This is a genomic window from Nostoc sp. NZL, assembly GCF_015714705.1.
GTDB lineage: Bacteria > Cyanobacteriota > Cyanobacteriia > Cyanobacteriales > Nostocaceae > Nostoc > Nostoc foliaceum_A.
The window spans coordinates 1-55,040 of sequence record NZ_WBKL01000184.1 but is presented as its reverse complement, the minus strand read 5'-3'; the positions used below and the strand labels follow the sequence as shown (position 1 = coordinate 55,040).

Below are 55,040 nucleotides of genomic sequence, written 5' to 3'. Positions count from 1 at the left end.
ACCAAGAAGACTGCGGTTGCTGCTGCTACTGGTGCTGAGTATGCAATTGCAATCCAAGGACGCATTCCTAAGCGGTAGGATAGTTCCCATTCACGACCCAAGTAGCAGAATACGCCAATCAGGAAGTGGAAAATTACCAATTGGTAAGGACCACCGTTGTACAACCACTCATCTAAGGAAGCTGCTTCCCAAATTGGGTAGAAGTGCAAGCCGATTGCGTTGGAGGAAGGTACTACTGCACCGGAGATGATGTTGTTTCCGTAAATCAAGGAACCTGCTACTGGTTCACGGATTCCATCGATGTCTACTGGAGGTGCAGCGATGAAGGCGATTACGAAGCAGGCGGTGGCGGCTAGCAGGGTAGGGATCATGACTACGCCGAACCAACCGATGTAGATACGGTTGTTTGTGCTGGTGATCCACTCGCAAAATCTATCCCATACGTTGGCGCTTGAGCGCTGTTGTAAGGTTGTTGTCATTGTTTTATAAGTGCGGTTAGTTATTTATGAATCAGGCTGGTTTGTCTTTGCCTGTGAATTCACTTTACAATGCTTTACATTTTTTAATCAAGTTTTATTACTTCAGTAAAGCTGATATAAGTTATTAGTTTTGCTTATTTAAGAGTTAAATTAAGTGTTTGCGGGTGTTCCAAATACATTGAACACGGAATTTAGATATGTTTACTCTGGTGTTAGCGCCCAAAAGATAAAATAGAAAGGAACAATGTTGTTATCAACTCTGAATACTCTGAATAGAGAGTTGATATTAATTACTACCAACAATTAGGAGGGAAGGTGTGACATGACAATTACTCTAAATCACACCATAGTGCCCGTACATGACAAAGAAGCATCGGCGAGGTTCTTTGCAAAAATTTTTGGTTTAGAGGTTGAGGTTCCCGTTGGTCACTTCGCTGCTGTGCATATAAATGATGAACTGACGCTTGACTTCGCCGATGCTGAAGCGTTCGAGTCGCATCATTATGCGTTCCATGTCAGTGACGAGGAATTTGATGCAATTTTTGCACGCATCAAAGAGGCGGGTATTGAATACAGTAGCGACCCTATGCATCAGAATAAAGGGCAAATTAACCACCGGAATGAAGGTCGTGGCTTCTATTTTTATGACCCCAATGGTCATAACTTAGAACTGTTGACCAAATAATTCGTAATTCATAAGGGACTTGTAAAAAATAAATAATCCCAAAGTACATAGAGACAGGAAGGGGCGCAAGTCCTTTCACCCCTTCGTTCGCGGAGTGTCCCGCAGCGATGGGATGTTTTTTTTTAACTGGAAGTCCCTAATTCGTAATTCGTAATTCGTAATTCGTAATTCGTAATTCGTAATTCGTAATTCGTAATTCGTAATTCGTAATTCGTAATTCGTAATTAAGAGGGTACAAGCCTGCACTGATAGCCTAGGGGTAGGGAATGTGTGTACCCTTGCGAGGAAGCAAGCTACGAGCAGCATCTCATAGAAAGCGTTATAATTACGAATTATTTTGACCGTTAATAGATATTTGACATCAAGTCAATGCATTACTTCTTTACTAAAAAATATGCTGTAGCATACTCCGGCAATTGGCTGATATTTTGCCTAAATTCTTTTTGACTCTTAAAAATACCTGCTAAAAAATCGAGTTGATAAAGATTGGGTAAAAATGCTCCGCCTGTATCAGCCATAACTCCCATTTGCAGATGTTTGCGACCGCCTTTAGTATGCTCAATAATAATCACTTTACCTAAACCAATATTCAAAACATCTCCAGCAAAGGTTACTCCTGGTTTAATGGAAATTTTTGCATCTATTTTATATCCATAGCCTTTAATGGCATCAACCTCTCTAAAATACCAATAACGCTTTTGTGCTGTTGCCTTTAAGCCGCGAATATAAGACATTCCATTATTTCTATCTACATTAAAAAATGCCCTATAACCATCTGTAAAGTTAATCAGGATTGTTCCTTGCATTAAGGCTTCTTCTAAGCCAGTTCTGGTTAAATAAGCGAGACTTTTAACTTTTCCAAATTCTTTACCACCTGGTTCATAAATACCCGACAAAACATCCTGTTTGGTATATTTGGTATAAAAAGTATTATTATTAGAGCTATCCTTTAGGCTATAAATTGGTGTATTAAAAGTAGAGGTTTTCTTGCGAGAACCGGGGTGAGTGAATACAGCATATTTGGTAATTCGTAATTGTTTTTGTTTCTTATTTTTGGGGTTATAGGCAGTCCATTTGATAACTCGAAAATTGGAATTGATAAATTTAGGGTCTTGTAAACGAGTAGCTCGCTTATTAGCAATATCCTCCTTTAAAACAGCAATCATGAAATCTAAAGTCTTGAGAACATCTTGTACAGTAACGCCTTGAGTAGTGAGTATTCCTGTACGCAGAATATCTGGATCTTGTGAACTATAATCTTGAAAATATTTTCTCGTATTAACGAGAACAGTTAATAAATCTCCTTGATTGAAATTAACCTTACTACTTGGCAGTTTGACTGGAGTAACAACCTGGTTGCCATTAATACTAAATTTATATTTTTTGAACTCATCGATAACTGGATAGGGTGCAGATGCTGCTAACAAATCCTGTTGATATGAAAAAGCGTTTTCTTTACCTGTAATCTCAGCAGATGTTTGTTGAGGGATTAAAGGATTTTGAAACCCTGAGGTAAGTTGATCAGAAATTTGATTTGATGTGAAGGAAATCTGTGATTCAAGTGAGGCAAAATTTTCTTGCTGAGTAAAGGAATTATCTTGTTGAGCTAGCTGTTTAGTTTTTGACTGAGTATATACATCACTACTGGCTAAACTTACAAGCAATAAGGCAGCACAACCTAGTGTGAAGCGAAATTTTTGGCTGGATAAGATATTCATAACTTGGAAAATCAATTTTTAATGCTAAATAATCAACATTATGTTTCGATAACCTCACGCACTAACTGCGCCAACTTTTCGGCACTATCAGGAACTGCGATCGCTTTGGCTTTTTCCCCCATCTTTGCTAATTCTTGCGGTGACTGCAATAAATTCAACACATTACTTTGCAATATTTCAGTCGTCAACTCCGATTGCTTTAAGGTTAATGCTGCACCAGCTTTTGTAAATACGTCTGCATTGTAAGATTGATGGTCTTCTGCGGCAAAGGGATAAGGAATTAAAATCGCTGGCGTTCCACATACTGCCAATTCTGTCAAGCTACCTGCACCAGAACGACTAATAGCAAGAGAAGCCCGTTGCAACAACGCTGCCATATTGTTGTAAAAAGGTAAGGATATGTACTGTGGATGTTTGAGACTATCTGCTTCTGGATCGCGATCGCCAGTTAAATGTACTACATAAGCACCAGCATCAAACCAAGCATTTGCAGATTCACGCACCAACTTATTAACTGCAACTGCACCCTGGCTACCACCAAAGACGACAATCAAGGGAACACTCTCAGGAATGGCTAAATCCAATGGTGCATCAATTGCCCCATCGAGAAATTGCGCTCTTACAGGAGTGCCAACGCAGACATTTTTGGCACGGGGCAAATACTTAGCAGCTACTTCAAATCCCAAGGCTACCGCACTACACCAAGGGCCAAAGAAGCGAGTTACTTTACCTGGTAAAGCGTTAGATTCGTGGAAAACCACGGGTAAACCTAGGGAACGCGCCGCAATGACGGCTGGCCCAGCAATGTAACCCCCTGTGGTAAATACACCTTGAAAATTTCCCTGTTTAAGAATTCGTCTGACTTCTATAATCGAACCAGCGAGTTTACCCAAGGTACGAATCGAGGAGAAGCCAAACCCTTGCTGAAACCCTTCAACTGCAATAGTATTCAAGGGATACTCTTTAGGGACAAGTTGAGTTTCTAGCCGATTGGGTACTCCCAGCCATTCTATTTGATAATCTGGCAGTTTTTGTGCCAGTGCGATCGCTGGAAACAAGTGTCCACCAGTCCCACTGGCAGCTATTAATAATCGTATCGGTGCGTTTGCCATCAAACCTCTACCGTTTAGCGTCTAGCTTAACTAAGATAAAACAATTTCCTTACTTTCTCTAATCAAATCAGTAAACTCTTACCAATGACTAACATTATTACTGCCTTAGTGAGACGACAAATCAGATTTCCAGTGAATCTCTGGCTGGTTTCGTTCCTGCTAACCCTTGGTTTAACAAGTGGTTGGCAACCCACTCAAGCGACGACACCACAGCAATTATCCCAAACCACTACACCCCAAAATGCACCAGCCAATCTGAAAAATCTGCTAACACAAGTTGATGCCGCCGCCAGCCGAGGCGATGTCAAAGGGGTGTTGCAATTTTACAGCCCTACTTTCACTCATGGGGATGGATTAAACCTCCAAACCTTGGAAAAGTCTTTGATTTCACTTTGGCAACGATATCCCAAATTGCAATACAGTACAAAACTGCTATCTTCAAAACCTGAGGGCAATGCGATTATTGCCGAAACAGAAACGAAGATAACTGGTTTATCCTCCGGTAACAGTAATAATTCGGCTCTCAATGCCACGATTAAATCGCGTCAGCGCATTGAAAATGGCAAAATCGCCCGCCAAGACATTTTGTCAGAACGCACCCAACTTACCTCTGGCAGCAAGCCGCCTCAAATTGATATTAAATTACCAGAGAAGGTGCAAGTTGGTCAGAAGTATAATTTTGATGCGATCGTCCAAGAGCCACTTGGTGATGATTTTCTACTAGGAACGGCGCTAGAGGAACCCATCCAACCAGATAAATTTCTCAACCCTACATCCGTGGATTTAGAATTACTAACATCTGGTGGACTGTTCAAAACGGGACAAGCACCATCTACCCCTGGTAGCCAATGGGTTTCTGCTGTCATCCTGCGGGGTAATGGGATGACGATGGTAACTCAGCGCTTGCAAGTGGTGAAGAAGTAGTTAGGAGTTAGGAGAGACGCGATTAATCGCGTCTGTACAAGAGTTAGGAGAGACGCGATTAATCGTGTCTATACAGGAGTTAGGAGTTATAGACGACTGATGATAAATTATGAACTATGAAACTTGTACTAATTCATAATTCATAACTATTAACTCCTCACTCCTAACTATCCTAATGACTTCCCTAGAAAATCAAATCATTTTGATCACTGGTGCAAGTAGTGGTATTGGTACTGCTTGTGCGAGAATTTTTGCTGGTGCTGGTGCAAAACTGATCTTAGCGGCACGACGGTTAGAACGTTTGCAGCAGCTAGCAGATACTCTCATTAAAGAATTTGGTATTGAAATTCATTTATTACAGCTAGATGTGCGCGATCGCAACGCTGTCGAATCTGCCATTTCTACTCTACCCTCTGCCTGGTCTGAAATTGACATTCTCATTAACAATGCTGGTCTAAGTCGCGGTTTAGACAAGTTGCACGAAGGAAGCTTTCAAGACTGGGAAGACATGATTGATACTAACGTTAAGGGTTTACTTTACCTTTCCCGTTATGTCGTTCCTGGAATGGTGAGCCGCGATCGCGGTCATGTGGTAAATTTAGGTTCCATTGCCGGACATCAAACCTATCCCGGTGGCAATGTCTACTGTGCTACCAAAGCTGCTGTGAGAGCAATTTCTGAAGGTTTAAAACAAGACCTATTGGGAACACGGGTACGTGTAACTTCCGTTGACCCCGGTATGGTAGAAACAGAATTTAGCGAGGTGCGGTTTCACGGAGATACTGAACGCGCCAACAAAGTCTACCAGGGAGTTATACCGCTGACAGCAGATGATGTGGCTGATGTAATATTTTTCTGCGTGACGCGATCGCCCCATGTCAATATTAATGAAATTGTGCTTATGCCTGTTGACCAAGCTAGCGCTACCCTAGTTAACCGACGAACATAAAAAGATTAATTTGTTAAGATTCTCACGGCTCTTGAAAATTTGGCTTTGCTCATTTTCAAAAAAAACCGTTGGTTAAGTTTGGGAAGTATTGATGTTACCAAAAATACTTTTCAAACATCTTCTAATAAAAATGCCCAAAACTCCGAAGTTAATCCTTCAAAGCTTTTTAGTTTTGAAGGATTAACGTCTTTTAAGTCAGGGGATTCTTTTTAGCCGGACGGAGTACTTGATGGGTAGACCACAACAATATCACCCTCCCCAAGCAAGATAAGGGCGATAAGGCAGCGTAAAGCCTTCTTTTCTCCTTCTCCTATCGAAGACGCTAACGCGAACGAGAGGCTTGTCTGCCAAGATCCCTGTAGGGGTAGCTTAGAACAAGTCCGCGTCCTTTGGAGAAAATCTGAGGAGATAGGTAAAATTACAATTTTATTAAAAAATAATAGCTTTTGGTCGTAGATGAGTGCGGAAATTGTTTTGATTTTGTTGTAGTTATATAGTTTCTGCTTATTAAAATCGGCATCTATCTTTAGATAGATTTTTGTGGGCTACTCTTTTTGTGAGCATTTTTTAGAACTAGATTATGCAAAAATGATTTTTACGAGTACATAAAATTTATATATATTATGCAAAAAAATGCTGAATAAAAAGTTAACGGAAAGCGAATATTCATTATTAGTAAAAATAATATTACTTTAGGAAAGGCATGATGGGTTAAGGAAAAGAATATAGCCAACGATTAGAATTCGCTAGAGCAGGTGTATTTCTATTAACAGTGAGATGCTACCAAATTAATTTTTATAGTCTTGGCAATAAAAGGAAGATTTTATTGTTTAACAAAAGCTTATCTATTAAATATTTTACCGATCTTCCCGCTAAACTTTCCCTGCGAACTGTTCTGATCGTTCCCTTTATTCTGCAAATCTTGGCGGTGGTGAGTTTAACAGGTTATCTCTCATTCAAAAATGGGCAACAAGCAGTAAATAATATTGCCGCACAGCTACTAAGTGAAATTAGTGAGCGTGTTCAGCAGAATCTAGAAACTTTTCTTGAAACTCCGCATAAAATTAATCAGAATAATGCTAATGCTATTAAATTTGGTCAGTTAGATGTACAAGAATTTGCCGTTTTAGAACGTCATTTTTTTGAGCAATTGCAAGTATTTAATCAAGTAAGCCTAATTGGGTTTGCGAATACAAATAAAGAGTTTATTTCAGCAGAGATATTTTCTGATGATTCTTTGACAATCAGAGCATCTGGTAAATCGACTAAGTATAATTTGCAGACTTATACTACTAACAAACAAGGCACACGTACAGGAGTAAAGGATTTTGGCAAACCTTATGATACTCAAAGACGTGGTTGGTATAAGAAACCGATAGCAGAAGAAAGGCCAATTTGGAGTGAAATTTATCCTCATAATTCTGGCATTGCTTTGTACATCGCTGCTAGTCAGCCTGCTTACGATAAACAGGGAAATTTGCAAGGTGTATTACTCTCAAATTTAAACTTATCTAAAATTGGCACTTTTCTGCGCAAGTTAAGAATTGGTAAAACAGGAATAAGTTTTATTATCGAGCGTCAATCTGGAAGATTGGTAGCAACCTCAACTAATGAAAAGCCTTTTCGCTCAAATGATTTAGAAACAAAACTAGCAGAAAATAAAATTAAGCCATTTTTAGCGATAGATAGTAATGATATAAAAACACAATTTACCGCTAATTTTCTAAAAAAAGAATTTGATGAATTTCACTCAATTAATAGTTCACAGCAATTATATTTTCCCATATATGGTAAGCGGCAGTTTATTCAAATTTTACCCTTTCAAGATAATCGGGGACTTGACTGGTTAATTGTGGTCGTAGTCCCAGAAGATGACTTCATGGGGGAAATTAATGCTAATACCCACATCACTATAGTGCTGTGTATTGTTGCTTTGATAGTGGCTGTAGCTGTTGGTGTTTTGATTTTACGGTGGATTACTCAACCAGTTATAGCTTTAAAAAAATCAGCTTTAGCACTTGCTCAAGGTGAATGGGAAAAAAGAATAAAAGTAGAGCGCTCTGATGAATTGGGGGAATTAGCCAAGTCATTTAATAGTATGGCGGATCAACTGCAATCAAAGTTTTTGGAAATGCAGGATTTAAACAAAACTTTATTGCAGAGTCAAACTCGCCTGAAACAATTTCTTGACGCTATACCTGTGAGTGTTTCGATAGATGATAGTAGTGGGCAACTATACTATACTAATCGAGCTTCACAACAGCTAGTCAACGTAGAGTTATTACCATCTATCGAATACAAAAAAGTAGCAGACTATTATCAAATTTATCTAGCTGGAACTGATCAGTTATGCCCTGCGGATGAACTGCCAATTGTATATTCTTTAGCTGGTAAAACTGTCCATGTTGATAATCTTGAGTTTCGCCACTCGAATAAAACTATCCCTGTAGAAGTTTTAAGCACCCCAATTTTTGATGAATCAGGGAAAGTAATATATGCACTCACCGTTTGTCTTGATATTACCGAACGCAAAAAAGCAGAGAAGATCCTAGCTGATTATAATTCGATTTTAGAGCAACAGGTTACTGAACGTACCCTGGAACTAGAATGGGAAATAGCTGAACGCAAGCAGGCAGAAGTAGCGCTTCTAGAAAGCGAGACGCGATTTCGGCTATTGGCAGAGGCAACATTTGAAGCGATCGCTATTACCGAGCAAGGCATACTTTTAGATACTAACCAAACCTGTGCTGAGATGTTTGGTTATGAACTTTCTGAGTTGGTTGGTATGCGTGTCATGGATTTTACTGCTCCTGAATACCGGGAACAGGTGATGCAGAAGATTCGCTCAGGGGATGAAGGAATTTATGAAACCGTTTGTCTGCGTAAGGATGGAAGCACATTTCCGGCTGAGATTAGAGCCAGAGTTATGTCATATCGTGGGCGTACCATCAGGATGGCTGCAATACAGGATATCACTAGTCGTAAGCAGGCTGAAGAAGCAACCGTATTAGCAGAACGCAACCGCTTGGCACAGGAAATTCACGACACTTTGGCACAAGCTTTCACCGTTGTTATTGTCCACTTAGACACCGCCTCACGGAAACTGACGACAGATATAGAAGTAGCACAGACATTAATCAAAGCAGGGCGTGACTTGGCTCACTCTGGACTGGCTGAAGCACGCCGTTCTATCAAAGCATTACGCTCTCAATTATTGGAGGACGGCGACATTTTTAATGCTCTCAATCGCTTCGCCACACAGATGTTTTCCCCTACCAATACACATATTGTCTGCCAAGTAATAGGCGAGATATACCCCTTGTCTCCAGATGTTGAAAATAACCTATTCCGCATTGGACAAGAAGCATTAACCAATGCCTTCAAGTATGCCCAAGCTGGAGAAATCCAAATTGAACTGGCGTATCAAGAAAGACAGTGCAGCTTGCGAATCAAAGATGATGGACAAGGATTTGACATGGGGAGTGTATCTATTATCAACAGCTTTGGGCTGTTAGTCATGAGCGAACGGGCTGAACGCATCGGGGCAAAACTAACAATTCAGAGTTCGCCAGGACAGGGAACAGAAGTTTCAGTGTTAGTCTACCGAGAGTAAATGATTATGAGTCAATCCAATGTCATTCGCATCCTGCTTGCTGACGATCATCCCATCTTGGGGCAAGCTTTAACAATGTTTCTTCAATGTGAGCCAGACATGACTGTAATCGGCCATGCTGGCGACGGGCGAGAAGCGCTAGAACTTTTCCGCCAACATCAACCTGATGTGGCGCTGATGGATTTGCGAATGCCGAAGATGGAAGGTGCCGATGCGATCGCAGCCATCTGTGCTAAGTTTAAACACGCCCGAATCGTTGTGTTGACTACTTTTGATGGTGATGAAGATATCTATCGGGGATTACGGGCGGGTGCAAAGGGCTATCTCCTCAAGGGGGCTGAACCGAACGAACTCTTAGATGCGATTCGCACTGTTCATAAAGGACAAAGGTATATTCCGCCCACTATAGCAGCCAAGCTAGCCGAGCGGATGGGTAGTGAGGAATTGAGCGATCGTGAGTTGGAAGTGCTGCGCCTGATCGCCAAGGGTAAGAATAACCAGCAGATTAGCAATGTCCTCAATATTGCTGAGAGTACGGTTAGGTTCCATGCTAATAATATTTTCGGCAAATTGAAGGTTAGCGATCGGACTCAAGCCCTAGTCACCGCCCTGAATCGGGGGATTGTCAGGCTGTAGTTTGCATTTTCTCGACCTCACATTTTGATAGGTTTTAAACCCAACATTTTGCTAGTGACAAAGTTGAGCTTATTTTATAGGCTTGGTATATTCACTTAGTAATAATAATTGCTAAATTACTGCAACTATTCTCTGTAATAGCGATCGCACTTCAATATTTAAAGGAAAAAGAACAATGAACTATGTGAAAGTTTCTGCTTTTATTGCTGGATTATCAATAGCGACAGTTAGCGTGCCTCAAGTTAAAGCTCTAATATCAACTCACCTTTTAGATACAACATCTCAGATTTCTTCAACCCCTTTACAAAAAGAATCTAAAGGAAAATTACACTTATCAAGCAGTATTAGTAATAAGCAATCTTCATCTAATTTAATAGCTAAATCTGCACCTCAGGATAGCAATCTAAAGTTAGTGAATGATATCCAATCTGATGCTAAACCCGAAACAATAAAAGAACAAAAAGGGAAGCTGATAATTGTCAATAATACCCCTTTCATCGCATTGGTACAATTGTATCAGCCTAACGCAAATAAGCCAAATAATTATGCAAATATTCCACCCTGTAGCGCAAGAGTACTTTACGACACTTATAGTAATAAGTGGGGAGTCAGTTTGAATGCTCAGGAAAAGAAAACGGTCTATGATGTTTCTTTTTATGACAAGACCAGGAATACTTTTGGAGTTATAACATCTAAGCTGAATCAGGGTCCAGAGACAAAGTGGACTTGCGATTATAAACCCGTAGCGTTAGGTGTTGGTGAAGAACCATACTTGTCACAAATCAAAAAAGATGATAAAAAACTTGCTCAACTTGTCCCAGACTCAAAAATATCGGCGAATGCAGGGGATCTGCCCGCTGACACTTCAGATATTCTTACCAAAATGTCCAATACTCAGTTGGATATGGTAATGGGAATGACTGGGCTGCCTTCTGAATACATACCACAAGTTATAGATTATGTAGAAAAACATCCTACTGGGAACACGCTAGATAGGAAAGTAATTAATGCTGCTATAAAGGAATACAGTAACATTCGAAAGGTGATAGACGAGAAGCAATACGGAGAGATGGTTGAAGCTTCTCAGATCATCAAAAAAAATGAAAATATCTTCTATTTTCCTCGATTACCTGAACCTAATGGCGCACCGCGTGTGGCTAAGTTGCCATCAGAGGTAGCAACAAAGATTGATGATCTTCCTCTGGAGAAAGCTGGGAATGTTGCGAAGTATGCGAACGAAGGAGTAGAACTTTTGGGCAAAGGAGCCAAAGCGATTCTTCGAATTTTATAAATAGAGTCTCATAACTTACCGTGATTGTTTGTGATCGCTTTACTTGATAGCTATCGCAAAATCAACAGGCTAAAAGTATTTATTCAAAACGCACTTGCTCATCAACAGCAAATTTCCAGTAAGAAATTCACTTTCTAAATCTCAGGAGTTAAAAATCATGGACCCAATTACACTCATTCTCACTGCTTTGGCTGCTGGGGCTACTGCTGCTGCTAAAGATACAGCAGGAACAGCCGTTAAGGATGCTTATGAGGGTTTGAAAGCGTTGATTAAGAAGAAATTCACAGACCAGGGAAAAGCAGACTCATCAACAATTTTAGATAAATATGTACAGAAACCTGAGAAAACAGAAGCTCTTTTAGAAGATGAATTAAAAGATGTTGGACTTGATAAGCTTAAAGATGAAGATGAAATTATCAAGTTAGCGCAGGAGATCCTGAAAAAAGGAGATCCTAAAGGTGCTTCAACTGGTAAATATGAGGTTAGTATACAAGGCAGTAGGCAGTTTCAAGTTGGGGATAACAACCTACAACATAATGCCTAAAGTTAATATCAATTAATCTTTAATGTATGCGAGTAGGGTGTTGACTTTGACCCCAATTTGCCAAGCAATCTTCTTATACTTTTGATGGTCGCTTGAAAAGCATTTATGTTGTGGAAACCACCTTAAACTTTAGAGGATGTTTTAAAAGTATTGGGCGAATATAATTCGCTACTACACAAGCAAAATCTACCTCCGTAGACTAACACAAAATGAGAGTTTTTAAACCCACACGGGCGGGTTTTGTATGTATAGGTGCGACTTCTAGTCGCCAAATGAGTAATAAATTAGACTTTCCAAACATCCTCTTAGGGTTCTTCCGTAGACGTGATGCTGAACTTTTAATTAAAGACCAGAAATTGGCTTGTAAATCAAGAGTTACAGACGTTTACAGCCTTAATTTTAAAACCAAGGCTCAAACGTTAATAATAACGACTGTTGTTATTGTCCAGTAGGGGTTTCAACCTTATTCACCGATGTATTTAGCATATTAAGTAATAAAGAGGCAACTTAAGAAGGGCAACTTACTCTATGAACACTTCTGATATTGGTCAAACAAATAGTATACAAGTCATACAATCAACGGCATTTCAAGTAGGTGATAATAATAGACAAACAAACATATTTTATGGTGATGATCCTGAAGAAGAAAAAGTCTCTGAAACTATCGATGAAAATTCTCCTTATCTAGGACTAGAGTCATTTACTGCTAATGACTCTAATCGATTCTATGGTAGAAAAAAGCTCATCGCTGATTTAGTGAAAGACTTAGAGAAGGATAATTTAATTTTCCTCCTGGGTGCATCAGGAAGTGGTAAATCGTCTTTGATCAAAGCAGGAATTATTCCTAAACTTTCTCAGAAAAATAAACTGTTCGCTGAACTGAGTTTTGTTCCTGGAGATGCTCCTTTTGACGCTTTTTTTGATGAGTTACAAACATCTCTTCCTAAACAATTAAAATCATATAATAAATCTGAGATAAAAAAATTTATTAAAAGAGTTGATAACCTCCAATTAAATTTATCTAGTATTATTGAACAATTAAGACAAGGTAAAAGTGATTCTTGGATAATTTTTATTGATCAATTTGAAGAAATTTTTAGCCAAACGACTGATGAAAATGAGCGGATACTTTTTCTTGAAAACTTAAACTCTTTAATTGATTTACAGTCAGAAGATCAAGATAATTCTCTTAAAATTATTTTGGCGATGCGGACAGATTTTTTAGAGCATATCACTCCTTTTCCAAAGTTTCAAAAGGCAATCGAAAGTCATATTCGTTTTATAACAGAGATGACAGATAGAGAGTTGAAATTAGTCATCAGAAATCCGGCTGCGACTCATGGAATAAATGTTGATAAGGATTTAATTGAAGAAATTATTAATGATTTTCGGGGTAAATCTCGGTCTTTGCCTCTGTTGCAATATACGCTTGATTTGTTGTGGCAAAAGGATGATTTATCGGATAGATTACTCAATCAAGAAACCTATGAAGATTTAGGGCGTGTTGGGGGTGCGTTACAACAGCAAGCGGAGAAAATCTACCAACAGTTTGAATCTCAAGGAAAGGGGAAAGCAGTTGAAGATATTTTTATTAAGTTAGTCACCATTACAGGGGATGGAAAGAGAGTTAGTAAACGGGAAAATAAGTCTATATTTATCAGTGAAGAGGAAGATTTAGCAACAATTGTTAATAAACTAATTAATGACCATCGTTTATTAATTAGTGGTCGTCAAAAAGACACGGTAGAAATTGCTCATGAAGCTTTAATTAATTCTTGGTCACGTTTGCAGGATTGGATCACTAAACATGAAGAACAGATTATTTTAGAAAGACAATTAAAAGAATCAGCAAACATTTGGCAAAAAGTTAAAACTGATCAGAAAAAAGCAGTTAGTGAATTATGGCGTGGTTCTAAATTAGAAATTGTTTTACAATTACAACAAGAAAAAGCTTTTGGAGAATTAGAACCCTATATTAATGAGTTTATCAAAGCTAGTATTGATGATGAACAAGAAAGCCAAGATCGTGAAAGGCATCTCACGCAAGATAATTTAGAAAAGGAAATTTCTGCTGCACTTGCTAACTCACGAAATAATTCAAGGAATAATAATAATCTGGAGGCACTAACTAAACTGATACAAGCAGGAGAACTGCTGCAAAAATCACCTAATACTAAAATTCGCACAGATGTAAAATTGCATTTTATAGTAACTTTTGGGCAAATCTTTGACGAAATTGCGGAAAAGAATAGTTTTCATGGACATAGAGATTGTATATCAGGGGTAAGCTTCAGTCCAGATGGCCAAACAATCGCTTCTTCTAGTGATGATAAAACTGTCAAGCTCTGGAGCTTTGATGGGAATTTGTTGCAAACTTTAGAGGGGCATGAAGATGAGGTGATGGATGTCAGTTTCAGCCCCGATGGCAAAATGCTTGCCTCTGCAAGTCGGGATAAAACCATTAAACTTTGGAAAAAATCTACAGATGCTAAAACCCAGTGGATATTATATAAAACTCTAGAAGGCCATAGTCATCGGGTGATTGGTGTTAGCTTCAGCCCAGACAGTCAAATTATTGCTTCTGCCAGTCAAGATAAAACCGTCAGGCTTTGGAACCAAAATGGAGACCTGTTAAATATTCTTAGTGGTCATGAAGATGGTGTGATCAATGTGGCGTTTAGTCCAAATGGTAAGCTGATTGCTTCTGCTAGTAAAGACCACACTATAAAACTTTGGGACTTAATAGAAAAAAAAGAGCTAAAAGGTATTGCTGAAGAGCATTCTCAGGAAGTTTCAGCAGTAAGTTTTGGAAGTGATAGCAAAACTTTAATCTCATGTGGCTGGGATGAATATGTCAGATTTTGGAAGATTGATGGAAATGTTACATCAATGACAAATAAGAAAAATCACATAGCAAAATTTAATTATGTTACCTTCAGCCCAGATGGTGAAACAATCGCAGCAACGAGCGAAGATGGTCTGATTACTATTTGGGACAAAAATGCTGATTCTAAAATAACTTTTAAGGGACATAAAAATAGCGTCACAAAAGTCAGTTTTAGTTCTGATAGCAAAACTCTTGTCTCTGGTAGCGTTGATAAAACTATAAAACTTTGGGATTGCACTCGGAAATTTGATGGACATTCTAGTGAAATTTCAAAGATTGATTTCAGTTTTGATGGTGAGACGATTGCTACAGCCAGTCAAGATGGAACTATTAAAGCTTGGCATCGTAATGGTGAACTATTAAGTAGCTTTAAATGTCATGATGACAGGGTTTTTGATATTGATATTAAATTCAATCCAAAACGAGAAGCTATTGCTACAACTAGTCAAAATGAAGTGAAAATTTGGAATTTTGAAGGCAACCAGATATCTCACTTTTCAAAACATGAAAGCGATGTTCAGAGTATAAGTTTTAATCCACAAGGGACAGAGATTGCAGTAGTCTATCTTGATGGAACGGTAATACTTTGGAATATTGATGATGATGAAAGTAGGATTTTAGCAAAGCATAATGAACAAGTCAATATGGTCACTTTCAGCCCTGAAGGCAGAATGATTGTTACAGCTAGTGCTGACAAGACCGTGAAACTGTGGGATCTTAACGGTGACTTACTCGCCCATAGAGAGTATCAAAGTGCTGCTTATTATGTAAGTTTTAGTCATAATGGCGGGATAATTGCCACAGCTAGTATGACAGAAAATAAAGCTCACCAAATTCAACTTTGGAATCCTAATAATAACTATCAGCAAATACTTAAAGGAAATTCTGACAAGCTTGTGATGAGTATCGGTTTTATTCCTGATAGTGATATTGTTGCTGCAATTAGCATGGATCAAACCATAAGACTCTGGAATACTGCTAATGGAAGTTTGCTACAGACTATTGAAGGAAATGATAATTTTTCTATTAGTGCTGCTTTTATATATTGTAGTTTAGAGAAAGATAAAAGTGCGATCGCCGTGGCTAATTCTGAGCAAAGAATCAGTTTATGGAGCTTAAGCCTAGAAGAATTATTAAGTAATAGCAGCAACCAGATTCGTGATTATACAAATCGCCCAACCCATCCTACTTAACTGACAGTGCTTTACTAGAGGCGATCGCACTTCTGGTGATAATCTAAAAGTAGGCGATGTCTAAGACGGGCTACACCTACACCTTACGAGGCAGAATATCATCTAAGCGAAGTTGAAGACCAGGAAAAAGCGGTGAGTTAATTGATTGATTTAGCCGATATTTTTGTTGAGCATAAGTGTCTTCAACCAATTGACAGACAGTCAAAGTAGGTTGTTTAGGTTTACCAATAAATGCCACACCGCCCAATCCTCGATAATCTACGATCCAATATTCAGGAATGCCTAAGAGGGCATATTCCTCAACCTTGCGAGCATAGTCAGTTTCCCAGTTGCTGCTAACAACTTCAACTACCACTTTAATGGATCGTCTCAGTGTAATTACAGGCTCTCGCTCCCAAAGAGGTTCACGGTTGAGAACGGTTTCATCGAGAACTACGATATCAGGACGACGAACTGTAGCTGCATCTGCAAAGGGGTAAATTAAACAAGTGCGAGGAATAAACCAGGGGAGTTGTTCTGCAACAAGGTAGATACCAATTTGGGTTGCTACTTTGCCACTCACCGTTTCATGTGGGTCAGTGGGTTCAATGTCAATTAGTTCTCCATCAGCCAATTCATAGCGGGGATTATCTCGGTATTGAGAGAGAAAATCTTCCAATGTAAGGGTTTTTGCGGAGATATTATGTCATTGTCCTCTTTAACCATTCAAGATGCTTACTCAACCCCCGACATGAACGCCAGGTCGCCTCTGGGGATTCTTTTCAGCCCGACGGAGTACTTCACGGGTACGCCAAACGCGAGAAACCAGCGAGGTAAAAATGATCGCACCGATGAAAAACCCAGCAATCCTAATCCCTTCTGGTCTTTCGATAATATTGACAATAGTGGTGTATAAAAATAACAGTGTGATAATTCCAAAAACGAGTCTTGCCCGCTTTTCTCGGTGACGGTGGGCTGATAAGGTAACGGCAAAGGCGGCTGAGGTGATTAACACAAGCACACCAGTTGCATAAGCCCCACCTTGCGCTTCCACATTTGCTCTGAAGATAATTGTGACAACAAATGCGATCGCTGTGTAGACTAACACTAAAGGTCGCGTTGCTCGTGCCCAATTGGGTGCCATACCATAGCGTGGTAGGTAGCGAGGCACAATGTTCAGCAACCCTGCCATTGCAGATGCACCTGCAAACCACAAAATGGAAATAGTACTTAGATCGTAAATTGTGCCAAAGCCATTGCCTAAATACTGATGTGCCAGATAAGCAAGGGCCCGTCCATTGGCTTTGCCCCCAGATGCAAATTCAGCGGCTGGAATCAGTAAAGTGGTTATAAAGCTGGTGGTCAGCAAAAAGAAGCTCATAATCAGAGCAGCAGTGGTGAGCAGCTTGCGTGTATTCCGAATCCGCCCTCTGAGATGGTGTGGGGTGTCGTTGCTGCTACCTCTGACTAAGGGCATAACGGTTACACCAGTCTCAAAACCTGACAATCCCAGTGCTAATTTGGGGAATATGAAGAGAGCAATGCCGATTAGTATCAAAGGATTGGAATGGCGGGTAAAAAGTGCAGTCTGCCAGTTAGCGATCGCTCCAGGGTGAGTTACGATCTGATACAGACCGACGCTAACGACAATAAAGTTTAACAGCAGATAAACTCCCACCAAAACGACTGCAATACCAATCGCTTCCCGGAAACCTCTTAAGAAAACTGCGCCTAGTAATGCAACTAATATCAGGGTGATTGCGATCGTTTGATTGTGAAGCCAATTTGGAGCCAGTGGATTTTCGATGATATGAGCTGTGGCATCAGCAGCTGACAAGGTAATGGTAATAATAAAGTCAGTCGCCACAAAGCCGAGTAAGCACAGCACAAGTAATTTGCCTTGCCACCAAGGCAGCAAACGCTCTAACATTGCGATCGACCCTTCACCATGAGGGCTTTCGGCAGCAATGCGCCGATAGATTGGCAATGCTCCAAAGAGCGTCAGCAAAACCAGAATCAGGGTAGCTAGAGGAGAAAGAGCGCCAGCCGCCAATGCTGCAATCCCAGGTTGATAGCCAAGAGTCGAGAAATAATCTACACCAGTCAAGCACATCACCTGCCACCAAGAATGCTGGCGATGTGGTTCTTCCTTGCGGTAAGTCCCTTCCTTCTCTCGTCGATCTTCTTCAAGCAACCAGTCAATTAACTGGCTGCTGAACCGTTTTGTTGAAACAATTGATTTAGCCATCAAATACGGTTGTGTTACAATGGGCTTTGTGATTTTTTTAAGCCTTCGTGATTGATTAAAATTTTGAGCTACAAAGATATAACACCATTATTGTAGGTTAAGCTTCCTGTCCGATTTGCAAAATTTAAAGCAAGTTATGTCTACACCTACGCTTCTCACTCTCTTCTACACGTACACTTAACGAGGCAGAATATCATCTAAACTTTTTTTTACTTCTTCTTTGTGAATCGATATATTTTCATATAAGGCCAATCAGCCTGATCTTCCAAGTTATATAAATAACTCATTTCTTTTTTAAAAACATCTTTGAGTTCCCAATCAAATTCACGATTAACTATCAAAAAAACTGTATCTGCATTTTTGGTCAAAATACTAACTTTTTCTGCCATATTTTTTCCTTTCACAGTTTTTGTAAGATATGTAGTTGATGAATCTCCATAATATCGGAGTAATTTAGGTTGTCCATATAACAATACAGATTTTGCGGATTCATTTCTATTTTCTAGAAGGTAGCGAACAGCCGAACGGTAGTCATCTTTTGCATAAGCTGGATTTAAATAGTATTGAAAATTTGAATAAACATTCATAATTAACAACGAAACTGTAGCCAACTTTGTAAATTTAGGAGCTATAAAAAATTTATTTTTATGCTGATAATTATGTAAAAAAGCTGATGGGATCAGAATTACAAGTGGTATACATAGATAAAAAGAATGCCGTGGTAGCCAATTAATTTTGGTCGCCAGGGCAAACAGAAAGCTTAGTAAAAATGATGAGAACAATACTGATGTGAAAAAGTAATCAGCCCGTTGATATGTTTTTCTCTTACGGGGTCTTAATAAGCTTATTGCTAAAGCTATAAAAATCACAGTACTGACAATAATAAATATTAGTAAAATAGGCCAGTAGCTAAGTAAAACATTTATCTTTTCCTCATCGCGTAATTTATCCATTGGTGGCCCATAGGATGTACCGACTAATATACCGTAGATCACAAACATAATGTTTTGAAGTATAGGTAATCCAGTCCGAGTAACCTCAGTAGCCGTTGGATCAGATACAGCCGATGAAGATAAATAGAACCAAATCATTGGGGAGGAAAAAATTACTGGAGCTATCCACCATTTAGCTAATTCTTTTAAGTTTCTATAAACAATAGCATGAGACAAAAAAATAGATGAGCTAAAGATTATTGACAAAATACTGCCACAACTTCCTATGGCAGTAAAGATAGCAAAAAGCAATTGTGAAATAATTTTATTACTCTTATTTACACTCATTGCATAACTAAAAAAATATATTTGAAGTGATGCTATAAATATTAATAATGCATAAGGTCTGGCATCTTGGCTGTAAAATACGTTGAAAGAACTAACTGCTAGGAGCATAGATGACCATAAGGCATGTTTTTTTCCATAAACACGTAGGCTAGTAAAGAATACGGCAATTACTGAGCCGACTCCCAACAAGGCTGAGAGCGAGCGAATAGCAAATTCACTATCTCCAAAAGCCGAACGCCAATAGAACAAGACCAAATAATAAAGCGGTTGGTATTTGTCACCAGCTTCTCGATTTACAATTGCGGAGAGATTCTCTTGAAAGGTTGTACGATCAGATAAAGCTAGACTCCAGCCTTCATCAAACCAAAGACTTTGATTTTGCAACAAACAGAAACGCAAAAATATGCTAATGATAATAATAATAAAAACAATAAAATAGTATTTTGACTGTTTCACTTAAACCTCCAAAGCACTGCTACACAAAATATGCAAATTTCTAAACATGAAAAACCCACTCTATTGTCGAGTGATAGATTGTGATTTTGTCTCTATGCTGGGATGGGACTAATGTTTCTATGCAAGACTTTATCATAACTAAGGAGTATTTTGGTGGGTAGAAGATCAACTCACTACAGTAAAATTTTAAAATCTTTAGCAGATGAGTAGGTTGATTAAGTATGAGTGAAGCTACTGAAACGATTTTCAGCAAAATCATTCGTCGGGAAATTCCCGCTGATATTGTTTATGAGGATAATTTGGCCCTGGCATTCAAAGATGTTCACCCCCAAGCGCCCGTTCACATCCTTGTCATTCCCAAAAAACCCATTCCCACACTAGCTGATGCTGAATCTCAAGATCACGCTCTGTTGGGACATCTTTTGTTAACCGCCAAACGTGTTGCAGAAGTTGCTGGACTGAAAAGTGGTTATCGAGTTGTTATCAACACTGGTGATGATGGTGGTCAGACGGTCTACCATTTACATTTGCATATTTTAGGAGGACGGCAGTTAGACTGGCCCCCTGGTTGATAAAACCGGATGAATTGTGTCTATAGACGCGATTCATCACTAAAAAAATCACTGTTATAATCAATAAATATTTATTTGATGCTCCCACTGCTTGAGGCCGTGGGATTGTTTTTTCTACCAGCCAAGCCATTCTAGAGAGATGGAAGCACCCAAAAAATGTCATCATAGTTAAAGTGAAAACATCCTGGAGATAAGACAACGGTTTACGCACGTCCTTTAGCACGGTTAATTGAGCAATTGCAACGCCTACCGGGAGTTGGTCCTAAATCTGCCCAACGACTGGCTTTGCATATTTTGAAGCGACCAGAAGCAGAAGTAGAAGCTTTGGCACAGGCGTTGATTGAGGCAAAAAAACAGATAGGCTTGTGTTCTGTTTGCTTTCACTTATCTGCTGAACCTGTTTGTGAAATCTGCCGCAATGCCAACCGTGACAACAACACTATCTGTGTCGTAGCAGATCCTCGTGATGTGATTGCGCTGGAAAAAACCCGCGAGTACAAAGGTAAATATCACGTTTTAGGTGGGGTGATTTCTCCAATTGATGGAATTGGGCCAGAACAGTTGAATATTCTGGCTTTGCAGCGGCGGGTGAGTCAGCAAAAACCTCAAGAAGTAATTCTCGCAATTAGTCCGAGTGTAGAAGGGGAGACAACAACACTGTATATCGGTCAGCTACTGAAACCATTTACCAAGGTGACGCGGATCGCCTTTGGTTTGCCTGTAGGTGGTGATTTAGAGTACGCCGACGAAGTGACCCTAGCAAGGGCATTAGAAGGACGACGGGAGTTAGATTAGGTTCAACAAACGCATTACGAATTATAAATTAAAAATTATTTTGACAAGTTTCAAACGATTAATTCGGCTTACCCGTAATCATGAATGCTGCCCAGTAGTAAGGATGATTATAAAGATTTTTATCTGATGCCATTTTGCTATTTCTATATAGTTGTGTTGCTAAATAAGTTTGAATTCTGACTTCCTCAGGATGCAGATTATTCAAAACATCTTCATACCATTTTGTCAGTTCTCCAGCAGTTAGTTCTTTTAGCCATCGTGTTGCTTCAGCTAAGGCAGTAACTGCTGATTTGTTGGGCTGTAATCGTCGGTAGAATTCTATCATGACCAAGGCACTAGCTGAAGATTCTACACTCCAAAGAGTACTTACTACATGAGGAACGCCTTGACTCACAAAACCACTTACTAAACTCACATATTCACTGCTAATAGTGTGGTTGCTAGTATTTAAATTTTCACAGGCAGAGAGAGTAATAAGGTTGTAACTTGCTAGATTGTGTTGGCAGATTTCATCTAGAGTAAGTCTATCTTCACCTGCTAATGCTAATTCTGACTTTTTAGGTTCAGTTAAATTATTAGTAACATGACCCGTAAAATGAAAAATATTGTAATTATCAAATAAGGCATTTTCGACAATATTTTTTGTAGCTTCTGTCCCCTGAATTCGTTGGATATTATTGAACATCTGGCTAACAACTTCAGACTCAAGTTTGGCAAATTTAAGTGCGGGGGAAGTTGTACTATCAGGATGTTCAACACTGAGTAATAACTGATTTTGCCACTGCCAAATATCTTCAGTTATTATTGATAAACCTACTTGGGCGCTAGGCAGATAAGTGACGGTGAAATTTGACTCTACATTCGGCAACTCTTCCGGTGATGGCGAAGAAAGATGGAAAAGGGTATGAATGGGTAATCTGTACAAGTCACGGTGAGGAATTAAAACCAGTTGGGTGATGCCTTCGAGTTCCTGTGCAATTGTGGAAATATTCAGGATTTCATACAGTTGCAACAGCTTCTCTTCCATATCAACTCGCCAAGAATGCTGGCTTTTACTTTCTTTGTCTTGGGCCGTGCTGCGATATTCTTGGTATTGTTGATGCCAATCTTCTAGCCAAGTTTCAAATTGAATTAGGCGTTGCACTGCTTCAGGTAGGGGCAATTCATTGAGACGGATAGCGTCTTCTCCTAAAGGTATTACCCCAGTATCTTGCATGGGTGTAAAGAGCAGGATTGGTGATGGCGCTTGGTCTTTGAGAATAAAAGTATGTAGAGCAACTGGACTAATATGCCAGTAAATAATTGCTGTTGTGGGATTGAATAGTTGTTGAATTGCCCCATAATAAGGTGAGTAAATATTATCATCCCAGCCGTAAAGTAGCCAGTTTAAACAAGCATTTTTACCTTGTTCGGCAATTTCCCAGGCTTCAACTAAATCACCAGACTCTACGGCTAAATCAACTGCCAATTGATCAAAGCCTGCAAATTTTAGAGCTAGCTGTTTTTTACTTTCGTCTGAGCGAGTTTCTTCACTCAATAATTGTCGCAATAATTCTGTACCGCGTTGCAGCAATTCTTGAACTTGCGTTGTTTGTCCCAACCCCATCAGCACTTTGCTTAGAGATTGTAAAACCTCTAGGTGCAACTGGGGAAAATATTCTAGTGTAAGGGTTAACAGTGCCTGATGGTACTCAGATGCGGCTTTGCGCCAATAATCGCGGGTATTGGTATTTTTTTTGCCTTGCTCGTAGTAAGTATTAGCGATCGCAAAATGCAATCTACCCCAACCTTCTGGGTGGGTATCTGTTCGCAGATGTTTTAACCCTTCCTCGTAGCTGGCTAATTTTCCCTCGTAGCCGCCCTGTTGTAAGGCGGGATTTGTCGCTGTGATACCACTCGACAAATTCAGCAATGCGTCAGAGTTGACTAAATTACCGATCGCAGTTCCCCGACCAATCCAAGCTTCCCAGTAATCTTGTTTAATTTGCAAAGCGTTGTCATAACAAGCGATCGCTTCGGCAAATTGTTCTAAATAAAACAGGGCTACTGCCTGATTATACCAAGCTAGGTGGAAGTCTGGTTTAATGGCGATCGCTTGGCGATAGGAGGCGATCGCTTCTTGTCTACGTCCCAAGTTATCTAATGCTATACCTCGGTTGTACCAAGCTAAGTAGAAGTCGGCTTGAACTGACAGGGCTTTGTCCCAGGAGGCGATCGCTTCTGACCACTTTCCTAAATTAAATAGCACTACACCCCGGTCTATCCAAACTTCATGATATTCTGAGTCAATTTCTAGCGCCTTGTCGTAAGATATAATCGCCTCTGCAAATTGTTCGCCGACAGCTAGGGCTATGCCTCGGTGATACCAATTTTCCTGGTCTTCTGGTTCCAGGTGCAGCGCTTGGTCATAACTAGCAATAGCTTCTGGTAGCCAACCTAATTTCAGCAGCGCTAAACCCCGGCTAGACCAAGCTTCTTGGTAGTCTGGCTTAATTTCTATGGCTTTGTCAAAAGAAGCGATCGCTTCTTCAAAGTATCCTAATTCTCCGAGAGTTCCACCCCGGTTGTACCAAGCTTTGTAGAAGTCGGGTTTCAGTTGTGTGGCTGTTTCGTAAGATGCGATCGCTTCATCAAAACGTTCTAAATGGAACAGCGTCAAGCCTAGGTTAAACCAATATTCGGAAAATTCTGGTTGAAGTTCAATGGCTTGGTCATAAGATGCGATCGCGCCTAACAAATCACCTGTTTTAGCTTGCTGAAGACCTTGGTAAAACCAACCTTGAGCGTGGGTAATCGGATGATCACTATGTCGCTCAATAATACCGGGGGAATTAATACTTTGAACTGCCAAGTTAGAAGCAAGTTGCTGGACTAAATTGGTACTTTGATCCAACCTCACCCACAACTCATCTAGGGTATTAGCTACATTTGGCTCTAAATTCGTCAGAGTGTTATCCCAGGTTTCCACTGAGGGAGACGTTGCTAATTCAGTCCTTTGTCTAGTGGAAAGGAGATTTGTTGGTGTTGTAATTTGAACAACTTCTTCATCATCCTCGAACCTCAGTTGGGTTAACAAGGTGATTGAATCTTCCGCAGCGGGGAGAGGGACATTTTCTGATATTGTGGCTTGGGTCTCTTCCCGTTCATACTCTAATACCAGTTCCTCTAAGTTGTCGGGCAATCTTTCCTCAAAAGAGGCATTTTGAGGTGCTGACATTATTGGCTCAACATCTGGCACATCATATTCCCATAACTGCTCACCCAAATTGCGGATTAGCTCTTGTCCAGGGGAACTTGGGAGAATTTCTTCATCGGTTATAGTTTCTACGACATCTGGCTCATCATACTCCCATAACTGCTCACCCAAATTGCGGATCAGTTCTTGTCCAGGAGTAGTTTCTCCAACATCTGGCTCATCATACTCCCATAACTGTTCGCCCAAATCACGGTTCAGTTCTTGCCCAGGAGTAGGTGTAGTTTCGATTACATCTTGCGCCTGATTCTCCTCATGCTCTATCTGTGTAGGGGAGTTTTGCATCAGTCGGATACCAATGTCATAAGCAACGTCTCCAATTCTGCCAACACCAAGTTCCCCCAATTGCACCATCTGTGTTGCTAAAAGAGAATTTGGTGTAGGTGAAGCTAGCAAGCTTTCACCAAACATCACTAACCAGTCTATCCAGCGTTCAGCCGGAATCCGATTTTCGAGCCGTTGCAGATACCTCAATGCCCACTGTCGTCCTCGTGCTTGATGCACGCCTTCTAACAATTGGATAAACAATTGTTCCAGATCCGCATTGGTTAGTTCTGGTAGTACCTCTACCAGGTTGTTTCCTCTCGCACCCTTGAGAGAACTAGTCTGCTGACTTACAATGAGGCGCTTTAAAAACCTTTTAAGCGACTGCGATATCCGCCTGAGCATCTGCCACACTCTTGGATTTTGTTTTTCTAGATTGTAGCCATCGTTGTGTTAAAAAAATCATCAATTACGTAAAAACCCATTAGATTCGGACAGCGCTTCCGTAGCAGGTTAGCAAAAAATATACAAATCTTCAAGAGCATAGCATTACAACGTTACAATTTCCAGATTCGACTCTGGAATTTTGACTTTGCCAATTTTAGATTTCAGATTCTTTTGGTTCATAACAGACTAACGTCCTGCTACGTTAACACCTTTTGTGGGTAACGCAAATCCAAAATCTGTTGACTCTACGCAGCAGTTAATTTTCTGTTTGCTCTGTAGTCGATTGACCAGCAGGATATAATTGACTAATCAATGCCTGGACAAGCACTTGTGGATCATCTGTTTCAACGGCAAGCTGTTGAGCAATCTGCTGGCGTAAGCTTTCATCTTCCTGCAACATCACAAACAACTCTTCTAGAGTGACAGTTTGGTATTCTCCCTCCGGGGGGTTCTCTGGTGCATCTGCTGACTCTGATACTGGGGTAGTTGGCTCAGAGGGCAAATTTGTACTAACAGCATCTGGCCCTTCATATTCCCAAATTGGTTCGCCTTGATTGCGTGTTAACAATTGCATCCCGATACTATAGGCAACATCTGCAATTTCCCCGATGCCCAACTCACCCAGTTGCACTAACCGCGCAGCCATTTCATTATTAGGTGTAGGTGATGCAAGCAATTTGTCGCCAAAGCGCCCTAACCACTCAACCCAGCGTTCAGTTGGGATGCGATGTTCAATATTATGCAACCACTTCCGTGCCCACTCTTCTCCTCGTGCTTGATGTACTCCTTGCAACAGTTCGTTGAAAAGAAATTCCAGATCCGTATCGCTTAGGGGTGGGGCTGGTTCTTTTTCCACATTTCCTCTAAATTTGGAGGTAGTCTGTTTTCCACCAAACAAGCTCTGAAAAAGCTTTTTGAGCCATTGAAATAGCCGCTTGAGCATCTGCTGCACCATCGAGTTTTGCTTATCCTAAAATTGTAGCGATCGCACTGGACGATGACGCTAGTTCATTCAATAAAATGTATAGTTATTTGTTATTAGTCATTAGTCATTTGTCAAGAGTTATTCTCCCCTGCTCTCACTCCTTTGCTAGAACAAATGTACTAAATGATATGCTATAATTCCGATACATTGATGTTGAAATCATAGTAGAGGATAAGCTCTGGTTTCTTGCTTTCCTGAGTGCCAAAATTTACGGCATGAGTTGAGTGCAAGGGCTATGGCAACATCGATAAACAAAGCAGGTACGAGAGTTTAAAATAGTTGAATCCTAAACTCGACTCGGTGCTACTAATTCACGTTGAAAGGCATTGAAGTCTATTTTTCCATGTCTTACGAACCCCTGCACCATAAATATCGCCCCAAGAGTTTTGCTGAACTGGTGGGTCAAGAGGCGATCGCGACCACCCTCACAAACGCGATCGGCACATCCAAAATCGCCCCCGCCTATTTATTCACTGGGCCAAGAGGTACGGGGAAAACTTCTAGTGCCCGAATTCTGGCTAAATCTCTTAATTGTCTCAAAAGTGACAAGCCCACTGCTGAACCCTGTGGCGTGTGTGAAGTTTGTCAGGGGATCACCAAGGGCTACGCCTTAGACATAATTGAAATCGACGCAGCGAGTAACACTGGTGTCGATAATATCCGCGAGTTGATTGAAAAAGCCCAGTTTGCTCCTGTGCAGTGCCGCTACAAGGTTTATGTAATCGATGAGTGCCACATGCTCAGTACTCAGGCATTCAACGCGCTACTTAAGACCCTAGAAGAACCACCGAGACACGTAGTTTTTGTATTAGCGACAACAGACCCGCAACGGGTATTACCAACAATTATTTCGCGCTGTCAAAGGTTTGATTTTAGACGCATTCAGTTAGAAGCGATGGTTAAGCATTTAAGTGCGATCGCATCTAAAGAAAATATTCATATTTCACCCGACGCTGTAACCCTGGTAGGCCAACTTGCTCAGGGAGGGTTGCGAGATGCCGAAAGTTTGCTCGACCAATTGGGTTTATTAGCGGGTGAAGTGACACCGGATAGAGTTTGGGATTTGGTTGGGACAGTGAGCGAACAGGACTTACTGGGGCTTCTAAATGCGATCGCTCAAGATAAACCCGAAGCAGTTCTCGACTGTACCCACAAAATTCTAGATCGTGGTCGAGAACCCCTAACTCTTCTGCAAAATCTTGCCGCCTTCTACCGCGATTTACTCATTGCCAAAACTGCGCCCAATCGCCACGATTTGATTGCTTGTACTCAGCAAACCTGGACAGCGCTAGTTGAGTTTGCTCAATACTTCGATATGAGCGTGATTTTGGCAGGACAGCAACACCTGCGAACATCGGAAGTGCAAATTAAAAACAGCACCCAGCCGCGTTTGTGGCTGGAGGTAACATTACTAGGATTGTTACCCAGTGCGACGAATATTCAGCCACAAGCCCCAAGTGTCGCGCCGCGAGTCAACACACCTGTTGTATCTCCAAACTATCCTCCAGCAGTTGCCCAAAATCACACAGTCTCTTCTTTACCTGTAGCTGAACCGCAAAAAAATCATAATTCTGCAAACCATCATCTAGCGGCTACCCAAAATCAGCCTGTCACTTCATCTTCCCCAGTTGAACGGCAAACAAATCACAATTCTGCTGCTAACTCAGTTTCACCACCAACCCCAGAACCTGTAGCTGTTCCTGTGTCACCTGTGAACGTTGAACCAGTAACTTCAGAAGTTGTTGGAGAAGCAGAATATGACTTAACTCAGGTTTGGCAACAAGTGCTTGCTAACCTCCAGCCAAAATCAAGGCAAGAAATGCTGCGTCAAATGAGCCAACTTATCGAGTTCGACGGTGTTGTGGCTCGGATTGCTATCAAACAGGCATGGTATGACAAAGGCAAATCTTATCTACCGATGATTACGGCAGCTTTCCAGCAGACTTTCCAGCGTGAAATCGAGATAAATATAGAAAAAGGAATTTCTTCAAACTCTACCTCAGCTAAAAAAAATCCTCCGCCAAAAGACTCCACTCGCGTTCAGCAGCCACCAACTCCCAGTTACAACCAGCAAATTCCACCTCCATCCCCAGTACCACAGCCAACAACTCCACCACCAGCACCGACAGCAGCAAATAACGGAAATGGGGTAAATGGAAATGGTGTAAATGGAAAGGGGATGCAAACTCTGCCTCCACCGCCAAAGCAAACACCCGCAACTGATTGGGAACCTGACGAAGTAGCGATCGCAGCTCAACGTCTAGCAGAATTTTTCAATGGACAAATTATCCGTTTTGCAGATGATTTCCCAGAATTCTCCGATTCCGTAACTACACCTGAATGGGTAGAGGAATCAGAAGTGGATGATGAATAAAAAAATGCAAAATTATTTTTGGTAATTTTGCATTTTTAATTTTTAATTTTTAATTCCCCAAATGGGCTATTCCCCATTCCCCGTATGCAAGGTTTTCACCCATTTTAGGCGCTTTGGTCTTACCGACATCCGGGCAGTAGTACTGCTCATGACGACTAACCAGTGCAACATGTATAAACTGCCACGCAGGGTTTGCACGAGCATCATAAAATACGTTGAAAGTGGGAATTTCGGTTCTTGACGTATCCGCCTTAGACCTGTATACATGCCGACCATCGACATAGTAACGGACAAGCCTGTGATGGGACTTAACATGGGTGGACGATGACGGGCGATCGCCATTAATAAATCTGGGACTGCTGCTGTTGGCAATATATACATAATCAGCATAAAAATCAGCAAATCCCAGCTTTTGCGAGTTCCCATGCGGTTTTTGAGAATTAAATCCCAATAATCCAAATAGCGCTGATAACCGCCTTCTGCCCAACGGTTGCGCTGATGCCAGAGTGCGATCGCATTTGTCACACCTTCTTCTTGCACCGCTGGATGGAAAACACACTCAATATCCCATTTATCCAAATGTAAACGGATTGTCAAATCCAAATCATCGGTAATGGTTTCCTCGTTCCAGCCACCGCAGCTTTCCAAGGCTGAACGCCGGACAAATTGACCATTGCCCCGCAGTTCGCCAATTCCACCAAGGGCAGTCCGCTGTTGCTGAAACCAGGTATCAAGGGCCATCTCAGCCATTTGACCCTTAGTCCAAAAGTTTGCTTTAGCGTTGGCGATCGCTTTTCGCACCTGCACCGCCCCCACATTTTCTCTTTGAAATAAAGGTACTACCTGTTGCAGCAAGTCTGGTGTTACTTGGGCATCAGCATCAAATACTGCTATGATGTCGCCCTTTGTCAGCGGCAATACCTCATTCAACGCCCCCGATTTGCCACCACTAGCTTCTGCTGAACGCCTTAGTACTTTCAGTTGGTCGTGTTTTTGTTCGAGTTCCGCTAATAAATGCGGCGTACCATCACTGCTGTGATCGTCAATAATCCATACTTCATACTGCCCACCTGGATATTCCAGATTACAAAGATTTTTGACTAATTTCGCAATTACTGCTTCCTCATTTTTCGCAGCCACTAGCACAGATACAGAGGGCAAATCTCCCTGTATTTCTTTTGGATAGCGACGGGATTTAGTAAACACTACCACCAAGGCATGAAATCCTAGAATGGTGGTCAGTCCTAGAATAAATATGGAAGCCCAAGAAACTAAATGTAGAGCGATCGTGCCACTCCAGACGATAGTCAAGACTAGAGCTGCTTTGCGTCTACGACCTTGAAACCGGGGTGTTAGAGACACAGGATCTGTCTCCAACACTGACTCCTCATCTACTGATAGGTCAGACAACAAGGAGTTGAGCGGATCAAGCTCTTGATAAGAATCTTCTTCGGGCCAGGAATTCGCTGGCATAGGTTAGGTTGCTTGATTCAAAAACCACTATTTGTCTACAGTTAGTAATTTTACGGACAAATATCCCTAAGCTACTTTTTCCGATATTAATCGGAATGGGCAAACTGCAATACCCGCTATCCCTAAGCCAAAAGCCGCTGGGACTACCTTTGTTGTCACCGCCACTCTGCGTAATTACCTCGCATTAACCACGTTAGCTACTCTTAAACAGAGGCTTGATTCCTTTGATAGCCACTTGGGCAGGAAGCTTGTAGAGTCGGACTTTCTCCAATGAAAACTCCGGTTTGGGCAAAGAGTAATAGCAAGGTAGCAGCAGCTTGTTGTTGGGAGAAACAGCAATAATAACATCCACAACTTTACAGTGGGGATTTTTTATGTTATTGCTCTCCGTTTCGATAAAAGTTAATGCAGCATTATTCTAACCGAAATTTTAATATTTCTTAGCAGTAACTTCATTTATTGGGCATGGGGCATTGGGAAGAGGCAAAGGGGCTGGGGGCAGAGGAGAGGAATTTTCTCCTACTCCCCACTTCCTACTATGTGCTTTAGATACATCTTTTGGGAATACTACTAACAGCCACTAATATCCCCAGTTGCAAACTAACTTGAGGAATATTGAACAATGTCTATTGACCAACTCCAGCCGGCCACTCAACAACAAGCCAGTGTTTACTTACCTTATGTTCAAGGTACTAAGCGCAATTTCTTACCTTATGCCATCAGTCTCTATCAAAAAGGGGTCTTGGAGGGACACCGGAAAATAGAAGCCAGTGAACATGTCCCCTTTGTCGCCTCCTGGAATGTTGCGACTTTACCCTCAGACTTAACCCGTTGCCGAATCCAGTTTGATGGCAACGCTGACCTGAGTTATGAACTGATGATGGCTAGTTTCGAGTTTATTAATTTTTTAATTGAACTTATGGATAACTATAAACGTCATCGTGCGACTGATTTTTCACAACCGTTTTACCGCAAACTACTGCGTATAGATGATTGATTAAATTCAGCTGGGCTTTTGCCAGTTCGGCTCGTGTTTAGAAACCTAAACCCCATTCCCGCACTTCGTGCCGTTGCACGAAGTGCGGGAATGCTATTTCAAAGTCTCTCAAGAACGAAAGAGGGTTTTTTAGTATACTTTACGGCTTTTCAAACATCCTTTTAAAGCAGATGTCTTTTTTTCTTTTCAAAACCATACCAAAACCAGCTACTAGAAAGGTTCCCAAAACGCTAGCGGGTTCTGGAATAGAAGTTTCATCTATAGGTACTTTAATTCTTAAATTCGCCAAGGTAGCATTAGTGATGGTCAAGGATGTTACGCTTGGCAAACCTGGGATATCGGACTGAAAATCAAAGACTGTGGGAGTTAAACTACCATTGCGATCGCTATATCGTACCCCATATCCACTGACTTCAAAAGTTCCTTGATACTGTTTTCCGGTGTCTGGGTCGATGACAGTACCAGTATAGAAGGCTTTTGTAAGATTAAATTCATCCTGAACTACTCCTTGAAATGTAGTTCCTGGCAATTGTCCCTGGTACAGGAAGGCAGTCAACTGACCACCAGAGAGAACCGGCGATGTGAGAATACCATCAAAGGAGACAATCGGAATGCCTTTAAAGTCAACAAAGTAATGCAGACTTCCATCAGAGCGTGTTTCTATCTTTAAATAGTCTGACTGATATACAGGAACATAATTAGGATTATTATTAGTACCTAAGTTCCGGTAATAAGTTCCAGTGTCATCCGTATCAATCCGAGTAGTACTTTGATTGAAATTGGGATTGTTTCTGGGAAGTTCGATAGTTCCTGATAATGTGCCAGTGCTTTGAATTGTGATGAATTGAGCAGCAAAAGCACTCGCTCCGTTTAAAGCGATCGCTACTGCTGCTAAACAAGTGCTGCTAACAATTGCACAGCCTAGCTTAATCCCTGATGAACTCTCTTTCATTAACAATTTGCTCCTTTAATCGCCAATTAGAAAACACACCTAATCTGCCGAGATTCATTTCAAATATTTCTCAGGCACGATTTATTATTCCCAAGTTTGCGATGTAAGTTTCATCGATAGCAAAAAATATTGTCATCGAAAGGGGAACATTTTTCAGGGATTGTGCTTCTGCCTAAACCAAATTTATCACAAGTTTTTTAAACTAAATTATCTAAGTAGTTCTTAGATTACAACCTCTAATATTTAGTACAAATCAGAATTTATTCCTTCTCATCTCTACACAAGGAAACAAGGCGGTCGCAGAGCGTGTCGAAGATAATCGCTCCTCATATCCCAAAATATAACCAAAAAGCGATCGCGCTCTAAATCTTCGATTTCAGGTAATTTATGAAAGACGTATATGAAAGTAAAAAGTACTTTGCATAAGTAATAGTTAGATCAGGCTCAGTCAACATAGCATGTCTGATACCTCCCTCATCACTTGTATAGACTTCTTGCATAAGTCGGGAAAAGGTTCTGTATTGTCCCCTTCCCCTTTAACCTTTAACCTTTTCCCCAAGAGTGCAAAAGTGCTTTTTGCAAGAGGTCTTATATCCATACAGGTGTAAGAATGAATTTTTTAGAGCGGGATGTAACTCGTTAGAAACTTCTAGAACTTTCAGGACTTATCCTAAAGTTGCTTTTGGTTTTCCAGTAATAGCTTTTGAACACTTTCAACAGCAGAAATAAATTCTTTTATAGAGTTTATATAGTCAGAATTTTCTTTGTCACTCATTAAAGCAAGGGAGCGCTTTAAATGGCTGGACACAGCAGGAAATTTTTATCATCTACTGCTTGCTCAAGCATTTCAATTTTTTGCTCATTGGTGATATCTGTAAATACAGCTCCGACAAATCTATAACCCGCCAGCTATCTTTGTAATACAGAGTTTATATCTTTTACTAGTTTAGGATATCTGAAACAGTTGATTAGAGTTGTCGGGAAATAAGAGAGAATAGACAGCAGTGCTAGGCAAAGGATGATGCTGAATATTGAAGGTGCGCTGAAGCAAGATCGACTGTTGTGTTGCGGGCATTAACTTGATTGAACCGGAAAGCATTTGATGGTCTAATGCCCAGCTTTAGCAGCATATACTTTGAGACTCAACAGACCAAGCCTCGTCAACGTGCCGTGGGCGCAGGACGCAAAGCTAAGTTGCTGACAACTCAAGACAAATTGTTTTTCATCCTGTTTTACAACAAAAGTTACATTTTACTATCCCTGCCTACTCCTCATTCCTCTGCCACCTGTCACCTGTTCCCTATTTCCTTTGATTTTAATTTGCTCTAGACTCGACCTTAACGCACCTTTATCAGATCATGAAGAATGATTAAGAAAAACGAGTATAGACAAACATGATAAAAATGCTAGCTGAAAACTTGATTGGAATTGAGGCAAAATTACAAATTAATTGGGTTTGGCTAAATGCCAGCTTGCAGTTTGCTAGTTGGGCACTCTTCTCACTTTTACTCGCTGAGGTCTTAAGAGACAGCTACCATGCTTTGTGTCACCAAGTCAATTGGCTTGCTAAATGGCACAACAAGCACCACATGGCTTATCGCCGGGATTTATCAATAGTTTCCCTGAAAATTTATCAAGAATCCCAGCTTTATCACGATATTTTAGAGTCTAGTCTACTACTGGTGGTATTGGTAGCCATTGCCTTAATTGTCCAGCAAATGGGGTTATGGCTAGGAGTAGCTTATGGTTGCACCTTCTTGTATGGCGCGTCTGTGCGATATTTCCAGGGAAAAATTGATACAGACTACAACCACCTACCCGGACCTTTAGAGACAATACCATCCATTTGGTGGGTAAATCGGTCTTACCATTGGCGGCATCATTTTGATGATGTCAACGCTTATTACAGTGGTGTCTTTCCCCTAGTGGATAAAATTCTTGGCACAGGACTGTCTCTCAAGGGTAAAACCATCGCTTTAACCGGAGCATCAGGAGCGTTGGGACAAGCGTTGGCGGCTGAACTTGTAAAGAATAATGCTAAAGTTGTGGCATTAACCACTAATCCAGAAAAATTAGTAGAACAAGTTGGGGTGAAGGTGGTTCCTTGGCAGTTGGGTAACGAAGCCGAACTGAGGAATAGTTTAGAGAAAGTAGATATTTTAATTATCAACCACGGGATCAATGTCTATGCCAGTCGCACACCGGAGGCTATCAACTCTTCTTATGAAGTGAATACCTTTTCAGCATTGCGGTTGATGGATATATTTTTGACAACTGTAACAGGCCCACAAGCAAAAGCAACCAAAGAAATCTGGGTAAACACTTCTGAAGCTGAGGTTTCTCCAGCGCTGAGTCCGCTTTATGAACTCAGCAAGCGATCGCTAGGAGAGATCGTTACCCTGAAGCGTTTGAACGGGGATTGTGTAATTCGCAAGTTAATTCTTGGCCCGTTTAAGAGTCAACTTAATCCTTATGGAGTGATGTCTGCACAGCAAGTTGCTCGTGCGATCTTATTTTTGGCGCGGCGAGACTTCCGAAATATTATTGTGGCAATAAATCCTCTCACCTATTTGCTGTTTCCCTTAAAAGAAACTAGTACATCGCTATACTATCGAGTCTTCAGTCGAACAGCGAAAAGTGAACAGGACTTACGCAAACAATAGCCAAAACCCTGATTTTAAGTAGGGGAAATTCATGAATTGCCCCTACAGAGTTTAGTTTTGCGACACCGAATAGCCAGTCACATCGCTCCGAGTGAGTGCTGATTATTTAATGTTGAAAAAAGCATACTTTTATGCAATTTTAAAATGGAAAGGCTATTCTCTTCCAGATTTTGAGCATTATTACCCTAATATAAAACACTGACCGAATAGGAACGAATTGCCGGGTCTAGAGTTAAAATTGTTAAATTATGTTATAAAGCTTGACAAATCAACATCCTATCAAAAGGATCACGATGTAATAATGGTAAATTCAAGAGTTGAGCAACACTTTCTTCATCTAGGTTGAGACTACTGATTAAATGCTGCTGACGCTGTTTAGGAAGGTAGATTTCAGGTGATTCTGGTAATGGTAATTTACCTAGCTGATATTTAACAGTTGCTTCCCAAACTGAAACGCAACTTAAATATACGTCGTTATTTAAATCACGAATGCTATGTTGTAAATAAATTGGTAATTTTTGATCGCCACTAATAAACCATAAGAAAATATGGGTATCTAATAAGAGTTTCATTTACCTTCAAAACTATTCAAAATTTCTTCAGGTAAGGGACTATCAAAATCATCTGGAACAATGAACTCGCCAGCAGATAAACCATAAGGTCTAATTTGTTGAGAGGTGGCTGAAACTGGTTTAATTTCTGCAATAGGTTTACTTGCTTGCATGATAATAATACTTTCCCCTGCTGCTACTTGTTGAAGGTAGCTAGTTAGATTTTGCTGGATTTCATCAACTGTTACGGTTAACATAAAATGTGTATGTAGGAATATTTCTAGTATATCAAGTTGATAGTTTTAAGTTATAGCAATGGCTATTCTCGATTTAGTAGGAGCTTTTAGGCTTAATTAACTGCAAATTCAGTATATTGTCTTATATTGGCTGGTTGGAAGTGCAGGTGGGTTTTGTCTGTGTAATCACGAGGTGCGAAGGTACAACGCTGTAATTATCATTCTAGAATTAACAAACAATAGCTTTTTAGGATGAGACTTACTTATAAAATTGATATGTAAATTTTCTTATGTCATTACTTTTTAAAACTTGTAATATGGCTTACTATATTTAAAATATTGTTATCCTTTTAAAAAATGAGGATTATTATCAATGAATACATGGTTAATAGCATCAATAATATATATTTCAATAGCAGTAATTACTTTTATTCCAACTTTAAAAGCAATAATTAAAAAGGTAAAACTTTATCCTGGTGGAGCTTCATTTGATGAATCTTCATATTTCTCAGAAGAAGCAAAAAAATCATTAATCCAACATTATAGTAGACTACAGGGAACACTTCTATTTTGGAAAAATGAAGCAAGTAAGTACACTAGATTTCATTTTTACTGCTTATGGTGGACTATTCCATCAGCGACATTGATACCTACCGTTACACAATTAATAGATGGGACTCCTTATTCTAAACTTTTTTTAACTATAGTATCAACGCATACTGCCATGCTTCTAAGTTTTTACAAAGGATTCAAAATTGAAAGTAATTTAAAGGCTTTTCGTCATGGTGAATCTGAATTTTATGACTTATATAGAAGGCTACTTGATAGACCATTATCTTTTGGAGATACAGAAGCTAAACAACTAGAATCCTATTTTTATGAAGTAGAACTTATCAGAAAATATGTTAGAAATGCAGAAACTGATAACTTTCCTTTTCTATCCGAAGAAGTTAGATTATCTTTGGAAAATAAAAAAAGTGGCTCAGGTTCAAACTGATTGTAAAACTCTCTATAATATAACCTACTGCCTCCTTAGTTCAAATACGAGTAACTTTAATTGAACTTGAAGAATTGATATACTCACATTTCAACTTTAAGTTTAGATAAAATGCAAAAAAATTAAACAGATGCAAAACTAGTAAACTGCCGGACATAAGGGTATCTAAAACCTAAAACAATATCTTTTACTGACATATAAAAAATAATAATATAAATCATATCTTACCTAATTTTTTAAGTAAGCTGTTGCACTTTGCACTCTCTGCATCTACTTTGCGGATTCCGCTTGCAGTATGGGTTAAACACAAAAAAAAGGGATAAGCCCAAAAGCCTATCCCTCAAAAAATCAACTAATCAATGTATCAAGTTCCACTTGTCCAAGAATTGATGTACTCAATTTGATCAGCGGTTAGGCTATCAATTGTGATACCAATAGCCTGCAACTTCAACCGAGCAATTTCTTGATCGACTTCAACAGGAATTGAGTGCAAACCAGGGGCTAACTTCCCTTTATTCTTCACCAGGAATTCACAAGCCAAAGCTTGGTTGGCAAAACTCATATCCATTACTGCGCTGGGGTGTCCTTCAGCCGCAGCTAGGTTAATCAAGCGTCCTTGTCCAAGAACGACAACTGATTTACCATTTTTCAACTTATATTCTTCGGTGAAAGGACGAACTTCTTTGATTTCCTTAGCTTGTGCAGCTAAGTATTTCAAATCAAGTTCTAAGTCAAAGTGACCGGAGTTACAAACGATCGCACCGTCTTTCATCACATCGAAGTGTTCACCGCGAACGACGTGCTTGTTACCAGTCACAGTGATAAAAATATCACCTTGGGGTGCAGCTTCTGCCATTGGCAGAACGCGGAAGCCATCCATTACGGCTTCAATTGCCTTGATGGGGTCGATTTCGGTGACGATGACGTTAGCACCCATTCCACGGGCGCGGAGGGCTGTACCTTTACCACACCAGCCATAACCGACGACGACAATGTTTTTACCAGCCAACAAAATATTTGTGGCGCGGATAATGCCATCTAGGGTTGATTGCCCTGTACCATAACGATTATCAAAGAAGTGCTTGGTGTCCGCGTCGTTGACGTTGACTGCGGGGAAGGTGAGAACGCCTTCTCTAAACATGGCGCGTAACCTTACAATACCGGTGGTGGTTTCTTCGGTGCTACCAATCAAATCAGCGATTTGGTGTTGGCGTTGTTGTACCAAAGTTGCAACCACATCGCTACCATCATCAACAATAATGTTGGGGCGATGATCTAAAGCTATTTGGACGTGGCGGTTATAAGTTTCGTTATCTTCGCCTTTTTGAGCAAAGACGGGAATTTCATGATCGAGGACGAGGCTAGCTGCTACGTCATCTTGAGTTGATAAAGGGTTGCTAGCAATTAAAAGCGCGTCTGCACCACCAGCTTTCAGAGCGATCGCCAAATGTGCTGTTTCTGTTGTAATGTGGGCGCAAGCTACAAGGCGTAAACCAGCGAATGGTTTTTCGATAGCAAAGCGATCGCGGATTTGCCGCAATACTGGCATTTCGCGTCCAGCCCATTCAATGCGCTGTCTTCCCAAGGCAGCTAGGCCGAGGTCTTTAACCTCGTGCTTTAATCGGGGAGAAGTTGCGGTCATCAAAAGTTACCTCAAAAAATTAAAAAAGCTACGTAAATTTTACGCACTCTACTAGGTTATTCTACGACTGGCGATTTTTGCTTGTAATTAGCAAAACTACCAGTCAATAGTCCTCAAAACTAGCTTGACGTTTGATCAGTATAATGTCAACTTCATCCCCAGGTTCTTCCTTTTTGTTTTATCTTTGGTAAGAGTAAGACTTTTCTAAGCCTTATTTGCTGATTTGAAGTACATTGTCATCTGTCTAAAGATAGAGGACAACCAAAAAAACATCAAAGTTTCATTATCTAAAGGGAAAACCTCAACTTTAGATAAGTACATTTACTCAAAAAAATTGCGGAGGATGGTTATAGAAGTAGTCAATAGTCAATTTTTTTCAAGGAGGTGTTTGAGTGCGTTTTCAATTTTTGGCGATCGCTAGTTCAATGGCCATAGGTGTTGTATCTATGCCAAAAGCCACAGCCCAGATTCCTTTGTTACCGCAGCTGCCAACTCCCAGCAGTGTGAGTAATGACGCAAATAATAGAATTGTTTCGGGCTGGATTTATTTAGATGGTCGTCGCTTATTTCAGATAGCGGCATCAAAAACCAACTTTCCTGAGCGTTCAGAAGACATCCAAAAGAAGTTGGAGAAAATTAGCCAAAATTACTTTCAGTCACCAGCAAAAACAGCAATCAACGTAGAAGTTCGCCAGGTCAACGGATTACCAGTCATTTATGTCAACAATCAATATCTGATGACCATCACTTCTGAAGATGCTGGACTGCGACAGGTAGATATATCGACATCGGCAAATCAAATCGCCGAATCGTTACAAGAAGACTTGCAACAAGCAAAGCAAGAAAGACAAACTCAATTTTTAATCGACCAAGCTAAAATTGCTGCGGGTATTGGATTGGTGATGATTCTCATGAGTTTGGGGGTATATAGCTGGCAGCAGCGTTCCAAAAAGGATTTAGTACATCCCATCGCCTCTCAACCCAACACAGGCCCCTTCAACTCCCAAAGTTCACCAGCAGTAGCTCAACCAATTACAACACAACTGAATCAACAGCAACACCGACATCTCCAAGAAGTTAAGAGACGATTATTCCAGCTAAGTCAAGCAGGAATTTGGGGAGGTGGAAACTTCTTTATCTTGGGTCTATTTCCCTACACACGACCATTTCAGGTAATAATTCTCAATGCCGTCCAATTTCCTTTGCGATTAGGTGTTGTGTTCCTGGTAACTTACGTAGCAATCCGTCTCATCTACGCCCTCATTGATCGCTTCACCACCACTCTGATTAGTAGTGGTGCTTTATTGACTCCAGAAAGTTCTGAACGGCTGAGACTGCGAGTTTCCACATTTTCTGGCGTGACTAAAAGCATCGCTACTGGTATTTGCGTAGGAGTAGGCTTCTTGCTAGCGCTGGTGTCATTGGGGATAGATATCGTTCCCTTGCTAGCGGGTGCCAGTTTAGTTGGTGTTGCCGTGTCTCTGGCCTCGCAAAACTTAATTAAAGATGCGATTAACGGTTTCCTGATCATTTTAGAAGACCAGTACGCTTTAGGCGATGTGATTAATGTGGGAGACGTGGGAGGCTTAGTAGAAAATCTGAATCTGCGGATGACCCAACTGCGGGATTCTGAAGGGCGCTTGATCACGATTCCCAATAGTGAAATTAAGGTTGTTGCCAATCTTTCTAGTCGTTGGTCACGAGCCGATTTAACGATCCCGATCGCCTACCAAGCCGATATTGAAAAGGCTTTGAAGTTGATTGAAAGTATTGGCTTTGAGATGGATAAAGATCCGCGATGGGAGCGTCAAATACTGGAAACACCGCAAGTTTTGGGAATAGATCAATTTGGCGATCGCGGTTTGATTATTCGCGTCTGGATTAAAACACAGCCCCTCAAACAATGGGATGTAGCACGGGAGTTTCGCCGCCGTTTGAAAGTTGCCCTAGATCAAGCCGGAATTTCTATTTCTGTGCCTCAGCAAGCAATTTGGGTCAATGATGATCAGTTGTTAAATTTTCAGAGTAATGGCAAAGCTAATTAGAAACAGGATTTAGGCACTCAAAACCTGAAACCTCGTTCGCGTAGTGTGCGCGAAGCACACTCCCCCCCTAACTAAAAAGCTCTACAAGAACGCGAACAGAAGAATGAGAAGCACCCATTATCAGCAAGGCCTTAAGGAGTGAAAATGTGATGTTCATAACATTCTCTAACTCTGATACGATTTTCTGTAATTTCCTGCTTGCTAAAAAAATTAGTCGAATAGAAATTAAATACTTAGATAAGGAAAAGTGAAATGGGACTTAGTGAGGGACTTTTGAACCCGACCAAAAAGGCTATGGTCATAAATGACTGTTGCAACATGATAGAAGGACAGCTTGCATCGAAATCAGGTATGAGCGGCATTGCTTTGAAAACTGCCTTCGCCGCCCTAAAGGGGGTCAAACCAGGGTATATCCCCTACGTTGTTGAGCAGATCCTACCGCAGTGCTTTACAGCACTTGATCCTATCTGGAGCGAAGGCGTACAGAAAGGCGATCCAATTGAATACCTGAATGCGAATCGCTCTCATACGGCAGACGCGCTATTGGGTGTCACCGATGCTAGAGTTAAGAACGCCAAGCGCCAAATCGTGCGAGGAACCTATGAAAAACTTCGTGGTTCAGCCAAAAAGCACGTAGAAGAAGCAGTGCCCGACTTAGCCAAAGTAATTGATAATTACACTAAGTCCTGAGCCAGAAGGGAAGAATCACAAAAACGTATGCCACCCTTCGATACATCGGTGGCTGGCATACGGGGCAGATATTAAACTTGTAGCGCCAAAGTGTTTGGTGAGGGTCTTGGAAATGCCATATCTGCTAAATTTCCTGATATTTTCCAAGTCAGCTTGAAACAGCAAATAATCAGAAACTATCTGAATTATTGTTTGAATAAACTTTCAACTTATGAAAAAAGTTACCGTTTATCGATACCGCACTTATGGACTAATTGGGTTAATATCCTTAACCGCCGTAGTAAGTACAAATACATCTGCCCTGACACAGTTAGCAGGTGATTCGCCAATTCAGCAAACTCCTATTCCTGCTTCTAACTTAATCTGGCCGACTCAAGGGTTTATTTCTCAGGGCTTCCGCAAATATCAACATGAAGGAATTGATATTGCAGGGGCATCTGGAACTCCTATTGTTGCTGCGGCATCTGGTACAGTCATCAAAGCAGCTTGGGATGATTGGGGATTAGGCAATGCTATAACTATTAAACATTTTGACGGCAGCATCACTGTTTATGGTCACAATCGCCGTTTGTTGATGAGCAAGGGTCAACAGGTCATTCAAGGTCAAATTATCGCTGAAATGGGATCTACAGGCAATAGTACAGCGCCTCATCTGCACTTTGAAGTTCATCCAAATGGTCGAATAGCAGTTGATCCCCTTCATCTGTTGACATCCTTAACTGCAAGAGTTCAGCAAGCGGATAACCCGAACCGTCCAGTCTGGACACCCCCGGTAGCAAAGCAAGTTTCACCTTCACAGCCAATTCCAATAGGTTTTGCCCCTGTTAACACTGATACTAAATGCAATGGAGTTACCATAATTGAGGGTGAGACTGCAAACATTCATGTAAAAGTCTGTGAAGAAAATGCCAGTTATTTTATATTGGACAGTTGAAGCAAGGCCCAAGTAAGCCTATAAAAATAGCAGCTTTAAATATTGGTAAAGGCAGATATAGAGCAGATAATGGTAGTTTTTATTATTTAATCAGCCCTGAAAAAGTAGAAGTTTGGCGAAATGGCACACAGATACGTTCTGACAGATTTGATACTTTGGTTTGAAAACGAGGAACGCAAAGTTTTGTAATAATTTTAATTTTCTGCAAAAAAGTTGAGTTTTGGAGTGAAGTCATAGTATATTTATTGCTAAATAATAGATAGATACTAACTTGATTTATGCTTAACTAAATTTCAGTCCTGTGCTTTTATAAAGACGTGTGATGTCTAGTTGGCGTTTTACTTATTGGAGAAGTTTATTGAGTATTGCCATAACAGGAATAAGTTTTTCCCCTGGGAGTTGTTCTGCGTTGGCTTAAATTATTCCAAATGCCTTTGTTGGCAATATGTCTAATGTTCAAATAAGTAATGACCTCAGCGTTATCGGAGTTGGCACTCAAGTAGGAAATAACTTGTTTCACAGCTTCTTACAACTATCTATATCCACTGGTAGCAATGCCTAATTTAATAATCTTTTAGTATTGAGAACATTTTTACTAGTGTGACGAGTAATATTCTAATATTGATGGCTTAATCCGTACTAAAGTCAGCGGAAAAATTAATTTAGCTAGCTAAAAACTATGACAAATAATGTTGTATGTAATTGAATATTACCTTAATTTCTTTCCTCAATTAAATTTGAGACGTACTTTTACGAAAAAATAAAACGAGTACATATTACAATATGTTAGTTTTCCTAATCCCAATTAAAAGCTCAAAAGTAGCAAAATCATGGACAGAAGTATCCAAGTTGTTTGAAAGATGTCTAAGCTCAGTCTGCAATCAAACTTCCTCAGAATTTGAGGTTATTGTAGTCTGTCATGAAAGACCGGAAATGAATTTTCATCATCCCCAAGTGCAATATATAGAAGTCAATTTTCCTATTCCAGGCTCAACCCACCCTGAAAAGATGGAAGATAAAAGAAAGAAACTTGCTGTTGGACTATTAGCTGCTCGAGAACTACAGCCAACACATATAATGCCTGTAGATGCTGATGACTGCATCAGTAAACGATTAGTAAGTTATGTTGCTCAAAATCCACAAAGTAATGGTTGGTATATAGAGATTGGCTATGAATATCAAGAAGGAAGCAGAAAAATTATGGTTCGCAAAAAAAACTTTTATAAATTGTGTGGAACGTGCAATATCATCAATTATAGCTTGTTTAGTTTGCCTAATAAAGTATTAAGCGATGAACCTTTGACTGGGCATGACGATTTTTTAGAAGGGCATCCACTTGCTAAAATATATTTAGCAGCGCGAGGAACGCCTATTGAGCCATTACCTTTTCCAGGTGCTATTTATGTTAGAGATCAAATAGGCGAGAGTACTTGTATGCAAGAACCGCTAGTTGCTACATTCAAGCGTAATCCTAAACAAGCTTTCCGAGGGATAAAGAAAAATCTTACCCTTCCGTTTATGCAACGGGAACTTACAGATGAAATTCGTGATGAATTTAACATATATCCTTTAAATAAGTACAGCTAAATAAGTACAGCCAATTAGAAAAAATACATAGAATTTAATTATTCGTGGATTGGTTAGAATGAAACCAAACCTAACGTCAAGTCTCTGCATGCAAGCTGTATCATCCAACAATCTCTACATCAAGTTTATAAGTTATGAAGCTGACAAAACAAAGTGGTTTTCCTACGTAAGATTTAGACATCGCAGAAAAATTAAGAGCACTGAAGCCATTGGTTGGAGCAAAGGCGGATTAAGTACAAAGATTCATGCTGTGGTGGATGCTCTGGGCAACTCACTCAGTTTCCACTCTTAAGCTGTTGTGCTTTTAATTTGTACAAACAGCATTTCCCTTATTTTTTATTTTTCTTACCCATTTAATAATAAGCTCTCCATCATTTAAGAGTTTATTTAAGGTAGATTTTAGTTCACATACTTATTGAAACAGTTTATGAGCTATATATTCTTTACATGAATGCCAAACTAATTCAATTAGATTAAAATCAGGGCTATAAGCAGAGAGATATTTAAGAATAATATTCGGTAGATTCTTTTCTATTTCGGCGCATATATCTTTAGACAAAGGCTATGATGCGGATGAGCGAGGAAAAAGAGCGGCTTCAGTTACAGGATAAAACCGCTGTGATTCCCCCCAAACGCAACCGTAATCACCCTCGTGAATTATACAAAGCCCGTCATCTCATTGAAAACTTTTTTGCCAAACTCAAGCAGTACCGAGCGATGCCCACGGCGGGCTACGCCTACGCAACACGTTACGACAAACGCGCTGCAAACTTTTTAGGTGCAATTTATCTGGCTGCTTCTGTCATTTGGCTCAATTGATGACACGCCCTAGAACCATGTTCTTACTTTTTTAACTGAATTATTAGTTTTCCTTATGTTATTTTTCTCAAGAAATTTTCCCAAAACTGTATCAAAAAGTACGGTTTTTAGACAATAATCAGATTTGCAAGTATCCATCAGGGAGTGATCGCAAAACTTTTCGGTCTACTGACTTTAATAAAATCGCCATAAAGTCCCCAATTACACCAGCCTTCAACAGTCAGAAGTCAAAAAAGCTTTTTGATTATTTCATTATTATTGGCAAAGCACAGTGTTAAAGAAACTTAACCAATCTGAAAAGCAGTGACAGCTAGATTCACTACTGAGATAGATTTTTTAACTCACAAGAATAGGTATGACTAAAGTAAAGTCAACGTAGTTCAAGAAAACCCTCTCTTAGAACATAAATAGATAAGTTAACAAGCCTCGCTTGATTTTTGTGCTTTTTGAAATTAAAAATTGGTACTATGACTTCTATAAAACGGTCTAATTTTAACAAAAGTGCTAGTCTTAATCTGCGTTTACCACCAAAAAAGGCAGGTAAAAGCGTAGCTAATAAAAGAGCACCATCCCCAAAGATATTCTATAGCATTGTCCATACAATTCCTGGGCGCATTCGTTTTCGTATTCCTCTGCTAGCCAGAGATCCTGAGTATGCTAATAAACTCAAGTTAGTAATAGAATCCGCTCCTAGAGTTACAAATGTTCGTATTAACCCAAAAGCGGCATCCATAGTGATCAATTATCAAGTAGGTGTAATTTCAGATAATCAAATGCGTGAGCGTCTGGTCAATCTGATTCAAACTGCCCAAGATGAGGTTATGCCAAAAGAGGTAACGTCAAAATCAATCGTGGGGGCTATCTTTGACTCTCTAATCAACCTAATTGATAGTACACGCAAAATTAACCAAGCACGTAATATTATTGTGTATCGAAGGTTTAGGAAAGATGTTTGGGAACGAATACTTTCTGCATCAACAAGCATAATTAAGAAACTAAAATCTGCCGCCATGTTTATCTTGCCTAACAAGCGATGGCGATTACGCGGCAATAGCGAGGTCAACTCCCAGCCTTTAAAATTACAATCTGTTAGTGAGCCTTAGCTCGTATAGTTGCTAATACAGTAAGCATTAAAATTATTCCTAGTTAAGAGTAAGTAGCCCTGAAATAACTGGGATTGCCCAGAATTCATGACAATCTCTCTTCCCTAGTCTTTAGTCCAAGCATTTTATTATCAATTAAATAAAAATGGGTACTCCTCAATCTCATAAAGTGATTAATAAAGATTATTGGGTTCAAGCAATACATACTGCCGTTAAAGGAAGAGCTAGATATAAGGTCAATGGGCTTTATCATTCGGAAGCTCTCAAAAGATATCTCGAATCAAGATTATTAGAGAAGGAAATAATCTTGCAAGCTCGTGCTAATACTTACACAGGGAATATCTTGGTTATTTTCCATCCAGATAAAAGTTTAAACGCGAACCCCTTTGGCGAAGGGTGTCCGATAGGACAAGGCGGGTCTTCGCTTGTCTACGGGAGACTGCACCAACGAGACGCTACGCAAACCACTATCGCACTGCTCATCCAAGAAATTGTCTTAGATTATAGGAAAAAAGGGAGTAAATTAGTTGCTTCTTCCATACCCAGCCAATTAGTCAAGGTTCCAAAAGCATCTACCGCAGTCATTGGAGACAGTAAGTTGCATTCCTTTGATGTTAAAGAAAATATTGTTTCAGTTGGGGGTAATAACCGAAACATATTTGATTCAGGCATATTATTTCAACAAATATCCATGCAGCGGCAATTAAACCAAACAGGCAGTCAATTTATTCCGGTATTGGGGACTGTTTGCGCCCTTGTATGCGGCACTGGACTGTTGTACGCATATAATTTTGACGAAGCCATTTTGCTTTTGATCCAGAAACTGCATACACCACTGCTCGATCGCATTATGCTTGGTATCACCTTTCTGGGCGATCCACTAGTAATGCTGATATCTTCTTTAGGGTTGGCAATTAGTCCGTTATATTATAACTGTCGCCGGGATGCAACGATCTTGGGCATGGCTGGAGTCGGTGCAATCTTGCTAAATTGTTTAATGAAAATATTATTTGCTAGAACGCGTCCAGCATTGTGGAAGCATATTATTAATGTGGGTCAACACAGTTTTCCCAGCGGTCATGCGATGGTCTCAATAGTTATTTACGGTTTTACGGGCTATATTCTGGCAAAGCAGTTTCCTCAATGGCGCTTTTGGATTTATGGTTTGACTTTTGCCTTAATTGCTGCGATTGGTTTCAGTCGGCTTTATCTTGGAGTCCATTGGCTAACTGATGTGACAGCTGGCTATGCCGCAGGTTTAGTGTGGTTGATTGTCTGTATCCTTAACTTGGAATCGCAGCAAAAATATCACTTGTCACTGGAAGCAGGCTGATTTGTCAGCAATTATCGTTATTAGATTTAAACATTTTCATCCAGGATTGTTCCTTCTATATTGGCTCCCTCCAAATTTGCTCCGCTCAAATTTGTCTGCTTCAAATCTGCTTGGGTAAGATTTGCCTGGGACAAGTCGGCTACAGTTAAGTCTGCACCACTCAAATCGGCTCCATCTAAATTCGCCGCTATCAAACTTGCTTCCTGCAAATCGGCTTCACTCAAATTGGTTTCAATCAACTTAGCAACCGTTAAATCAGCTTGACTCAAATTTGCTCCATCCAAAGTTGCTCCATCCAAGATAGCTCCATCCAAGATAGCTCCGCTTAAGTTGCTACCACTGAGGTCAGCATTGCTCAAATTTGCTCCATTTAAATCTGCCTCAATCAAACTGGCTTGGACTAAATTAGCGTAACTTAGATTAGCTCCATCTAAAATTGCTTTATCTAAAATTACGCCGCTGAGATTGGCTTCCCTTAAGTTTGCCTCGCTCAAGTTGACACCACTAAAGTCTCTGACACCTGCGGCATAGTTTTTCAGGAGTTGATCTGCTTTCATAATCTGTCGCTGTGCTAAAGAACATTTAATTGAGGCTATCCAGGTTAACCAGAGACCGCAAATCCTCAGCACGCGCCACAGAGGATTGGTGTGGTGAATTAAGCCAGAGTGAATCCTGAATCACCTTTGTCTAGATTAGCCATCTTCAACCGCTGGCGCTAGTATCTAGAGATGTGAGTTACTTTCATCCTTGGGATAGATGATCGGGGACTTAAAAACTTAAGTGTTAGTAAAATAGCGATCGCTATACTCAATTCTGATGCTCATCTAGCAGAGGTTATGGCAAAACCAATTCCTATTCTTTTACAGACTACAATTCGGCCCAAATCCAGACAAGGGGCAAAATCCCCTTGTTAAAGGTAGGCAAACTTCCGCCACAGTGTATTACAAACCTGAACTAACCCGAAATACCGGGTATAGCGGCGAGTAGTTCAGGTTTCCCCACCAACAACTACATCTCGAATTCGGAGACTAGGGCCACCACAACCCACTGACAAACCGTTTTGCCCTCCCTTACCACAACCGCCGGATTCATCCCAGTAAAAATCATTACCAATTCCCTCAATATCCGCTAATGTTTGGAATACATTTCCCGAAAGCGTTACATCTCTCACAGGTTCCGCAATTTTACCGTTTCTAATCATCCACGCTTCCCCTGCGCTGAAGGTGAACATTTCCCCATTCGTCATCCCACCTAACCAATTACGGGCATACACTCCTTCTTTGATATCGGTGAATAAGTCTTTGACTGGTGTTTTACCCCGTTCAATCCAGGTATTTGTCATACGGACAATGGGAGTAAAGTGATAGCTGAGACAACGGGCATTACCTGTGGGCGCTTCCTCCAATTTGCCAGCGGTTTCACGAGAATGTAAACGTCCAACTAAAACTCCATCTTTAATTAGTTGAGTAGTAGTAGCAGGCGTGCCTTCATCGTCATAAAAATAGCTACCGCGATGTCCCTCTGGAGCTGCACCATCAAAAATTTGGAGTTCTTCTGGGCCAAACCGCCGCCCGATAGTCATAACTTCCAGCAGATCGGGGTTTTCGTAAGCCATATCAGCCTCAGAAAGATGCCCGAAGGCTTCGTGGACAAATAAACCCGTAAGAATTGGGTCAATGACAACGGTGTAGGTATTGCCTTTGACCGATGGCAAAGATAAAGCTGCGATCGCTCTTTGAGCAGCACTTTTTACCTGTTCATCCAAATCAGTCAAATCTTCGTAAGCTTTGCGAGAGCCAGTAGTTTCCCGTCCAGTTTGTACGGTTTCGCCATTTCTGGCGGTGGCGGCAAAGCGCATTTCCATATCCACCCAAGATTGCTCGATCAAAGTGCCTTCTGAGGTAGCTATGATCACTTTTTGGGCGCTGTCTCCATAGCGCACCGAGGTAGTGGTAATCCGGCGATCAACGCTTTTGAGCAATTCAGTATAGCGATCGCACAATTGCTTTTTCTTCGAGAGTGGGATTTTACGGGGATCGGTGCCTTTTAGGGGTAGAATGCATACTGCTTGCACCGGGTCAATGGGTGCAAGTAAAGTTTCTTCGTCACCAACCATCCGCGCAGCAGCGATCGCTTCTTCTATTCGCTCCTTAATTGTCGCTAGCTCGTTAAAGCAGCTCAACCCCCATCCACCTTTATAACAAGCGCGAATATGTCCACCAATGGAGATGCCTTCACTGAGGGTTTCTACCTTGTCGCCACGCAACAAGATATCAGTCCCTTCTGCTTCTTCAAGGCGAATCATCAGATAATCTACACGCTGTGAGTAGCGGGCGATCAGGTCAGAAAGTAAATTTTGTGCGTCAGCAAGTGTAGTCGGCATTTCCAAGTAGTAACAATGACGAACTGCATTTATTTTGCAATTATTTGGGGAATATCTGCTACTAAATATTAGAGTTGCCTATAAATCTATGACCCAGAGGTTGTTTGAGGAGTCCACAAGCGATCGCTCACTCTGAATACTTCCTTTTTTACGATGGGTAAGAACTGAATGATGTGCTAAGGTAATTAAGTGAGAATAAAATTCGGTTACAGTGTTTGTTTTTAGTATTGACAGGCTTTTCCCTTTTGGTCTTAACAAGCTTGTCTCCGAAATCTAAATCTCTACACACCTATGATTTTGGAGATAACGCATGTCAATTTATGTAGGTAATCTATCCTACGAGGTCACACAAGAAGACCTCACCTCTGTTTTTGCGGAACATGGTTCTGTAAAACGTGTTCAGTTACCTACTGACCGTGAAACAGGACGTCCACGCGGCTTTGCTTTCGTAGAGATGGGCACAGAAGCTGAAGAAACAGCTGCCATTGAAGCTCTTGATGGTGCTGAGTGGATGGGACGCGATCTCAAAGTTAATAAAGCTAAACCTAAGGAAGATAGAGGCGGTTCCTTTGGTGGTGACCGTCGCGGTGGCGGCGGCGGCGGATACTCTCGCGGACGCTACTAAGCTTTAAGATCAAAAATTAAGTTTTAACGTCTTAAGGGCAGAATCATTATCTGCCCTTTTTGCGCTCCGGTCTACTGGATAGCTTAAAATTGCCCAGTACCAACTAAGTAGGAGATGAAAATGACCCAAGTATTTGTGGGTGAAAATGAAGGAATTGAGTCAGCCTTACGTCGATTTAAAAGGGAAGTTTCCAAAGCAGGTATTTTTCCAGACATGAGAAAGAACCGTCACTTTGAAACACCTTTGGAAAAACACAAGCGCAAAGAAGTCGCAAGGCACAAGCAACGTAAGAGAAGTTTCCGTCGCAATTGAGAATAAGCGATACGTAAGGTAAGCGGAGTTTACCTATCCTCTCATTAGATTCTTAGCTGTCGAAGAGGCGATCGCTGTACACCTGCATGTAAATCTAAAGGGTAAGTTTTGGTAAAGCCATTACTGATTGATGAGCCATGTAAATAACGGTGTGTCCCACAACTGACAAAGAACTTTTTATAGTTACTTCCGGGATGGCGATCGCTAGGCTGATTTTACTAAAATTTGGCTGAAAAATTTATTTTTGGGATTCTCTTAATAGTCAACAAGACTTTTGAAGGGTCTGTCTTGGAAAGTTGAGGCACGAGGAGCAGATAATGCCCAACCTGTAATCCTTCTCGTGACGGAAAAGGAAAGGAATTAGCATAAAAACCCCCAATTAGGTAGACTGCTGAGATGAAGATTGTGCATACATCTCATTCCCAGCAGCGATTGCACAGCCTATTGAGTAGTTTGTTGATCTAGAGGGGTTTGGGCAGGAATGCTGTTGCCCCTGCCTTTAAACTCCGCTAGCGATTTTCCTCGACTATACTGGTAATAAAAATGATGAGAACAGAACGGGTTTGCAGATTCGCTTATAGGTGAACTATTAGCTTAAAATCATCCATATTGGGCATGGCTAAATCGAGCATAATCACATCTGAATTATCTTCAGTTGCTACCTATAGCGCGTGTTTGCAGCAAAATAATTGATAAGCTGTTACGCATTTATATTTGTACATTTACCTGATGACTGATGACTGTTAACCGTCAACAGTCAACAGTTAACGACCATCAAGAGTGTTTATATACTTTAGACGCGCATCAGCTTAACTGTAAAACAGTATATTTCACTCAGAAATTGAGATGTGCAGATCATGATTTTGTTTTTTGTTCAGTATGATTTACTAGGTTTGGGAAACTTTTTACTCTTGAATAGAAAGAGAGCGAATTAACTCCCGAATCACATCAGTTGCTGGTCTCCCCGTGATTGAACAGTATTTTTCAAGCTTCTCTGACTCGCTTGATGTGAGATTGATTGTAAGTCGTTTAGCAGCCCATTTTTTATTCATGTACTAGACAGACAAGCTATATTTTTAAACTACTTCTCTAATATCAATCTTTTAAGCTGCTACTACAATGGTATAAGTAATGACATTTGATTTAAGTAATCATGAAGTAAGATGTTATATTTTTCTAAGCAACAGTGAAGAGGTAGGGTATATTCTCAAGTATGAAGTTTAGCTACTGTTATGGCATTAATTATAAATAGAATGTAAAAATCATATTAAAGTAAGTAAACCTAAAATAAGTATTCTCACCAACTGTTGTATTTTAAATAATTAAGATAATTTAGCAAGTCATGTGCCTTTGATTTAGCACTCTATCTTTCTTTGCGATTGCCATTACCCCGATATCAGTCAAGTCGCTTCTCTACGAGACGCTGCGCGAACGCTCCAATTAAAAATTAAAAATGTAAAATTAAAAATTGCAAGACGCGACGCTCGAATACTCGCTAACGCTGCGCTATCGCGGACTCGCTTGCCGCCGGCACTATCAGTGTTGGCTCTGAACCCACCACTGATTGTAGACCACTAAATCTTTGATTTAGTGTTGGCTCTGTACCCAAAATTAATTAAAAATTATTCTTCTTCACTAATTTTTAATTTTTAATTAAAAAAAGGTCAATCGGCAGATTTATTGCTATTGCCTTAACTTATTTCTAAGGAAATCTATTAACATCAGCTTTGGTGATGACACTGCATAAAATTAGCGATCGCCCCTTTCTGTTGCGATCGCTTCCAATGCTGCTCATGTCTATAACCATGTATTTTTAGTAGTCTAAGTGAAAAGTTATACTAATAATCAAAATATTTGCTGAGACAATGATGATATTTTTGATGCATTCATATAGAGCTATAACGCGCCATATTAATACTTAATTTTGCATTAAATCAGCTATTACTGTTAGTAGATTTTGCTTAGATTTAGATACCAAAAGTAAAGAAATACTGAAAAGTAAGGAGGTGAACATAACTATAGTTAATTATGCGATCGCAAGCGCAATTACGGTGAAAATTAGCAATTTAAATTGTTGAGTTTCGTTACCTTTAAACCGAGAGTACAGATTTTTTTATACTTTCTATTAATTTTGCAAAAGCCAGGATTTAACAACCTCAATATACTTATTTACTGTAGTATTTACTTAATGAGCGTCTCTTAATTTGTATTAATTTTATTTAGCATTTAGATAGATAATTTAGACATTTATACTAAGTTTTTTAGTCTAGAATCTGGATTTTTTATTACTATGAATAAATAATTTGGTTATGTTATATTATAAGTATGAGTATAAAAAAATAAACTTTTTATTATAACTTTTTTAGAAAATACACCTTTTGACATTAGGGTTATACTCTTGATTTTCTCCTTATGCCGCAAGTTGCCTTTTCTAGAGACTGCTACATTCAGGAGAATCCCAATGTCATTAGACAAAAATATCCTTGAGCAACCAGCAAATAATCTGCTGTCTGTTCTGCCACCCAATGATTATGAGCGCCTTATCCCCCATCTAAAACTAGTTTCCCTCTCAAATCGGCAAATACTTCATGAAGCAGGCGAACCGATCGCACAGGTCTATTTTCCTAATAAGGCAGTGGTTTCTATAATCACCACTATGGAAGATGGCTCGACTGTGGAAGCTGGTTTAGTAAGCAATGAAGGCATGGTGGGTATCCCAGTAATTTTAGGAGACAACATCACAACCACAACAGCATTAGTGCAGATTCCAGACAGTGCTATGCAGATGGATGCGGATATACTTAGAAGCGAGTTCGATCGGGGTACAGCCCTTCAGAGCGTGCTGCTGCGCTACGTGCAAGGTATGTACACTCAAATTGCACAAGGATCTGCCTGCAACCGTCTTCATAAGCTAGAAAAGCGGCTGGCTCGCTGGTTGCTGACAGTTTCTGACCGTCTGGAATCAGAGGAATTTCCACTCACGCAAGAATTTATCTCCCAGATGCTGGGTGTACGTCGCGCTGGTGTCACCGAAGCAGCTAACATTCTCAGCGAAGCCGGAATGATCACTTACCACCGTGGTCAGATTAACATCCTGAATCGAGAGGCTTTAGAAAAAACCTCGTGCGAATGTTATCAAATTATAGAAGATGAATATACCCGTTTATGGGGCTTTGCCCAATAAACGGCGAAAATAATTTTTTGAAGCTTCTATGTACGAAACCGCACAGACTCCAACAACTGTGTTCATTTAAGATTTTTTAGATTGTCCCCGTGTTCCTTTAGATAATACACCTTTCGACATTAGGATCAAATTCTGAAATTCTTTCCTTGTGCCATGAGTTGGCTTTTCTAAAGTCACCTACCTTAAGGAGAGTGACTTCTAATGTCATTAGATAAAAGCCTTTTTCAGCAACCACCAAATAAGCTGCTCGCAGCTTTGCCAGCCAGTGATTATGAACGCCTTGTCCCTCATCTAAAGCTAGTTCCGCTCCCAGTTCAGCAAGTCCTTTACGAAGCAGCCGAACCGATCACACAGGTATATTTTCCTGATAAAGCAGTGGTTTCTATAGTCACTACTATGGAAGATGGCTCAACGGCGGAAGTTGGGATAGTAAGTAATGAAGGCATGGTGGGTATCCCGGTAATTTTAGGAGACAACACCACAACCACAACAGCATTTGTGCAGATTTCGGGTGCTGCGATGCAAATCAATGCAGATGTATTGAGAGCCGAGTTCAATCTGGGCGGAGCGCTTCAAACACTGCTGCTATGCTATGTACAAGCTGTATACTCTGAACTGGCGCAAGGAGCTGCCTGCAACCGTCTCCATACACTGGAAGAACGGCTAGCTCGCTGGCTTCTCACAGTCTCTGACCGTCTGGAATCAGAAGATTTTCCACTCACGCAAGAATTTATCTCCCAGATGCTAGGTGTACGTCGTTCCGGTGTGACAGTAGCGGCTAGTACCCTGAGCCGAGCCGGAATGATCAGCTACCAACGTGGTCATATTAGCATCCTGAACCGAGAGGATTTGGAAGCAACTTCCTGCGAATGTCATCAAGTCATACAAAAGGAATTTGCTCGGTTACTGGGCTTCATGCCCAGTAACCGAGCCAGAAAATTTTTTTGAGTTATGTGTGCGAAACCGAACAGACTGGCAAAAGTAACTTGATTTAAAGTATTATTATCGAATTTCTCTTTTAATGTTCAGTGAGCGAATACACTCTTAAGCCGCAAGTAAATAAGTTACTCGCGGCTTTGCCAACCAGTGATTATGAGCGCCTTGTTCCGCACCTGAAGTTAGTTTCGCTTCCCACTCGGCAAGTCATTTACGAACCAGGAGAACCCATCACACAGGTCTATTTTCCCCAAAACGCAGTGATTTCTATAGTCACTAGTATGGAAGATGGTTCGACAGTGGAAGTTGGAATAGTGAGTAATGAAGGCATGGTGGGTATCCCAGTAATTTTAGGAGGCAATACAACAACCACAAAAGCATTTGTGCAAATTTCGGGCGCTGGAATGCAGATGGATGCAGATGTACTTCGAAACGAGTTCAAACGGGGCGGAGCGCTTCAAAAGCTGCTACTGCGCTATGTACGAGCTATATATACCGAACTTACACAAGGATGTGCCTGTAACTGTCTTCATACCCTAGAAGAAAGGCTGGCTCGTTGGCTGTTAACAGTATCTGACCGTTTGGAATCAGAAGAATTTCTGTTGACGCAAGAATTTATTGCCCAGATGCTGGGTGTACGGCGCTCCGGTGTAACAGTAGCGGCTAGCACCCTCAGCCGAGCCGGAATGATTCGCTACCAGCGTGGTCAAATTAATATCCTGAACCGAGGGGATTTAGAAGCAACTTCCTGTGAGTGTTATCAAGTCATCCAAAAAGAATTTGCTCGGTTGCTGGGGAATCAGTTAAGGCACGTAGGCGTAGCCCGTCGTAGACATCGCTAGTTAATGACTTTACCTTACCTAAATCGGAGAGAAGGCTCCCGCCATAATCTCT

Annotated in this window: 38 protein-coding genes and 5 pseudogenes; 26 read left to right on the top strand and 17 right to left on the bottom strand. The window is 40.5% G+C overall.

The features are described from left to right. Positions 1–479, bottom strand: a pseudogene (locus tag F8R90_RS27505) (photosystem II q(b) protein); the annotation flags it as partial. A gap of 322 nt (positions 480–801) precedes the next feature. Between F8R90_RS27505 and F8R90_RS27500 the strand changes: the two are divergent. Next, positions 802–1,164 (top strand): VOC family protein, encoded by a 363-nt coding sequence (locus F8R90_RS27500; protein ID WP_196513319.1) that lies wholly within the window; start codon positions 802–804, stop codon positions 1,162–1,164. 374 nt (positions 1,165–1,538) lie between these two features. Here the strand turns inward: F8R90_RS27500 and F8R90_RS27495 are convergent, their stop codons facing one another. Together F8R90_RS27495 and murG are read right to left on the bottom strand one after the other, a co-directional pair. Beyond that, complete coding sequence (locus F8R90_RS27495) at positions 1,539–2,882, bottom strand: hypothetical protein (RefSeq protein ID WP_196513318.1); 1,344 nt, start codon at positions 2,880–2,882, stop codon at positions 1,539–1,541. Positions 2,883–2,920: 38 nt separating this feature from the next. Continuing rightward, entirely contained in the window at positions 2,921–3,994 is a 1,074-nt protein-coding gene (gene murG, locus F8R90_RS27490) for an undecaprenyldiphospho-muramoylpentapeptide beta-N-acetylglucosaminyltransferase (protein WP_196513317.1), read from the bottom strand. 84 nt (positions 3,995–4,078) lie between these two features. On the opposite strand from murG, the gene F8R90_RS27485 reads away from it, so the two are divergent. The 7 genes from F8R90_RS27485 to F8R90_RS27455 all read left to right on the top strand — a co-directional run bounded on the left by F8R90_RS27485 (position 4,079) and on the right by F8R90_RS27455 (position 16,031). Next, entirely contained in the window at positions 4,079–4,918 is an 840-nt protein-coding gene (locus F8R90_RS27485) for a nuclear transport factor 2 family protein (protein ID WP_196513316.1), read from the top strand. Positions 4,919–5,093: 175 nt separating this feature from the next. Next, a complete protein-coding gene (locus F8R90_RS27480; RefSeq protein ID WP_196513315.1) occupies positions 5,094–5,867 on the top strand; it encodes an SDR family oxidoreductase in 774 nt (257 codons plus the stop codon). 826 nt (positions 5,868–6,693) lie between these two features. Next, complete coding sequence (locus F8R90_RS27475) at positions 6,694–9,480, top strand: PAS domain S-box protein (RefSeq protein ID WP_196513314.1); 2,787 nt, start codon at positions 6,694–6,696, stop codon at positions 9,478–9,480. A gap of 6 nt (positions 9,481–9,486) precedes the next feature. Then, the gene (locus F8R90_RS27470; protein ID WP_196513313.1) at positions 9,487–10,116 is read left to right on the top strand and encodes a response regulator; all 630 of its coding nucleotides are present in this window, start codon (positions 9,487–9,489) and stop codon (positions 10,114–10,116) included. A 175-nt stretch (positions 10,117–10,291) separates the two neighbouring features. Beyond that, positions 10,292–11,407 carry a hypothetical protein gene (locus F8R90_RS27465; protein ID WP_196513312.1) on the top strand — a complete coding sequence of 372 codons (1,116 nt, stop codon included), beginning with the start codon at positions 10,292–10,294 and terminating at the stop codon, positions 11,405–11,407. Positions 11,408–11,564: 157 nt separating this feature from the next. Continuing rightward, the gene (locus F8R90_RS27460; RefSeq protein WP_196513311.1) at positions 11,565–11,951 is read left to right on the top strand and encodes a hypothetical protein; all 387 of its coding nucleotides are present in this window, start codon (positions 11,565–11,567) and stop codon (positions 11,949–11,951) included. Positions 11,952–12,479: 528 nt separating this feature from the next. Then, the gene (locus tag F8R90_RS27455) at positions 12,480–16,031 is read left to right on the top strand and encodes an nSTAND1 domain-containing NTPase (protein WP_196513310.1); all 3,552 of its coding nucleotides are present in this window, start codon (positions 12,480–12,482) and stop codon (positions 16,029–16,031) included. A gap of 76 nt (positions 16,032–16,107) precedes the next feature. Here the strand turns inward: F8R90_RS27455 and F8R90_RS27450 are convergent, their stop codons facing one another. From F8R90_RS27450 to F8R90_RS27440, 3 genes and pseudogenes are all read right to left on the bottom strand, one after another. After that, positions 16,108–16,710: a Uma2 family endonuclease gene (locus tag F8R90_RS27450; protein ID WP_196513322.1), complete on the bottom strand. Its 603-nt coding sequence runs from the start codon at positions 16,708–16,710 to the stop codon at positions 16,108–16,110. A gap of 96 nt (positions 16,711–16,806) precedes the next feature. Continuing rightward, a pseudogene (locus F8R90_RS27445) lies at positions 16,807–18,258 on the bottom strand (amino acid transporter); the annotation flags it as partial. A gap of 209 nt (positions 18,259–18,467) precedes the next feature. Beyond that, on the bottom strand, positions 18,468–19,994 hold the full coding sequence (locus F8R90_RS27440; RefSeq protein WP_196513309.1) for a glycosyltransferase family 39 protein: 1,527 nt from the start codon (positions 19,992–19,994) through the stop codon (positions 18,468–18,470). Between the two features lie 221 nt (positions 19,995–20,215). On the opposite strand from F8R90_RS27440, the gene F8R90_RS27435 reads away from it, so the two are divergent. Next, positions 20,216–20,566 carry a histidine triad nucleotide-binding protein gene (locus tag F8R90_RS27435; protein WP_190893660.1) on the top strand — a complete coding sequence of 117 codons (351 nt, stop codon included), beginning with the start codon at positions 20,216–20,218 and terminating at the stop codon, positions 20,564–20,566. A gap of 237 nt (positions 20,567–20,803) precedes the next feature. After that, the gene (recR, locus tag F8R90_RS27430) at positions 20,804–21,361 is read left to right on the top strand and encodes a recombination mediator RecR (protein ID WP_230966972.1); all 558 of its coding nucleotides are present in this window, start codon (positions 20,804–20,806) and stop codon (positions 21,359–21,361) included. 58 nt (positions 21,362–21,419) lie between these two features. Here the strand turns inward: recR and F8R90_RS27425 are convergent, their stop codons facing one another. Both F8R90_RS27425 and F8R90_RS27420 read right to left on the bottom strand, forming a co-directional pair. After that, the gene (locus F8R90_RS27425; protein ID WP_196513308.1) at positions 21,420–25,283 is read right to left on the bottom strand and encodes a CHAT domain-containing protein; all 3,864 of its coding nucleotides are present in this window, start codon (positions 25,281–25,283) and stop codon (positions 21,420–21,422) included. Positions 25,284–25,581: 298 nt separating this feature from the next. Continuing rightward, entirely contained in the window at positions 25,582–26,268 is a 687-nt protein-coding gene (locus F8R90_RS27420; RefSeq protein WP_196513320.1) for a hypothetical protein, read from the bottom strand. A 385-nt stretch (positions 26,269–26,653) separates the two neighbouring features. Here F8R90_RS27420 and F8R90_RS27415 point away from each other — a divergent pair, with 385 nt between their 5' ends. Then, positions 26,654–28,684 (top strand): DNA polymerase III subunit gamma/tau, encoded by a 2,031-nt coding sequence (locus tag F8R90_RS27415; RefSeq protein ID WP_196513307.1) that lies wholly within the window; start codon positions 26,654–26,656, stop codon positions 28,682–28,684. A 66-nt stretch (positions 28,685–28,750) separates the two neighbouring features. Here F8R90_RS27415 and F8R90_RS27410 read toward each other — a convergent pair whose 3' ends face one another. Then, positions 28,751–30,157: a glycosyltransferase gene (locus tag F8R90_RS27410; protein ID WP_196513306.1), complete on the bottom strand. Its 1,407-nt coding sequence runs from the start codon at positions 30,155–30,157 to the stop codon at positions 28,751–28,753. Positions 30,158–30,779: 622 nt separating this feature from the next. On the opposite strand from F8R90_RS27410, the gene ebsA reads away from it, so the two are divergent. Next, complete coding sequence (gene ebsA / locus F8R90_RS27405; protein WP_190893651.1) at positions 30,780–31,154, top strand: type IV pilus biogenesis protein EbsA; 375 nt, start codon at positions 30,780–30,782, stop codon at positions 31,152–31,154. 139 nt (positions 31,155–31,293) lie between these two features. Here ebsA and F8R90_RS27400 read toward each other — a convergent pair whose 3' ends face one another. Next, a complete protein-coding gene (locus tag F8R90_RS27400) occupies positions 31,294–32,106 on the bottom strand; it encodes a PEP-CTERM sorting domain-containing protein (protein WP_196513305.1) in 813 nt (270 codons plus the stop codon). 1,394 nt (positions 32,107–33,500) lie between these two features. Here F8R90_RS27400 and F8R90_RS27395 point away from each other — a divergent pair. Beyond that, a complete protein-coding gene (locus tag F8R90_RS27395; protein WP_196513304.1) occupies positions 33,501–34,769 on the top strand; it encodes a bifunctional sterol desaturase/short chain dehydrogenase in 1,269 nt (422 codons plus the stop codon). Positions 34,770–35,020: 251 nt separating this feature from the next. Here F8R90_RS27395 and F8R90_RS27390 read toward each other — a convergent pair whose 3' ends face one another. Together F8R90_RS27390 and F8R90_RS27385 are read right to left on the bottom strand one after the other, a co-directional pair. Then, positions 35,021–35,341 (bottom strand): type II toxin-antitoxin system VapC family toxin, encoded by a 321-nt coding sequence (locus F8R90_RS27390; RefSeq protein ID WP_230966949.1) that lies wholly within the window; start codon positions 35,339–35,341, stop codon positions 35,021–35,023. Next, complete coding sequence (locus tag F8R90_RS27385; RefSeq protein ID WP_196513303.1) at positions 35,338–35,577, bottom strand: type II toxin-antitoxin system Phd/YefM family antitoxin; 240 nt, start codon at positions 35,575–35,577, stop codon at positions 35,338–35,340. Before F8R90_RS27385 ends, F8R90_RS27390 begins: the two co-directional genes overlap by 4 nt. 352 nt (positions 35,578–35,929) lie before the next feature. Here F8R90_RS27385 and F8R90_RS27380 point away from each other — a divergent pair, with 352 nt between their 5' ends. Continuing rightward, complete coding sequence (locus tag F8R90_RS27380; RefSeq protein WP_196513302.1) at positions 35,930–36,553, top strand: hypothetical protein; 624 nt, start codon at positions 35,930–35,932, stop codon at positions 36,551–36,553. 364 nt (positions 36,554–36,917) lie between these two features. On the opposite strand, the gene ahcY is transcribed toward F8R90_RS27380, so the two are convergent. Beyond that, on the bottom strand, positions 36,918–38,195 hold the full coding sequence (ahcY, locus tag F8R90_RS27375; RefSeq protein WP_196513301.1) for an adenosylhomocysteinase: 1,278 nt from the start codon (positions 38,193–38,195) through the stop codon (positions 36,918–36,920). Positions 38,196–38,587: 392 nt separating this feature from the next. Between ahcY and F8R90_RS27370 the strand changes: the two genes are divergently transcribed. The 4 genes and pseudogenes from F8R90_RS27370 to F8R90_RS27355 all read left to right on the top strand — a co-directional run bounded on the left by F8R90_RS27370 (position 38,588) and on the right by F8R90_RS27355 (position 43,451). Continuing rightward, positions 38,588–40,240 (top strand): mechanosensitive ion channel family protein, encoded by a 1,653-nt coding sequence (locus tag F8R90_RS27370; protein WP_196513300.1) that lies wholly within the window; start codon positions 38,588–38,590, stop codon positions 40,238–40,240. A 252-nt stretch (positions 40,241–40,492) separates the two neighbouring features. Then, on the top strand, positions 40,493–40,930 hold the full coding sequence (locus tag F8R90_RS27365) for a DUF6918 family protein (RefSeq protein WP_196513299.1): 438 nt from the start codon (positions 40,493–40,495) through the stop codon (positions 40,928–40,930). A gap of 211 nt (positions 40,931–41,141) precedes the next feature. Beyond that, a pseudogene (locus F8R90_RS27360) lies at positions 41,142–42,028 on the top strand (M23 family metallopeptidase). Between the two features lie 619 nt (positions 42,029–42,647). Next, a complete protein-coding gene (locus F8R90_RS27355; RefSeq protein WP_196513298.1) occupies positions 42,648–43,451 on the top strand; it encodes a glycosyltransferase family A protein in 804 nt (267 codons plus the stop codon). Between the two features lie 304 nt (positions 43,452–43,755). Here F8R90_RS27355 and F8R90_RS27350 read toward each other — a convergent pair. Then, positions 43,756–44,004 (bottom strand): annotated as a pseudogene (locus F8R90_RS27350) (transposase); the annotation flags it as partial. 65 nt (positions 44,005–44,069) lie between these two features. Here F8R90_RS27350 and F8R90_RS27345 point away from each other — a divergent pair. From F8R90_RS27345 to F8R90_RS27335, 3 genes and pseudogenes are all read left to right on the top strand, one after another. Then, positions 44,070–44,270, top strand: a pseudogene (locus F8R90_RS27345) (hypothetical protein); the annotation flags it as partial. 467 nt (positions 44,271–44,737) lie between these two features. Continuing rightward, on the top strand, positions 44,738–45,373 hold the full coding sequence (locus F8R90_RS27340) for an HMA2 domain-containing protein (protein WP_196513296.1): 636 nt from the start codon (positions 44,738–44,740) through the stop codon (positions 45,371–45,373). Between the two features lie 145 nt (positions 45,374–45,518). Beyond that, on the top strand, positions 45,519–46,706 hold the full coding sequence (locus tag F8R90_RS27335; protein WP_196513295.1) for a phosphatase PAP2 family protein: 1,188 nt from the start codon (positions 45,519–45,521) through the stop codon (positions 46,704–46,706). Positions 46,707–46,732: 26 nt separating this feature from the next. On the opposite strand, the gene F8R90_RS27330 is transcribed toward F8R90_RS27335, so the two are convergent. Together F8R90_RS27330 and F8R90_RS27325 are read right to left on the bottom strand one after the other, a co-directional pair. Next, positions 46,733–47,263, bottom strand: a complete 531-nt coding sequence (locus F8R90_RS27330; protein WP_196513294.1) for a pentapeptide repeat-containing protein — start codon at positions 47,261–47,263, stop codon at positions 46,733–46,735. Positions 47,264–47,694: 431 nt separating this feature from the next. Continuing rightward, positions 47,695–49,089: a TldD/PmbA family protein gene (locus F8R90_RS27325; protein WP_196513293.1), complete on the bottom strand. Its 1,395-nt coding sequence runs from the start codon at positions 49,087–49,089 to the stop codon at positions 47,695–47,697. A 310-nt stretch (positions 49,090–49,399) separates the two neighbouring features. Here F8R90_RS27325 and F8R90_RS27320 point away from each other — a divergent pair, with 310 nt between their 5' ends. Both F8R90_RS27320 and rpsU read left to right on the top strand, forming a co-directional pair. Next, positions 49,400–49,714, top strand: a complete 315-nt coding sequence (locus F8R90_RS27320; RefSeq protein ID WP_190730472.1) for an RNA recognition motif domain-containing protein — start codon at positions 49,400–49,402, stop codon at positions 49,712–49,714. A 120-nt stretch (positions 49,715–49,834) separates the two neighbouring features. Then, on the top strand, positions 49,835–50,026 hold the full coding sequence (gene rpsU / locus F8R90_RS27315; protein ID WP_196513292.1) for a 30S ribosomal protein S21: 192 nt from the start codon (positions 49,835–49,837) through the stop codon (positions 50,024–50,026). 905 nt (positions 50,027–50,931) lie between these two features. On the opposite strand, the gene F8R90_RS33175 is transcribed toward rpsU, so the two are convergent. Then, positions 50,932–51,078, bottom strand: a complete 147-nt coding sequence (locus F8R90_RS33175) for a CopG family transcriptional regulator (RefSeq protein WP_230966947.1) — start codon at positions 51,076–51,078, stop codon at positions 50,932–50,934. A 1,409-nt stretch (positions 51,079–52,487) separates the two neighbouring features. Here F8R90_RS33175 and F8R90_RS27310 point away from each other — a divergent pair. The 3 genes from F8R90_RS27310 (at position 52,488) to F8R90_RS27300 (ending at position 54,988) form a co-directional block, all read left to right on the top strand. Then, entirely contained in the window at positions 52,488–53,210 is a 723-nt protein-coding gene (locus F8R90_RS27310; protein ID WP_196513291.1) for a Crp/Fnr family transcriptional regulator, read from the top strand. A 201-nt stretch (positions 53,211–53,411) separates the two neighbouring features. Further along, on the top strand, positions 53,412–54,158 hold the full coding sequence (locus F8R90_RS27305; RefSeq protein WP_196513290.1) for a Crp/Fnr family transcriptional regulator: 747 nt from the start codon (positions 53,412–53,414) through the stop codon (positions 54,156–54,158). Positions 54,159–54,238: 80 nt separating this feature from the next. Next, entirely contained in the window at positions 54,239–54,988 is a 750-nt protein-coding gene (locus F8R90_RS27300) for a Crp/Fnr family transcriptional regulator (RefSeq protein WP_196513289.1), read from the top strand. Positions 54,989–55,040 lie beyond the last annotated feature (52 nt).

Coding starts and splice junctions, on each gene's coding strand:
- F8R90_RS27500 (WP_196513319.1), top strand. CDS start 802: ATGACAATTACTCTAAATCACACCATAGTGCCCGTACATGACAAAGAA.
- F8R90_RS27495 (WP_196513318.1), bottom strand. CDS start 2,882: ATGAATATCTTATCCAGCCAAAAATTTCGCTTCACACTAGGTTGTGCT.
- murG (WP_196513317.1), bottom strand. CDS start 3,994: ATGGCAAACGCACCGATACGATTATTAATAGCTGCCAGTGGGACTGGT.
- F8R90_RS27485 (WP_196513316.1), top strand. CDS start 4,079: ATGACTAACATTATTACTGCCTTAGTGAGACGACAAATCAGATTTCCA.
- F8R90_RS27480 (WP_196513315.1), top strand. CDS start 5,094: ATGACTTCCCTAGAAAATCAAATCATTTTGATCACTGGTGCAAGTAGT.
- F8R90_RS27470 (WP_196513313.1), top strand. CDS start 9,487: ATGAGTCAATCCAATGTCATTCGCATCCTGCTTGCTGACGATCATCCC.
- F8R90_RS27465 (WP_196513312.1), top strand. CDS start 10,292: ATGAACTATGTGAAAGTTTCTGCTTTTATTGCTGGATTATCAATAGCG.
- F8R90_RS27460 (WP_196513311.1), top strand. CDS start 11,565: ATGGACCCAATTACACTCATTCTCACTGCTTTGGCTGCTGGGGCTACT.
- F8R90_RS27455 (WP_196513310.1), top strand. CDS start 12,480: ATGAACACTTCTGATATTGGTCAAACAAATAGTATACAAGTCATACAA.
- F8R90_RS27435 (WP_190893660.1), top strand. CDS start 20,216: ATGAGTGAAGCTACTGAAACGATTTTCAGCAAAATCATTCGTCGGGAA.
- F8R90_RS27425 (WP_196513308.1), bottom strand. CDS start 25,283: ATGCTCAGGCGGATATCGCAGTCGCTTAAAAGGTTTTTAAAGCGCCTC.
- F8R90_RS27420 (WP_196513320.1), bottom strand. CDS start 26,268: ATGCTCAAGCGGCTATTTCAATGGCTCAAAAAGCTTTTTCAGAGCTTG.
- F8R90_RS27415 (WP_196513307.1), top strand. CDS start 26,654: ATGTCTTACGAACCCCTGCACCATAAATATCGCCCCAAGAGTTTTGCT.
- F8R90_RS27410 (WP_196513306.1), bottom strand. CDS start 30,157: ATGCCAGCGAATTCCTGGCCCGAAGAAGATTCTTATCAAGAGCTTGAT.
- ebsA (WP_190893651.1), top strand. CDS start 30,780: ATGTCTATTGACCAACTCCAGCCGGCCACTCAACAACAAGCCAGTGTT.
- F8R90_RS27400 (WP_196513305.1), bottom strand. CDS start 32,106: ATGAAAGAGAGTTCATCAGGGATTAAGCTAGGCTGTGCAATTGTTAGC.
- F8R90_RS27395 (WP_196513304.1), top strand. CDS start 33,501: ATGATAAAAATGCTAGCTGAAAACTTGATTGGAATTGAGGCAAAATTA.
- F8R90_RS27390 (WP_230966949.1), bottom strand. CDS start 35,341: ATGAAACTCTTATTAGATACCCATATTTTCTTATGGTTTATTAGTGGC.
- F8R90_RS27385 (WP_196513303.1), bottom strand. CDS start 35,577: ATGTTAACCGTAACAGTTGATGAAATCCAGCAAAATCTAACTAGCTAC.
- F8R90_RS27380 (WP_196513302.1), top strand. CDS start 35,930: ATGAATACATGGTTAATAGCATCAATAATATATATTTCAATAGCAGTA.
- ahcY (WP_196513301.1), bottom strand. CDS start 38,195: ATGACCGCAACTTCTCCCCGATTAAAGCACGAGGTTAAAGACCTCGGC.
- F8R90_RS27365 (WP_196513299.1), top strand. CDS start 40,493: ATGGGACTTAGTGAGGGACTTTTGAACCCGACCAAAAAGGCTATGGTC.
- F8R90_RS27355 (WP_196513298.1), top strand. CDS start 42,648: ATGTTAGTTTTCCTAATCCCAATTAAAAGCTCAAAAGTAGCAAAATCA.
- F8R90_RS27340 (WP_196513296.1), top strand. CDS start 44,738: ATGACTTCTATAAAACGGTCTAATTTTAACAAAAGTGCTAGTCTTAAT.
- F8R90_RS27335 (WP_196513295.1), top strand. CDS start 45,519: ATGGGTACTCCTCAATCTCATAAAGTGATTAATAAAGATTATTGGGTT.
- F8R90_RS27330 (WP_196513294.1), bottom strand. CDS start 47,263: ATGAAAGCAGATCAACTCCTGAAAAACTATGCCGCAGGTGTCAGAGAC.
- F8R90_RS27325 (WP_196513293.1), bottom strand. CDS start 49,089: ATGCCGACTACACTTGCTGACGCACAAAATTTACTTTCTGACCTGATC.
- F8R90_RS27320 (WP_190730472.1), top strand. CDS start 49,400: ATGTCAATTTATGTAGGTAATCTATCCTACGAGGTCACACAAGAAGAC.
- rpsU (WP_196513292.1), top strand. CDS start 49,835: ATGACCCAAGTATTTGTGGGTGAAAATGAAGGAATTGAGTCAGCCTTA.
- F8R90_RS33175 (WP_230966947.1), bottom strand. CDS start 51,078: ATGAATAAAAAATGGGCTGCTAAACGACTTACAATCAATCTCACATCA.
- F8R90_RS27310 (WP_196513291.1), top strand. CDS start 52,488: ATGTCATTAGACAAAAATATCCTTGAGCAACCAGCAAATAATCTGCTG.
- F8R90_RS27305 (WP_196513290.1), top strand. CDS start 53,412: ATGTCATTAGATAAAAGCCTTTTTCAGCAACCACCAAATAAGCTGCTC.